This window comes from Rhodococcus sp. SJ-3, from assembly GCF_051918125.1.
Taxonomy (GTDB): domain Bacteria; phylum Actinomycetota; class Actinomycetes; order Mycobacteriales; family Mycobacteriaceae; genus Rhodococcus.
In genome coordinates this window covers 2575610-2632097 of the sequence record NZ_CM123306.1, presented here as the reverse complement: position 1 = coordinate 2632097, position 56488 = coordinate 2575610, and the positions used below count along the sequence as shown (strand labels likewise).

The following is a 56488-nucleotide window of genomic DNA, read 5'->3' as shown; positions in this document are numbered from 1 at the left end:
TGTCGGTGGTACGCCAGTCCTTTTCGAGGATGGGCGGCAGTTCCTCGGTCAGGAAGGTCTCCCACTTGTAGGTCTGACCGTTGTTCTGATCGAGCCAGTCGGCGTAGAAACTCGACTGGCCACCTACCGGAAGCACCACGTTGACGTTCTTGTCTGCGAAGAACTGCTCGGCGTCCGTCTCGAGCGTCCAGCCGTTCTCATCGTCGCGAGCGCGGAGACCGTCGAGCATGAACACCGATGGGAACCTGGCCTCGGGCGTGAGGTTCCAATCTCGCGCGAGCAGAAGCTGCACCTGGATCGGCGTGCCCATCGAGGGCGAATCGATCCAGAGTGCGACGCGTCGGTCGGTGAGCCAGTCGACCTTGCGTACCGTCGCACCGGACGAGTCCTGCGTCGCAGCCGGGCCGGACTCGGCGACCGACGGCTGCGCCGTCGCCACCGCAACTGTCGTCAATCCTGCCCCGACCGGCGCCACGAGCGCCGCAGCGACGAGCCCGAGCAGACGTCGCTTCGCCGTCGCCCCGGCCGTCCCCTGGTTCGGCCTCCCCCGATGGCCACCATGCACAGTTCGCATCGACTTCGCTCACTTCCTGCATTGCGGTGTTGCAGATCGTCCGCAGAGCGGACTCGGTATCGCGGGAGCCGGCCCTCGATCGGATCGGCCACGCCCGAATCCTGTTTCTACACGTCGAGCAAGGTGATGTGAGGGAGCCGCGCTGTGACAGGTGAGAAAATTGTTATCGAATGCACGAAGCCGCCCGACCGCTCCGTGAGGAGCAATCGGGCGGCGACGTCGAAGCAGTGTGCTTGGCCTGGCAGTCAGATCAGTGCGCGTTGAGTGCGTCCAGGATCTGCGGGCGTGCCTTCCACAGCTCGTCCTCCCAGTACTTCCACGCGTGGGTTCCGCGTGACGGGAAGTCGAACGTGGCCGGGATGCCCAGGGTCGCGAGCTTGACCTGGAATGCGCGGGTCTGGACGAGGGACAGCGCCTCGAGGCCCATGGCGTTGGCCGTGTTGTAGAAGCCGACCAGGCCCTTCGGGTTGTCGTGCTGACCGGGCAGACCGCTGGCCGCCGAAATGTACATGGACAGGCCCTCGAGCTTGGGCGCGAACACGAACGGGTCGTTGCGCAGCCACGCGGGGTTCCACGGCGGGCCCCACATCGAGTCGACGTTGAAGCGGCCGGCGTCGAGCATCGCGATGCGGATGGCCTCACGCATACCGGGGGCCGACAGGTTCAGGTAACCCGACAGCGACGACGCGAACTGGAACTGGTCGCGGTGGTACGCGGCCAGGGTCAGGGCAGCGGAACCGCCCATCGACAGACCCAGGATGCCGTTGTTGCTACGCGAGACACCGCGGGTTTCGAGGTATGCCGGAAGCTGCTCGGTGAGGAACGTCTCCCACTTGTAGGTGATGTCCTGGCCGTTGAAATTACTCGGTGAGTACCAGTCGGTGTAGAAACTCGCCTGGCCGCCGACCGGCATGATGAGGCTGACGTTGTCCTGCGAGAACTGCTGCAGGGCGTTGGTCTCGAAGGTCCATGCGTTCGCGTCGTCGCGGGCACGCAGTCCGTCGAGCATGTAGAGCGCCGCGTCGCCACCGCGTGCGGCCCACTGGATCTGAACCTTGATCGGACCCATGTCCGAATCGACGAAGACCTCTTCGAAACCTCCGGCAGGCGCGCGATGCGAAACCGGCGCGGCCTGGGCCGGTGCGGCAACTGCCGCGGTCGTTCCGGCAACACCTGCAGCAACAGGAAGCACGAGCGCTGCGGCGGCGGTGCCGAGCAGGCGCCTGCGAAGGCCCTGCGACAACCTAGGGACAAAACGCATGAACAATGCTCACTTTCTCGATCTGCGGCGTCCGCGTCTGCGTCCCCCGACGGATTTCGGCGGCGGCGACCGGGTGAAGGTCGCCTTCAAGTCACACTGCGGTCAAGACTGTAAAGGACAGCGTGATCTCTGACAAACCCCGATTCCCAAGGTCTTGAGCTTGCCTTGACTACTTCGTCGCTCGCCGAGGGTACGAACGTTACATCTCCGTTATCCGGCGTGATCTTAGCGAGACCTGCCCGAAGGCCGAGCGCCGGGTCGACCGAACGGCCGTGCAACGCAGAATGTCACATCCCTCCAGGTCAACTGAACGAATGCGACATTCCTCCGAAAACTGGCGGGATCTTAGCCTCGCGGCACCGGCATTTCCAGACCGCAGCGCTGAATCTCATACTTGGGCACTCGCTCGATGCGATAGCCGGAATATTCGAACGCGTTACGAAGATTCCGCTTGAACAGAGGCCAAGTGAGCTCTGCGCTCGACGACGCGAGCAACTCCTGCGTGTCCGGGCACGTCAGCGCCACATGGGCCATGGCAACCCAGTCCTCGTCGAGATAGGCGGGCATCCACGGGTGGACGTCCACCATGCCCGAGTCCGCGATCACCCAATCGGGATACAGGATCTTGTCGTGCCCGATCCGTCCGTCCTCGAGTCGCTCGGTGTGGGCCGCGAGCGGATAGGCGAGGCCCATCTGGTCCACGACCCGCACATCCAGGCCGACGTTCATGCTCGTCATACCGAGGTTCAGGAAGTACACCGTGTGCCCGGCACCGCCCGGTGGGATCGGCAGCGGTGGCGGAACAACGTCCCACACGTCGTACGAGGCCGTCGACAGCAGCAACCCGCCGTCCGGGGTGTTCTCGATCGCCTCGACCATTGCGCGCATGCGGGGATAGTCGAGGTAATCGCTCGCGAGGATCGGATGCGAATGCCCGGTGTTGAGCACGTAGAACGCGCGCTCATCGACGATGCCGGAACGGCCCACCACCGCGCCCTCCGGCATGCCCGTGGTGTTGGAGGCGAAGAACGCCCAGATCACCGTCCCGATCCACAGAATCGCCATACCGCACGCCATACGGGTGCCGCGATTGTTTCCGATCTCCGACCGATCCGGCACCCGCAGCGGCACGACCGCAACGGGAAGCAGGAAGCAGAACAGCGGGGGCAACAACACACGACCGTGCATGAAGTCGCCGCCGACGCGCATCGAGTAGAGCATCAGCAGCAGACCGGCACCAAGGGCGAAGAACACGACGGTCGTCGGAGTTCGCAGCGCCCGCTGACCACGCAATACCCACGCCCGAAGGTCTGTCCCCGATCCCGGCGACACGGCACCGCCACCGGCCGGGGCCCGCGTGGTCCACAACACCACCGCGGCGACGACTGCCAGGAACAGCACCGGCAACCACAGCAGGTACGGACTGACGAGATTGCCGAGGTACTCGAACCCCTGCGACCACTTGGCTCCGCCCGCGTCCTTGGACACGGCCGTGTTCGGGTACGGCAGACCGTAATAACCCATCCGCCAGACCTGGTACGTCAGAGGCACCAGTCCCGCGACCGCAACCATCGCGACCCGCACCCGCCATGTCAGTCCCTGCGCGAGGAACAACATGGCCAGTGCCCCGGCGGCGAGAATGGCAAGTTCCGGGCGCACGAGCGGACCGAGACCCGCGATGAAGGCGGTGACGAGGATCTGGGTGGTGCCGGGCAGGTCCTTCTGTGTCGAGTCGGGTGTCGCCCACCTCACGAGTAGCAGCCACAGCAACGCGATCCAGCAGATCACCAGGCAGGTCTCGAGCCCCGATGTCGCGAAGTCACGCGCGGGTGGCACTGCGATGTAGACGAGTACTCCCGCAGGCAGCAGGAGAACCGTCCCCGTGGCGCTCCGTAGGCGCCACCGGTACATCCGCGCGGCGGCGAACATGGCCAGCACGATCGCACCCGTCGACAACACGAGGGCGATCGTGAGCACCACGTATTCGAGCCGGATTCCGCTCAGCTCTCCTGCCGCGTAGACGAGGTACGTCCAGATGGTCGACGTATTGGCCTCGACCCGCTCACCACTGTTGAACACCGGGCCGTTGCCCGCCATCAGGTTGCGCACGGTGCGCAACACGATCAGGCCGTCGTCGGCGATCCAGCGGCGTTCCCACGCCCCCCAGAACATCAGCAGTGCCGCGATCACGACACCGCCGGCGAAAACCCCCGTCGCGAGGCGACCCGACCGGGCGGGCAGATCGGTGCTCGGTCTGCCCGCCACGCTGTCGTCGACGCCGTCCACGACGTCAGAAGAGGTAGACAGCACCGCCGACCACCACGATCCACACCACCGCAAGGAACTGCAACACGCGGTCGCCCAGTGCAATCTCCTCGGGCTCACCGGCATCTCCACCGTCGACATCCACGGCGTATCGCAGGATCGCGACGACGAACGGGACCATCGAGATCGCGTACCAGTTGGAGTCGGCGACGTTGTCCTGCTCGAACGCCCACAGGCCGTAGCAGATCACCACGGCTGTGGCGGCAAGCGTCCACACGAACCGCAGGTACGTCTCGGTGTAGTACTCGAGCGACTTCCGGATCTTCGCACCCGTCCGCGTCGCGAGCCGCAGCTCCGCGTATCGCTTACCCGCGGCCATGAACAGCGATCCGAACGCCATGATCAGCAGGAACCACTGCGACAGCGGGATCTCGGCGGCCACACCGCCTGCGATCGCACGGATCAAGAAGCCCGACGAGACGATGCAGATGTCGAGGACGGCCTGATGCTTGAGACCGAAGCAGTACGCGAGCTGGATGCCGATATAGACGGCCATCACCACCGCGAGCTGCCAGTTCGCAAGGAACGACAGTGCGATCGAGGCGACGAGCAGCACGACGGCCAGGATGTACGCGAGCCGCAGCGGAAGCACGCCAGCCGCGATCGGCCGGAACCGCTTGGTCGGGTGTTCCCGGTCGGCTTCGACGTCCAACGCGTCGTTGACGAGGTAGATCCCTGACGCCGCCATGCAGAACACCACGAACGCAAGCGCGACCGGCAACAACACGGAAGATTCCGTGACGGACCCCGCCGCCATCGGCGCCGCGAGCACCAGCACGTTCTTGACCCACTGTCGTGGGCGCACCGCCTTGACGATTGCCGCTGGAAGGCTCTTGGGGGCCTCCGAGACGGGTGTCGGTTCCTCGCTCATCGCTCTCCAAACTTCTTCTCTGCCCGCGCCACCACAGCAGCGGACGCCGCCCCGAGCGCAGCACCGGCCAGGACGTCCGTCGGATAGTGCACACCGAGAACGAGACGCGACAACAGCATCGGCGGCACGAGCATCGCCGGAAAGGGTAGCCCGGTGGCGCGCGCCATCAGCACGGCCGCTGCCGTCGTGGACGTCGCGTGCGACGACGGGAAACTCAGCCGACTCGGCGTCGACACGTTGACCTGCAAGGACGCATGGTCCGGACGTTTACGGCGAACGACACGCTTGATGACGATCGACGCTGCGTGCGCTCCGACCGCCCCGACTGCGACTCCTGCCCACCGGGTTCGCCGCTTCGGATCCACCAGTGCTCCCGCCGCGCCGATCGCGATCCAGCCGAGCGCATGCTCGCCGAAGTGCGACATGCCGCGGGCGATCGAGGTTGCTCCGGGCAGAGTGCCGACGGTGCCCTGGACCGTCTGCAACATACGCACTTCGAGCGGCGCGCGCTCGCGGTCGATCGTCACGGTGGCGGTGCCGTCACCGGACGGGACAGTGACGTCATCCCTCGATACCGAAGACATGTTCCCACTCCTTCTTGCTGGTCAGGGCGGGAACCGCATCCCGGTAGCGTTGCTTGAGCTCCGGGAAACGTCGTGCAAGTTCGCGCCGCAACCGCAGCGCTTCGGTCAGCAGCGCCTGTGCCTGCGCGCGGTCGCGCTTACGGTAGACGACGCCCCGGCCGTCCGCGGTGGTCACCGTCACGCCGTCGACCTGCGACAGCAGGAACCACCGTGCGTCGATCGTGGGCACGTTGAGCTGCGGCCGGGTGTGATGCTCCGGGTTCTCGGAGCGCACGCTGTGCAGCACGCCCTTCGCGAGTCGTGAGATCTTCGCGAGTGTGCCCTCGGGCAGCCCGACAGCCCCGACTTCCGCGCCCGACGGCAGCGGCAGTTCGGTCGACGAAGGCAGCACGCGAGCGTCGGAGAAGTTCTTCCGCAGCGCGTGCACGTCACCGAGTGCCTTGGGAAGTAGCTCGAAGAGGTTCTCGGGGCCGGCGAGGAAGTCCTCGATGGCCTTGTTCTGGATCGCGACGGTCGAGTACTCGAGGCACACCAGATGCTTGATGGTGGCCTTGACCGTGTCGAGGACCATGCCCTTGCCGTCACCCGGCATGTGCAGGGCGGCGACGACGAGGCGGTTGCGCAGGTGGAAGTACGCCTGCCAGTCGATGGCATCGTCCTTGTCGCTCCACGCCATGTGCCAGATCGCGGCACCGGGCATCGTCACAGTGGAGTACCCGGCGGCACGGGCACGCAGCCCGTACTCTGCGTCGTCCCACTTGATGAACAGCGGCAGCGGCTGCCCGATCTCCTCCGCGACGACGCGCGGGATCATGCACATCCACCAGCCGTTGAAATCGACGTCGATGCGGCGATGCAGCAGCTTCGAGTTCTCGCGGTCGCGCAGCGGCTTCGTCGAGAAGTCGTGGTCGTATTCGACGTTCGGTGCGGCCGACCACATGAAGTTCGACCGGTTGACGACCTCGCCCATCGTGTGGAGGTGGCTGCGCTCCTGCAGGTTGAGCATCTGCCCGCCGACCAGCGTCGGGGACTTGGCGAACCGTGAGAACGCGAGTGCGCGCAGGATCGAGTCGGGTTCGATCTCGATGTCGTCGTCCATGAACAGGATGTAGGGGGCAGAGGTGGTCTTCAGCGCCTCGTACATGATGCGGCTGTAGCCACCGGACCCACCGAGGTTGGCCTGGTCGTGGATGACCAGCCGGTCGCCGAACGGCGCTGCCGCCTCGGCGAAACCGTCCTGGTCACGAACTTTCTTGGTGCCCTGGTCCGGGATGATCATTGCGTCGATGACATCCATCACCAGCGGATCGGACGCCAGCGCGCGCAGCGCCGCGACACAATCGGCCGGACGGTTGAACGTGGGGATACCCACCGCGACCGAGGCTTTGCCGCGTGCCTCGACCGGCGCGAACCAGCCTGCTGCGTGGACGGTGACGTCGGTGTCGGTGGTGACGTCGAACCAGATCCATCCGCCGTCCTCGAACGGGCCGAGATCGGTCTCGAGTTCGAGGACGACGCCGGTGCCCTCGAACTCACGGCCCTGCACGTGGATGCGGCTCGAATCTGCCTTACTGCGGTAGATGTCGATTCGACCGTGACCAGTGAGCTCGAGTCGCAGCACCACCGAGTTCAGCGTGCTCCACCGACGCCAGTAGCTCGCGGGGAACGCATTGAAATAGGTGCACAGCGACACCTCGGACTCGGCACCGATGTTCAGCTCGGTTCGGCTCGACGCGTGTGCCCGTCGCGCGTTGGTGGACGATTCCTCGATGTAGAGGGTCCGCACATCCAGAGGTTCACCCGGTCGAGGCAGGATGATCCGCTGGAGCAGCGCTTTACCGAGCGAGTCGCTGTCCGATGCGTCGGGCGCCGGCGCGACGGTGGTGGTCGATCGGCTCATGAGGCATCCCCCGCGATCGGCGCACCCGATTCGAAGTGCGGCGCCACAGTGTTGTCGAACATCGTCAACGCGCTCGCGATCGCCATGTGCATATCGAGGTACTGGTAGGTGCCGAGACGGCCACCGAACAGCACCTTGTTCGCCGCAGCTTCCTTCTTGGCGAGCTCACGGTAGGCGGCGACCTTCGCGCGGTCGTCGGACGTGTTGATCGGGTAGTACGGCTCGTCCTCGTCCTCCGCGAAACGCGAGAACTCACGCATGATGACGGTCTTGTCCGCCGGATACGTGTCGCGTTCGGGGTGGAAGTGCCGGAACTCGTGGATGCGGGTGAAGGGCACGTCGGCGTCGTTGTAGTTCATCACCGGAGTTCCCTGGAAGTCACCGGTGGGCAGGACCTCGGTCTCGAAGTCCAGGGTTCGCCAGCCGAGCTTGCCTTCGGCGTAGTCGAAGTAGCGGTCGAGCGGACCGGTGTAGACGACGGGTGCGTCGGGGCTCGCGCCGCGGATGTCGTCGCGTACCTCGAACCAGTCGGTGTTCAGACGGATCTCGATCTTCGGATCCTTCGCCATGTTCTCGAGCCACGCGGTGTAGCCGTCGACGGGCAGACCCTCGTAGGTGTCGTTGAAGTAGCGGTTGTCGAACGTGTACCGCACGGGCAGGCGGGTGATGTTGCCTGCGGGCAGTTCCTTGGGATCGGTCTGCCACTGCTTGGCGGTGTAATCGCGGATGAATGCCTCATAGAGGGGACGGCCGATCAGGGAGATCGCCTTCTCCTCGAGGTTCTGGGCGTCGGCGGTCGAGATCTCGGCGGACTGTTCCTTGATCAGTGCCCGCGCTTCGTCAGGGCTGTAGTAGCGCCCGAAGAACTGGGAGATCAGGCCGAGGCCCATGGGGAACTGGTAGGCCTGACCGCCATGCTTCGCGAATACGCGATGCTGGTAGCCGGTGAAGTCGGTGAACTGGGTGACGTAATCCCAGACCCGCTTGTTCGACGTGTGGAACAGGTGGGCACCGTACTTGTGGACCTCGATTCCGGTCTCCGGTTCGGGTTCGGAGTACGCGTTGCCACCGAGATGGTGGCGGCGTTCGACCACGAGGACCCGCTTCCCGAGCTGCGTGGCCGCGCGCTCGGCAATCGTCAGTCCGAAGAATCCGGAGCCGACGACGATCAGGTCGTACTCACCGGGAGAGGGCTGGGGCGCTGATGCAGCAGTCACGGAGAACCAGGGTAACGACCTTGTCACCCCGGTGCCCTTTCGGTCCGTCGGCGGGTCCCGAAAGGGCCGGGTGATCAGAGGTAATACTGCAGGGAGGCGCGTACGAACTCGGCGCCAGCGGTGCCGCCGTAGTTCGCCGCGAACCGGTCGTCCTCGACGTACATATCGGCGAGGCCGAGCACATAGTCACGCAGGCCGGACTGGTCCGCGCCGTGAGCGGGCGTGCCCGGAACGGACGACAACCATTCGATGTGACGGCGTACGAGGTCCTGGGCCTGCTCTCCGTGCGGGTCGAGACCCGCCTGAGCCGCGGCCGCCCAGTCTGCGCTCAGCCGGGCGACGTGCGACTGCCAGTCGCGCCGTTCGTGCTCGCTCAGCCCGCGCCACCACCGGTCGCCGGTGGCGTACGCCCGCGCGCCCCAGCGTTCGGTCACCTCTTCGCGGTATTGCGTGTGATCGAACCCGTCGAATACTTCGGTCGCCATGAGTTCTTCTCCTTTCTCTGTTTTCTCGAGGGTCGCGCGAACCGCCCGGATTCGGCGTTCGAGTTGGGTTCGCTCGTGTTGGAGCATCTCCAGATGAGTACGCAGCGCACCCGCCGTATCCCGGCGGTCGGCGAGGGCGTCGCGGATCGCGGGTAGTCCGAGACCGAGGTCGCGCAGCAGCAGGATCCGCTGCAGCCGAACCAAGGCATCCGAGTCGTAGAAGCGCATCCCGCTGCGTCCCGTGCGACTCGGCGGGAGCAACCCGACGTCGTGGTAGTGCCGCAGGGTTCGGCTGGTGACTCCGGCCTCCCGGGATAGCTCCTGGATCGACCATTCGCGCCCCATGTTCGCCCCTTCGGTTCTGCTCGATACCCAGCGTGCATCTTGACGCTGCGTCAATGTCAAGCAGCCGACATTTCCGGGACGAGCAGCCGACCTTCCGGCGCTGCGCTTCGGCCTGCGCTATTCGGCGCTTCCGGTGCTCGGGAACCAGTCACGCAGGAAGCTCGACTCGATGACCTGGGCGCCGAGATCGGGGGTCCAGACGATCGCGCCGCCGGTGAAGATGCGGAACTTGCCGCGTTCGTCCGGAAGCATCAATTCGGGTCCGACGGGCGAGCCGAGAAGGCCCTCGACCCCGCCGAGTTCGAGGTACTTCGACTGGATCTCCGAACTGTCACCGGTCTCGAACCGGAGGGCCCCCACCTCGGTGTCGATCTCCGGCGCAGGCGTCGGCGGAGGCACCGCTGCTTCGGCGCCTTCCTGCACGCTGAACCAGTCGGACCGCAGACCGAGTTTGGCACGTGCCTCGGCACCGGTGGTCTCGATCGTCCGGTCGGAGCCGATCACGCGCACCTGGGTAGCGCGACCTCCCGCGTCGCCGAGGTTGTTGCGGGCGATGACCTCGATGTTCTGGAGTTCCCCGACGCCGAATGCCGTGCCGATCTCGCCGGCGGTGACCGTCTTGGCCCACTGCCGGTTGGGTGCGACCCTGTCGCCGAGGTCCTCGACCGGAGGAAAGGTTCCGCCCGCGCTGTACCCGCCGGTCGATGCCGAGAATTCGCTGCGGACCACCGCGCCGTCCTTCATCAGCGCCTGTCCACGGGTGGTGCGAATGGCGTCGTCGGTCCGGGGATCCTCCGTGCCGGAACCGCCGTACACCTGGCAGCTCGTCGTGTCGCAGGTCTGCCACTTCTCATTGCGCTTTTCTGCGAGGGCGTACGAGCGAGCCGCGATGGCCTGTGCACGTAGCGCTTCAGCCCCGCCCGTGTCGGCCCAACCGGGCAGGGCCTCGGCGGGAACGACACTGCGGAGGTAGTCCTCGACGTTCAGACGATTGACGGTGCGTGCGGCGTCTCCTTCGAGCGCCACACCGATCGCGCCGCGGTAGGCGGTGTCGCCTGAGCAGAGCTTGAGGTGTTCCTCCCTGGGACGATCCTCGCCGAGATCCACCGGGTCGACCCATGGCATATCTGTGGCGCCCTGCCACAGCACGTCGCCGCTGCAACCGGCGGTCACCACGACGTTCGCACCCCCGTCTGCGTTCGGGGTGAGGTGGGCGGCCTCCCCTGGGCCGACCTGCCTGCCCGCGACGGTGAGGCCTGCGTCGGAGTAGACGTCGAGGCTGTGGTCGTCGAGTCCAGAGAGACGCACGGCGATCATGGAGTCTTCGACGGTGCCCAGCGTGGTACCGCCGTAGTAGTGGCCGACGATGCGCTCGGCCGTCCAGCCGTCCTGCGCGTAACCGTAGGCGCCCCACTGGCCCATGCCGCGACCGTGGCCGTGGCCCTGACCGCTGAAAGTGAAGGGTGTGTCGGCGGAGACGGCCTGCCGGACCTCGGGACCGTCCGAGCCGCTGCTGACGAGAACGCCGACGGCCGCGCCTGCGAGCAAGGCAGGCGCGATACCGACCACAGCGGCACGTGTCGCGATCGGGCGCCATCCGTTGCGCAGCGGCCGGCCGAGGACGACACGCCGTCTACGAATTTTTCCTTTGCGACGAATCGACTGTCGTGCCATGCGCTGCGCTCCCTTGTTCTCGCATTTCCGCTGATCACGCGGACGACTGTCCGCGTCATCGCCCGCTCTCACGGATCGGACATCCCGAGACCGATGCTCAAGCTCAGGTTGAGGGTTATGGTTGGCTGTGTCTAGTGTGACAAGAGTGACGAGGTATCGCAACAAATGTCACAACAGCAACAATGGCATCACAAGTTGCCTTCATCAGCGGCCTCTTCCAGCACGAAGCGGGCTCGAGGATGTTGGATTCCGACGAGTGATATCGACCGTCCGAACCGCGCACAGCAACAGGGAGTAGCAAACAGTGCCGCATCGCCGCCCGAAGCCGTCGATCGTCCTGGGTGCCGTCGCCGCCCTGGCCGTCGCAACACCTTTCGCGGTGTCCGGCTTCACCAATGACCAGACCGAGATCCGTCGGACCAGTGATTCCGTCGAAGCGGTTGCGCCCACGATCGCTGAGGTCGTACTCGCATCGGTCCCCGATCTCGTGATTCCACTCGAAGAGCTGACCGGGCTCAACCTGCCCGACATGAGCCTGAAAGAGATCGTCCAAGGCCTCCCCGAGATCACTACTGCACCCGATCCGGCAGGCGGGCCGGTCGGTCAGGTGGGGGCGGTCGTAAAAGAGCTCACCCAGGACACCCCGTTCAGCCTCGTCGCACTCACCGCAAGCGACATCGCCGACACGGACGCGATGATCCGCGCGCAGAACGAGGACGGCACGTGGGGTCCGTGGGCTGCGACCGAGCCCCTCGAGTCCTCTCGCAACGACACCGCAGGCGACGCGCGCAGAGGCACCGAGCCGATCTTCGTCGGTGCGACCAATGCCGTTCAGGTCCTGCTGACGCCCCGACCGGGTCCGGAGCCGAACCTCGCCGGTGCCGAAGCGCCGCCGGAGGAAGCGCCTGCGCCGCCGGCCCCCGAGGCGCCCGCTCCCCCTGAAGCTCCCGCGCCGGCAGAGGCACCCGCAGAGGCACCCGCACCGGCAGAGCCACCTGCACCGGCGGAAGCACCGGTTCCCGACGCGGCACCCGCAGAGGGCACACCCGAACTCGGTTACGTGCCTGCCTCGTCGTCTCGCCCGCTGCACAGCCAGGACCCGGCCCAGGCCCTCGCCGACAGCGTCAGCGCTGTGCTCATCGATCCGGGTACCAGCCCCGCCGACGCCACCCTCGAAGACATCGCGGGCCCAGTGGGCGACTCCGGCCTCAAGGTCATCACCCGCTCCCAGTGGGGCGCCGACGAATCGATCCGGTGCGACGAACCCACCTACGACGACTCTCTCGGCGGTGCCACCGTGCACCACACCGCAGGAAGCAACGACTACTCCAAGGCGGAATCCGCCGAGATCGTGCGCGCGATCTACGCGTACCACGCGCAGACGCTCGGCTGGTGCGACGTGGGCTACAACGTGCTGGTCGACAAGTACGGCCAGGTTTTCGAAGGTCGTGCAGGAGGGCTCGACCGCAACGTGCAGGGCGCCCACGCGGGCGGCTTCAACGAGAACACGATGGGTATCGCCATGATGGGCGACTTCTCATCTGCAACACCGCCCGATGCGACCCTCAACGCCGTGGGCAAGTTCCTCGGCTGGCGGCTCGCGAAGGCCGGGCTCGATCCCAAGGGTCACACCACGATGTACTCCGAGGGCACCTCGTTCACTCCGTACCCGCGGGGCGCGGCCGTGGACCTGCCGATCATCTTCGCGCACCGCGATGTCGGCAACACCAGTTGCCCCGGCGACGGCGGATACGCCCAGATGGACAAGATCCGCGACATCGCCGCGAGCGCCGCAAAGGGCACGAGCCCGAGCACCGATCTGGCAACGGACGGCCCACCGCCCGCGCGTGGTGCTGTACCCGACACCGATGCCGGCGTGCCGGCAACCGGATCGGCCGAGAACGTCCAGAACCTCGTGCAGGAACTGATCCGTCTCGCCGACAATCACCCGCTGGCCCAGAAGTGGATCGCCGAAGGCGGCGAGACCGGACGTCTGGGTACGGCCATGACATCGGTCCTCCCCGCGAAGGGTGGATTCGAGAGCGCCCAGTTCGTCAACGGTGCCATCTACTCCTCGCCCAACGGCGGGGTGTGGACGGTGCTCGGCGAGATCTACAAGGCGTGGCAGAAGTCCGGGCTCGACGCTGGTGAGCTGGGGTTGCCCACCAGCGACGAGTACCGGGTGCCGGACGGTTGGCGATCGGACTTCGAGTTCGGTTCGCTGATCTTCAACGAGGTCACCGGTGTCGTCACCAAGGTGCTCCGCGCTTACAACGACGCCTACGAGGAGTCGATGCGGGAACCCGCGGCCGCTCCGGTCGCGCCGGAACCTGCGCCGGCACCGGAAGCCCCGCAGGCACCTGAACCGGTGCCTGCAGGCTGACCTTCGATCACCGGCAGAGTCAGGTCACTGCCACCAGCGTTCGAGGATGCGGGCAACCCCGTCCTCGACGTTGGTGGCAGTGACTTCGTCTGCGACCGATTTGGCCTCGGGATGTGCGTTTTCCATCGCAACACCGTGGCGCGCGATCGACAGCATCGGAATGTCGTTGGGCATGTCACCGAATGCGACGAGATGATCGAAGGACACCCCCAGGTGGCGAGCGGCCTCCTGCAACCCCGACGCCTTCGTGACCCCCGCAGCGGAGATCTCGATGAGACCGTTGTCCGTCGAGAACGTCAGGTCGACGAGCCCGTGCAGTTTCGGCAGGAGCGCCTCGGCCATCGCGGCGCTGCTGGCACCGGGCAGCCGGATCAGCAGTTTGATGGCGGGCGCCGCTATCACGTCGTGCTCGGCGAGTTCGGTGTTGTCCGGATTCAGCCACGCATGCTCGTAACCCGGCGAGCTCACGAACTGGGGTGTCGCAGCGTCGTGCGCGCTGGCCCCCACTCTTTCCGCCGCGAGACCGCTACCCGGAAGAACCGTCTCCGCGACCTCGGCGAGCCAACCCAATTCGTCGGTGGTGAGCACCGCGGCACTGAGCACCTGGTCGGTCGCACTGTCGTAGAGGACAGCACCGTTGGCGCACACCGCGAGCGGTGCGTACCGAAGCTGGTCGACCACCGGTGCGATCCACCGCGGCGGGCGTCCGGTCGCAAGAACGAACGGTGTTCCGGAATCGACCACGGCGTGGACCGCCGCACGGGTGCGGTCGGAAATCCGTTCCGTGTCGTCGATCAGGGTTCCGTCGACATCGGACGCGACAAGACTCGGACGCTGAGGGCTCACTCCGTCATTGTGCCGAAGGCGGGTTTCCGCTCGCGCCCGGCTCTCCTCCACTGCCGTCGCGGCCCTCGCGCCGGGCGCGCTCCGCTTCCTTGCGGGCACGACGTTCCGCCGCGACACGCGCGTCGTCGGCGTTCGCTTCCTCCGGCGTCGGAGCCGATCCACCGAGCCGCTCGGGCACCCAGTAGGCACCCGGCTCGTGGCGATAGTCCTGCTGCGCTTGCTTCAGCATCCGGTCCATGGTGGCGCGCAGCTCGGCGGTCATCTCGGCGGCGGGCTCGAACGGTTCGATCGGAGCCCCGACGACGATGGTGATGGGGGTGTTCGTCCGGCCGAGTCGCTTGGGATGTCCCTTGGTCCACACCCGCTGTGACCCCCACAGCACCATCGGTACGACGGGCACACCGGCTTCGAGTGCCATCCGTGCCGCGCCGGACCTGAACTCCTTGAGCTCGAAGCTGCGGCTGATGGTCTCCTCGGGGAACACACCGACGAGATCACCCCTGCGAAGCGCCTCGACCGCAAGCCGATACGAATCGCCTGCATCACCGCGGTCGACGGGGATGTGCTTCATGGCGCGCATCATCGGCCCGGAGATCTTGTTGTCGAAGACTTCCTTCTTCGCCATGAACCGGATGTACCGCTTGGTTTCACGCGCGGGAATGCCCGCGTAGGTGAAGTCCATGTAGCCCGTGTGATTCATCGCGATGACCGCACCCCCGGTCGCCGGGATGTGCTCCGCCCCGGAGATCGTGAATTTCAGGCCTTGCGCTGCGAACAGTGTGCGTGCCACGCCGATGATGGTCCGGTAGAAGGGTTCCACGTCGCCAGCGTAGCCGGGTCCACCGCATCGGACCGACCGCGATCGACGTCAGAGGCGAGAGCGATCCCGAAACATCCGCGGTCACGATCGGTGACGTGCCCGGCGACGTTCTCACCTGCCGACGACGCCTACTGGAGTGTGACGATCCCCGTCGTCGGGGCAGGAACGGCTCGTGACCTGGTTGTCTACGTCACAATCGCGTCGAACGGGTACTGCCTGGGCGCAGTGGACCGATCGGCGCCCCCTACCCTGGTGGTCACGTCGGTCAGCACGTCAGGAGGCAACGAAGTGCAGATCACCAGTGTCGGACACGCAGGGTTCCACATTCGGACAGAGGCCGGGTCCATCCTGTGCGACCCCTGGATCAACCCCGCGTACTTCGCATCGTGGGTGCCGTTTCCCGACAACACCGGGCTCGATTGGGAAGAGCTCGGCAACGTCGACTACCTGTACGTTTCGCACCTGCACAAGGATCACTTCGATCCGGGCACGCTGAGCAAGTACGTCGACAAGGACGCGACGGTGCTGCTGCCGGACTACCCGGTGCCGGATCTGCGGCGTGAACTCGAGGCACTGGGCTTCACCAAATTCTTCGAGACCACCGACTCCGTGAAGCATCGGATCTCCGCTGCGGGTATCGAGGCCGCTCCGCAGGCCGCGGTCGGACCGGGCGAGCTCGACATCATGATCATCGCGTTGCGCGCACCCGCCGATGGGCCGATCGGTGACTCGGGTCTGGTCGTCTCAGACGGCTCGACCACCGTGTTCAACATGAACGACGCGCGCCCGATCGACATGGATCCGATGCACGAGGCGTTCGGCCACATCGACATCCATCTGCTGCAGTATTCGGGTGCCATCTGGTATCCGATGGTCTACGACATCCCGAAGAAGACCAAGGCCAATTTCGGCAAGCAGAAGCGTCAGCGTGGCATGGACCGTTGCCGCAGTTACATCGAGCAGGTCGGAGCCACCTGGATCGTGCCGTCCGCAGGGCCGCCGGTGTTCCTCGACGACGATCTGCGCGACCTCAACGACGACCACGGCGACGAGGGGAACATCTTCCCCGACCAGCACGTGTTCCTCGAACAGCTGCGCATCCACGGGCGCGACGGCGGCCTGCTCATGATCCCGGGGTCGACGGTGGATCTGGTCGGCAAGGATCGGATGACCCTCACGCATCCGATCCCGGACGAGCAGGTCGATGCGATCTTCACCGACAAGGCCGCCTACATCGAGGACATGGCGAAGCGGTTCGCGCCGATCATCGCGGCGGAGAAGGCCGCGTGGGCTCCCGCCGAAGGTGAGCCGTTGCTGCCCGCGTTGAAGGCGAAGTTCGAGCCGATCATGGCGCAGTCCGATCTGATCTGCGACGGTATCGGTTACCCCGTGGGTCTGGTCATGGGCTCGGGCGACGACGCCGAGACCGTCGTGCTGGATTTCCCGAAGCGGGTGGTGCGGGAGCCCATCGAGGGAGAAGGCAAGTACCGCTACGGGTTCCGCATCGCACCGGAGCTGGTGCGGACGGTTCTGCGCGACGACGAACCCGACTGGGTCAACACGATCTTCCTGTCCACCCGTTTCACGGCGTGGCGCATCGGCGGGTACAACGAGTTCCTGTACACGTTCTTCAAGTGCCTCACCGATGAGCGAATCGCCTACGCGGACGGCTGGTTCGCCGAGGCGCACGACGACACGGCGTCGATCGAGCTGGGCGGCTACGAGATTCAGCGTCGCTGCCCGCACCTGAAGGCCGATCTGTCGAAGTTCGGCGTGGTCGACGGCACCACCCTCACCTGCAATCTCCACGGCTGGCAGTGGGATCTCGACTCGGGTCGTTGCAAGACGTCCAAGGGTCACGAACTGCGCAGCAGCAAACTCTGATGCCGGTCGTGTGGTTCCGGTAGTTCCGGCTACCGGAACCACACCCCATCTGCTCAGGTTAGGCTTACCTCCCGTTTGCTGGTCATCGAGGAGGTCTACATGAGATTCGGTCGGATTGCCGTCTCACTCGCCGCAGTTCCGCTGCTGTTCGTCGCGGCATGTTCGTCGGGTTCGTCGGACGCTGCGTCGTCGGCCGATGACGCAGCGGCGGTCACGGTGAGCCATCTGTTCGGCGAGACCACGGTCGAGGGCACACCCGAGCGAGTGGTCACCCTGTCGGTGTCCGACAACGACGCAGCCCTCGCGTCCGGTGTCGTTCCGGTCGCGATGGCGCAGTCGGTGGTCAAGCCGGTCATGCCGTGGACCGAGGAAGCGATCACGGAGCTCGGCAGCGAGATCCCGCCGCTGCTCGACTTCGGGACCGAGGTCCCGGTCGAGGAAGTCGCGTCCTACGAGCCCGATCTGATCCTCGCGACCGGCCTCGAGCTCACCGACACCGTCTACGAGCAGCTCGCAGCCATCGCTCCCACCCTGGCCCGCGCCGAAGCCGAGCAGGCCGACACGTGGGCCGAGCAGTCCCAACGCGTCTCCGAGCTGTTCGGTACTCGCGAGGACATCGACGCCCAGATCGAGGCCACCGAATCCGAACTAGAGGCCGCTGCCGAACGCAATCCGGAACTGAACGGCGCCACCTACGTCGTGTCCCTGCTGCACTCCGCCGATCAGGCAGGTCTGCTCACCGGACCGGACTCCGCCACGAGTCAGCTGCTCGGCAGCCTCGGTCTCGTCCCCGCGCCGGAGACCGAGAAGTACGTCGAGGAGGGCAAGGACAACCAGCTCAGCCCCGAGAACCTCCGCCTCCTCGAGGCGGATGTGCTCATCGGTTACTTCCCCGACACCGGTCTGCGCGACACGTACTACGCGATGCCGGTGTTCAATTCGCTGAACGTGGTCGAAGGCGGCCATCACTACCAGCCGACCGACGAAGAATGGCGTGGTTTCCGCTCGACCAGCCTGCTGAGCATGGCATGGCTCGGCCAGGAACTACCCAACAAGATCGCAGCCGCGATCCGCGGAGAGGGCTGACCGGACTTGTCCGAGAACACCACCGTTCCCGCGCCCTCGCCGAGGAAGCGACGACCGGCCCCCGATCGTTCCGTCCCCACTCCGACTGCCGTCCGCGATGCCCTGCAGGGTGACCGAACCGTGGTCTTCACCTCCGACGGCCCCGACTGGATAGCGACGTTCGCAGTGGGTGACGCCGCATTGCCACCCTCGACGACCGCAGTCTTCCTCGACGTCAACTGCGTCACCGACCGGAGCCGGATTCCCGCAGGAAGCATGTTCCGCGACACGGACTCACGGTTGTGGATCCTGTCCGTTCGGGTTCCGGCCGGCTGGCGTGGCGCGTACACATTCATTCCGTCGAACGCACCACTGACGGTTCCGGAAGGCGACGTGAACCAGCGTCAGTGGTGGATCGACTTCCGCCGGGGCGCCATCGGATCGTTCGAAGGAGCTGCCCCCGACGCCGAGCCACAGCGACTCCGGACGGGCGCACTCCCGGAAGGCATCCTCACGACAGAAACAGTGGAGCTCGACGGCACCCCGCGTCGCGTCGGCACCTACGTGCCGCCCGTGCCCGGTCACGGCACCGTCGTGTTGTTCGACGGCGACGAGGTCCGCCGCCACCGGGTGCTCGCCGCGTTCGACGATCCCGAGAACGCCCCCGCGCGGGTGCTCGTCGTCGACCACGTGAGCGCCGACGGTCAGGAACGCAATGTGCGGGCATCGGACCTGACCGCCAACCCGCGCTTCCGCGACGAGCTACTCGCATACGCGGGCGAGCCCGTGACGGTGGGTGGCTGCTCGTACGGCGGACTCGCGTCGATGTTCTTCGCGTTGACCCGGCCCGATGCCGTGCGCGGCGCAGCCTGCCTGTCACCGTCGATGTGGTGGCACGACGAACAGGGGCACGATGTTCCGACACTCGCGAAGGCCGACAACGGCGGCGACGTGCCCATCCTCAGCGAGGTGGGTTCACTCGAGTGGATGATGCTCGACGAGGTCGCCGACGCCACCGATCGACTGGCCGCAGCCGGCCACCCGATTCGTTCGGGGACCTTCGCGGGTGGTCACGACTGGGTTCAGTGGCGCGAGCGGCTGCCCGCCCTGATCACAGAACTGCGGGTCACACAGTCGGGACGCTCGGAATCGGTGTGACCGCAGGGCGCGGTGCGAACGCCGGCACGAGCAACAGCACCGCGCCGCCTGCGATCAGCGCGAACGGCCACCACTGACGGTCCCCGGCCTCCACGGTGGGTTCGGCGGCCTGCGCGTCACCGGACTTCGGCAGCGCCTGCGTCGCGTCCCGGACATTGCCCGAGATGCTCTGCACTACATTGCTCACCGGTCCGACACCCGCCACGAGCTGGCCGGTGCCGTCGGTCAGTTGCCTGCCACCGTCGTCCAGCAGGATCAGGCCGTCGCGCAACTGCCGCGACCCGTCTGCGGCCTGTGTCATACCGGCGACGAACTGTGCGTTCGGATCGGTCAGTTCGTAGGCGAGTTGCTGCGCGCCGCTGCGCAGCTGCCCGAGCTGGTCCATGGTCTCGGGTCCCAGACCCTGGGTGTTCAGCATGTCGACCAGCCCTCTGATCTCCGCCGACGCCGAGCTCGACACGGGGTCGCCGGACAGATCGAGTGTGTCGGCGACGCTCGTGAGCTGCGTGGTGACACTGCCCTGCATCTCACCGAATCCGGTGAGCCGGGTGACCACCTCGTCGACGCCCCCGCTGATCTGGGAGGCTCCGTCGCCGAGCAGACCCACGCCGCCCTCCAGCTGGTCGAGTCCGCCCGCGAGCTGCTCTCCTCCCGCCCTGGCCTGACCGAGTCCGTCGGCGAGTTGCTGCGCGCCGTCGTCGAGTTGGCGGCTGCCGTCGGTGAGCTGGCCGACGCCACCATCGAGGATCGACAGCGGGAGACTCGCCTGTTGCAACGTACTGCGGGCGTCGTCGACTCCGGTGCCTGCCGTCTCCTGTTCGGCAACGGTGACGGTGGCCTCCGGCGAATCGAGATAGGCGAAGATCGAGCCGGCGCCGACAAGGGCCGCCCCGGAAACTGCGGTGATCATGGTGAGCAGACGTGCACGCATGTGCGTCGAGGCTAGAGCCTCCGGTTAAGAAGCTGCTGAGGAGCCCCGATCGGGTAGCCATCGGACGGCAGTGATACCTACCACGAGCAGCGGCAACACCGTCGACACCACGAGCGCAGACAGCGGAATCCAGGCCGAGCCCACCGCGAACCACGCGAACACAGCAACCGACATCACCTCGCTCGTCAGCCCCATCACCGAGGTCACCGTGGCGCGGGTGCGACCCGACATCGTGGCCTGCAGACGGGCCTCGGCGACGATGGCGGTGTTGTGCAGAGCGCCGTACCCGAGTCCGATCGCGATGAACCCGCCGACGCCGCCCACCATCGCGCCGGCCGCCAGGAGCAGCGCCCCCGCGATCACGAGCACACCCATCACCCGTCCGCTCATCGAGGCGGTCCTGCCCGCGGCCGCAGCACCGAGCACCTGACCGGCCACCGTCAGCGCCACCAGAACAGGTACCTGCTCGATGGGCGCACCACCTTCCCGCGCGAGCAGGCCGAAGTACTCGTCGAACGCAAGACACGCGAGCAGTGCCGCAGCCAGGATCACCGCGCGGCGTACCACCTTGTCGGTGCGCACTTCGCTCGTGCCGTCCCGCAGCGCCGAAATGTAGCGGACGAGCAGCGTGTCGCCGGTGCCGTCGAGATCGTCTGCCTCCATCGAACGGGGCGCACACGGCAACGTGAGCACAAGCAGCGTGTTCGCGACAATGACCCCGATCGACACCCACCCGACCAGCGCATAGCCTCCGAGTTCGAACAGCGGGGACGCTGACAGGATCGCGACGAACACGCACACCATCTCGCCTGCGTTCGCATACCCCATCACCGCGGCGTATCTGTGTTCGACGTGACCGGGTTCGACGTGACCGGCTTCGGCGCTGCACGCCGTGAGGTCGTCGTAGACGAGCGCCTCGAACGTGCCCGATTTCAGGGATTCACTGACACCCCACAGCACGAACCCTGCCGCGAACCCCCACACCGTGGGCCAGATCATCCAGATCGTGAAGGTCGCGGTGAACAGGACGCCACTGCCGAGCAGCAGACCACGGCGCGACACCGTATCGGCCCACGCGCCCGACGGAACCTCCGAAACGAACGCAACAACGGACCACAGGACGAACAACAACGAAATACTGCCGGTGCTCAGGCCGTGGTCTTCGAAAAGCAGCGCGTAGAGCCCGTAGAGCGGCACGAGTTCGCGAGTGGCCGCGTAGGCGACCGCCCGGACGGACAGGGAAGTCGAACGGTCGAATCAACATCGTCGGCGCATGGATCCAGCATGACACCGGATCTCGCGGGTGTCACGAGCGAGATGACTGTCCGATACCGTCGTCAGTTGTGAGCAAGGACAACGAACAGAACCGGCAACGCACCTACACCTGGGACGATCCGGCGCCCACGTCGGCCGCCAACCGCGACATGCAGGGACTCGACTTCCTGCGCGGTCTCATCGACGGCAGCATTCCCCATCACCCGACATCTCGGACACTCGGCTTCACCGTCACCGACGCGCGGGAGGGGTTCGTCGAGATCACCCTCGAGGTGCAGGAATTCCACGCGAACGCCGTGGGCAGCGTGCACGGCGGAGTCCTCGCGACCCTCTTCGACACGGCGATGGGCTTCGCGGTGTCGAGCACTCTCGATGCGGGCGTCGGATATACGACCCTCGATCTGCAGGTGCGCTACCTGCGAGGAGTACAGCCCGGCCATGTCCTTCGCGTGCACGGATTCTGCGAACACGCAGGGCGCCGCACCGCGACCGCGCGCGGCGAAGCGCGCGACGAACAGGGACGGCTGGTGGCGACCGGCTCCACCTCGTGCCTGATCCTGAGCTGACCCGCTATCGGACGGGCTCCAGGACCTCTCGTCCGACGAACGGAACCAACGCAGGCGGAACCTTGACGGTGCCGTCGGCCTGCTGATGGTTCTCGAGGAGCGCGACGAGCCAGCGTGTCGTGGCCAGCGTTCCGTTGAGCGTCGCGGCGGTCTGCGGTTTGCCGTTCTCGTCGCGATAGCGAACACCGAGGCGACGGGCCTGGAATGTGGTGCAGTTCGACGTCGACGTCAGTTCGCGGTACCGCTCCTGAGTGGGAACCCATGCCTCGCAGTCGAACTTCCGGGCAGCCGAGGATCCGAGGTCGCCGCCTGCGACGTCGATGACCCGGTACGGCACGTCGATCGCGGCGAGCATCTCGCGCTCCCACGTCAGCAGCCTCTGGTGCTCTTCCGTCGCGTCCTCGGGCTTGCAGTAGACGAACATCTCGACCTTGTCGAACTGATGCACGCGGATGATGCCGCGGGTGTCCTTGCCGTAGCTGCCTGCCTCGCGGCGGAAGCACGACGACCAGCCCGCGTATCGCTTCGGGCCGCCGGACAGGTCGAGGATCTCGCCCGAGTGGTAGCCGGCGAGCGGCACCTCGGAGGTACCGACCAGGTACAGGTCGTCGTCCTCGAGGTGGTACACCTCGTCGGCGTGCTGCCCGAGGAAGCCGGTGCCCCGCATGATCTCGGGGCGCACCAGCACCGGCGGGATCATCATGGTGAAACCGTTGGCCGTGGCCTTCTGCGCAGCGAGCTGGAGCAGACCGAGCTGCAGGAGCGCACCGTAGCCGGTGAGGAAGTAGAAGCGCGCACCGGAGACCTTGGCACCGCGTTCCATGTCGATCAGGCCCAGCGACTCACCGAGCGTGAGGTGATCCTTCGGCTCGAAGTCGAACGTCGGCAGCTCCCCTACCGTCTCCAGGGTGACGAAATCGTCCTCTCCGCCGGCCGGAGCACCCTCCTGGACGACGTTGGAGATCGCCATGTGCGCCCGCTCGAGCGCCTCCTGCGCGGCGTTCTGCTCGGCTTCGAGCGTCTTCACCTGGGCCGCGAGTTCCTTCGCGCCGTCGAGCAGTGCGGGCCGCTCCTCCGGGGACGCCTTGCCGACCTTCTTACCGAGCGCCTTCTGCTCGGCGCGGGCGTTGTCACCCGCCAGCACAGCGGCGCGACGGGAGGCATCCGCATCGAGCAGCGCATCGACGAGGCCGGGATCCTCGCCTCGGGTGCGCTGCGAGGCGCGAACGGTGTCGGGATTCTCGCGGAGGAACTTGAGGTCGATCACGAAGGTGAAGCCTACCTTTGCCAGAGCTGCAGGTAGTCTTCGCGCCCGAACATCTTCGCCGCATCCACCGCGGTGGGCTGCCCGCCCATCGGATCAGCGCCCGCCTCGGTGAGGATCCGCACGACCTCTTCCTCGCCCTTGAACACCGCGCCTGCGAGCGGAGTCTGACCGCGGTCGTTCGCCCGGTTCACATCCGCGCCGTGGTCGATGAGAACGCGCACCGCAGCGGCGTTCCCGCGGTAGGAGGCGAGCATGACGAGCGTGTCACCGGCTCCGTTCGTCAGGTTCGCGGGGACACCTGCCTCGATATACGTCGCCAAGGTCTCGCTCTCGCCTGCGCGCGCAGCATCGAAGCAACGCTGCGCAATCTCCTGGATGCGGGGATCGATCTGGTCGTCGGCCATGAACCGACGTTACCCGGGCGGGCGGTACCAGGGCATGATGGGAGGTGATGGCCGAAGACAAGAAGAAGAAGCCGGTACGGCGTCCGCCGTCAGCCCAGCTGACGCGGCGCGCGTTGGTATTCGTAGCTGCGGGCGCGGTCCTCGCCGCGATCGCGACGTTCGTCGTCGCGGGTTTCGAGGGCACCGATACCGTCGACGGAAACAACAGCGGTGCGTCCCCGTCGACCGGCGCCGTCGCCGGTGACGCGTTCGGCACCTCTACCAGCGGAGACTGCCTGAGCTGGACGGCGCTCGATGCGAGCGACCTCACGAAGGTCGATTGCGAGCAGACCCACCTGTTCGAGGTGGTCCAGGACATCGACCTGAGCATCTTCCCCGGGGCGGAATGGGGACCGGGTTCACGTTTCCCGTCGGTCATGCGGTTCACCGAACTCCGCGACGAGCAGTGCGCACCTGCGGCAATGGACTACCTGGGCGGACACTTCGATCCGCACGGAAAGTTCAGCATCGGGCTGATCAATCCCGGCGAAGCGGGCTGGGCAGCCGGCGAACGGACGCTGCGCTGCGGGCTGCAGTTCTCGTCGACCACCGGCAACCTGCTGCCCATCGAGGGCAGGGTCGCCGACCAGGACCAGTCCCGCGCGTGGGACGTCGGCCTGTGTATCGGCATCAACAACGGGGTCCCGGCCGATCCCGTCGATTGCGCGAAGCCGCACGCCTTCGAAGTAGTTGCGACGGTGGACCTGTCCGAGAACTTTCCGGGCGGACTGCCGAGCATCGAAGACCAGGATGCCTATCTAGAGCAGACCTGCACCGAGCGGGTGAACGAGTACCTGGGCGACCCGGAGGCGCTGCGGAACAAGACGCTGACGCTGTTCTGGGACAATTTGAACTTCGACAGCTGGCTGGCGGGCAGCCGCAAGGTCAACTGCTCTGTCGGTAAGCAGGTAGAGGGCGGTGGATTCGCTTCCATCACGGGCAGCGCGAAGGGCGACATCCTCATCGATGGGCAACCGCCGATTCCGCCGCCCGCGCAGCCCGAGGGCAGGTCGCTTCCCACGCCGCTTCCCGGCGCGGCTCCCCTGCCGGGGGCCTGACCCGATGGTGAAGATGAGTGATGAGCGCTTCGACGGACTCGTCTCCGACGCTCTCGACGAGATTCCCGCGGAACTCACACGGGCAATCGACAACGTGGTGGTGCTCGTCGAGCCGCGACACGAGGACGAGCCGGACCTGCTCGGTCTCTACCAGGGGATCGCGCTGACCGAACGCGACAGCCACTACGCCGGGTCGCTACCCGACACGATCACGATCTACCGCGACGCGATCCTCGACATCTGCGACACCGACGACGATGTGGTGCACGAAGTCGCGGTGACGGTCGTGCACGAGATCGCGCATTATTTCGGAATCGAAGAGGAGCGCCTCCACCAGCTGGGCTGGGGGTAGGCGCTCGGACTCTTGCTCGGTCGGGCTCTTGCTCGGTCGGGCCGGGGTCAGACGCGGGCGGGCGTGTTCCGCTCGACCTCGGCGTTCTTCTTGTCCGAGGCAAGCATGAAGTGGGGGCCGATGGTCGACGCCACGAGCAGGATCAGGCAGCAGGCGACTACGACGGCAACACACGCGACCACGATGACCATGCCGATCAGTTCAAACATGCCCGATTACCTCCACGCTCGATCTCACAGCGAAGTGCGGTCGGTCCGGCACTTCCGACACTCACCTTAACCGTCCGCCCCGTCGCGGCGGAGACCGGCGTCGCACCACCACGCTTTCTCACCGGACCCAGGCGGACGAAAAGCCGGGAGGGAGCGCTCGTGTGCGCGTCCCTCCCGGCTTTCGGGCGACTGTCAGAGTTCGTCGAAATGGGTGAGCTTCGGCGCCCCTGCGAGCAGCGGCCCGAGATCGGTGATGGCGCCGTCACCGGCCCGGAACTTGCGGTACGCGGTGTCGTGCTCCTGCGACTGCCACTTCTCGACGACGACCCAGCGAGCCTCGTTCTTCTGATCGACCAGGATCTCGATACCGACGCAACCGTCGAAGGCTCGGGTCTCGTCGAGGACTCGCGTCATGACCTTCTTCGCATCGTCCAGCGCGTCGGCCTTGAACTCGAGCTCCAGGAGTGCGGTGAGCGCCATGTTCTCCCTTTCGTAGAATACAATTTTCGTGCTCTACATTTCCCGATCGTTTCTGGCCGCGCAATAGGCCGGACCAGAACGAAGCAGAACCTCAGAACATGCTGTATCCGCCGTCGATCAGCGTGGTGCTTCCGGTCTGGAAGCTCGACGCATCGCTCGCCAGGTAGACGGCAATGCCTTCGAAGTCTTCCGGGGTACCCCATCGGCCGAGCGGAACCCGTGAGATCACGTTGCTGTTGAAGACTTCGGATTCCTGCAGCTGCCCGGTGAGATCGGTGGCGATCCAGCCCGGCAGGACACTGTTCACCCGGATACCGAACCGCGCGAACTCGACAGCGCATCCGTTGGCCATCGCGAGCACCGCGGCTTTTGTCGCGCCGTACGCCTGATTGCGACCGGCACCCTGGAGCGCACCGAGACTCGACGTCACGATCATCGTCCCGCCGGTGCCCTGCGCGACGAGGATCTTCGACGCCTCACGCATCGTGAAGTACGCGCCATCGAGGTTGGTCGCCATCACTTTCCGATACTGCTCCGTCGATGATTCGGGGAACTTCTGCAGCGGCCCCGTGATACCTGCGTTGACCACGACGATGTCGAGCCCGCCGAGAGCTGCGGCGGTGTCGGCGACGCCGTCGATCACCGCCTGCTCGTCTGCCACGTCGACCGACCGAGTGACGACCTTCGTGCCGAAACCCCCGAGGCCGGTGGCCGCGGCAGCGAGCTTGTCTGCGCTGCGGCCCCAGAGGGCGACATCGGCGCCTGCGCGCGCGAGTCCGCGCGCCATACCGAGTCCGAGGCCGGCCGATCCGCCGGTCACCAGGGCGCGTCTACCCGTCAGATCGAACATGCCGCTCCCCATGCGCAACTCCGTTACTTGAACTCGGCGGCAATGTCGCGGCCGATGATTTCCTTCATGACCTCGGTGGTGCCGCCGTAGATGGTCTGGATGCGTGCATCCCGGTAGGCGCGACCGATCGCGTACTCCATCATGAAGCCGTAGCCACCGTGCAGCTGCACGCCCCGGTCGACGACACGCTTCTGCAGCTCACTGGCCCACCACTTCGCCTTCGATGCATCGACCGCGGTGAGTTCCCCCGCGTTGAGCGCGAGAATGCAGCGATCGACGTGAGATTCGGTCACCTCGATCTCCGTGAGCATCTCGGCGAGCACGAAGCGGGTGTTCTGCAGATCGCCGATCGGCTTGCCGAACGCCTTGCGCTCGAACACGTACTGCTTGCTCCACTCGTAGGCCGCACGCGCCGACGTGATGGCGCTGACGGCAATACCGATCCGCTCGAGCGGCAGGTTTTCCATGAGGTGGACGAAGCCTCGTCCTTCAGTGCCGAGCAGATTCTCGGCGGGCACGCGCGCATCCTCGAACACCAGCTCGGCGGTGTCCTGCGCGGCAAGACCGACCTTGTCGAGCTTGCGTCCGCGGCTGAAGCCGGGAGCGTCGCGCTCGACGACGATGAGCGAGAATCCCTTCGACCCGGCACTCGGGTCGGTGCGGCACACCACGATGACGAGGTCGGCGTGGATTCCGTTGGTGATGAAGGTCTTCTGGCCGTTGATGACCCATTCGTCACCGTCGCGAACAGCGGTGGTCTTGACGCCCTGCAGGTCGGAGCCCGCGCCCGGTTCGGTCATCGCGATCGCGCCGATGATCTCGCCGGAAGCCATGCGGGGCAGCCAGCGGGCCTTCTGCTCCTCGGTGCCCAGATGCAGCAGGTACGGAATGGCGATGTCGTCCTGCAGGGCAAGGGTCGCGCCGAACGATGTGGTGTTCGTGCGGGCCGTCTCCTCCTGGACGATCTGGCGGAACCGGTAGTCGGTGACACCGGACCCGCCGAATTCCTCGGGTACTCCGAGGCCGAGGATCCCTGCCTTGCCTGCGGCCAGGTACACGGACCGGTCGATGAGCCGTTCCTCTTCCCAGCGCTCGTAGTTCGGTTCGACCTCGCGAGCGTAGAACTCACGCACCGTTTCCCGGTACGCCTCGTGATCACCTTCGAAGTGGGTACGCTTCATGAATTCTCCTGGCAGTAGGCGCGTATCAGGCGTTCACGCGGTCGATCAGACCCGCGAGACGCTCGGAGATCAGGGATTGTGCGTCGGCGACGATGCGCTCGACGAGTTCACCTGCGGTGGGAATGTCGTGGATGATGCCCTGGACAGTGCCGACGGTCCAGATGCCGGCCTCAGGGTCACCGTTCTCGTATACGAGACGCCCACGCGCACCGGCGACGAGTTCCTGCACGTCGGGGAACTGTCCACCGCGATCAAGGATCTCGACGACCTCGCGGCTGACGGTGTTGCTGGCGACGCGAGCGGTGTTGCGCAGCGGCCGGAAGATCAGCTCGGTGTCGGTTTCCTTGGCCTCGACGATCGCTTCCTTGATCTTCTGGTGGATCGGTGATTCGACGGTGCACATGAAACGGGTGCCCATGTTGATGCCGTCGGCACCGAGCGCGAGTGCGGCGACGAGGCCGCGACCGTCACCGAAGCCTCCCGAGGCGATCATGGGGATGGTGATCTGCTCCGCTGCCGCGGCGATGAGGACGAGTCCGGGGATGTCGTCCTCGCCCGGGTGACCCGCGCATTCGAATCCGTCGATGCTGATGCCGTCGACGCCGACGTCCTGCGCCTTGACGGCGTGGCGGACGCTGGTGCACTTGTGCAGCACCTTGATACCGGCGGCATGGAAATCGGGGAGGTGCGGCGCGGGGTTGGATCCCGCGGTCTCGACGATCTTGATGCCGGAGTCGATGATGACCTGTCGGTATTCGTCGTAGGGCGGCGGCGTGATGGAGGGCAGGATCGTCAGGTTGACACCGAAGGGCTGATCGGTGAGCTCGCGGGTGCGGGCGATCTCCTTCTCGAGGTCCTCGGGGGTGGGCTGGGTGAGCGCCGTGATCATGCCGAGTGCACCGGCGTTGGCGACGGCGGCGACCAGTTCGGCGCGGCCGACCCACTGCATTCCGCCCTGCACGATGGGGTGACGAACTCCGAAGGTTTCGGTGAAGGCTGTGGACAGCACGAAAGATCTCCTCGCAGTGAGACGTTCAGATAGTGGTGTGGTAGCCCACGATGCGCAGGGCGATCACGATGTAACGGTCCGCGACCTGCGCCGGGGTGAGTGGGCCGTCGATCTGGTACCAGCGGGCGATGGATTGGAGCATGCCGAGCATGGCCCGCACGGTCTCCTCTGCATCGTCGACGTCGAACACTCCTGCCTCGGTACCGTCACGGACGAGGTCGAGCATGATGAGTTCGAGGCGTTTGCGCGTAGCGGCATAGGTGCGGCGGTTCTCGAAGGAGACGTGCCGCAGTTCGGAATCGAGGCCGGAACGCTTTGCCCGGTGAGTCATGTTCAGGACGATCGCCTCGACGGCATTGGCGAACCGGGCGACCGGGTCGGCGCCGCCGTCCGCGACCGCGGCCAGGACACGGTCGATGAGGTCGAGGACGGCAGCGTCGAGCAGGGTGACGAGAACGGCTTCCTTGTTCTCGTGGTGGTAATACAGCGCGGGCACCGTCACACCGACCCGGCGGGCCAGGTCGCGCACGGTGGTCCCGTGGAAGCCGTTCTCGCTGAAGGCTTCCAGCGCGTGTTCGAGGATGGGGTCGTACCGCAACGGCTCGAAGACCCGCCAATCAGTGAACCTGGTCTCGGGCTGCGCGGTCATCGACCCCTCCTCTCACGTGTGCGTGCTGCAGTGTCTAGCGCGGTGCCATGCGGATGGCACCGTCGAGGCGGATGACCTCGCCGTTGAGCATCGCGTTCGAGACGATGTGTGCGGCCAGAGCACCGTACTCGGCGGGATCACCCAGACGCGCGGGGTGGGGGACCTGCTGGCCGAGCGAAGCCTGGGCTTCTTCCGGGAGCGAGCCGAGCAACGGGGTCTTGAACAGGCCCGGAGCGATGGTCACGACGCGGATGAGCAACGACGCGAGGTCGCGTGCAATCGGCAGGGTCATGCCGACGACGCCGCCCTTGGATGCGGAGTAGGCGGCCTGGCCGATCTGGCCGTCGAAGGCTGCGACGGAAGCGGTGTTGATGATGACGCCGCGCTCGCCGTCGACCGGTTCGGTCTTCGAGATGCGCTCGGCTGCCAATCGGATCACGTTGAACGTGCCGATCAGGTTCACATCGATGACCTTCTTGAAGCCGTCGAGCGGAAACGCGCCCTTCTTGCTGACGGTCTTGACCGCGTTGCCGATGCCTGCGCAGTTCACCGCAACACGCAGCGGTCCGAGCGACTCGGCGAGATCGAGAGCCGCGACAACTGCTGCCTCGTCGGTGACGTCGGCCGGCGCGAAGCGCGCACGGTCGCCGAGTTCCTTGGCGACGGCCTCACCGTTGGAGGAGGGGAGGTCGATGATGACGACGGTGGCTCCGTCGTCGATCAGCGCCTTGGTGGTGGCAAGACCGAGGCCCGAAGCGCCTCCGGTGACGACGGCAACGCTGTCGTTGACGATCATTGAGAATCCTTTCGAGAGTTGTTGCAGTTCAGATACGTTCGATGATGGTGGCGTTGGCCATGCCCGCGCCCTCACACATCGTCTGGAGTCCGTAACGACCACCTGTGGCTTCGAGGTGGTTGACGAGGGTGCTCAGCAGGCGGGTGCCCGACGAACCGAGTGCGTGGCCGAGCGAGATCGCGCCGCCCCACGGGTTGAGCTTGGCCGGGTCGGCGCCGAACTCGTGCGCCCACGCGAGCGGCACAGGCGCGAACGCCTCGTTGACCTCGTAGGCGTCGATGTCGTCGATGTTCAGGCCCGACTTGGCGAGGACCTTCCGGGTGGCCGGAATCGGCGCGGTGAGCATGAAGACCGGGTCGTCACCGGCGACGGAGAACGAGTGGAAACGGGCACGCGGGGTGAGGCCCAGCTTGTTCGCGAGCTCCTCGCTCATGATCAGCGCTGCGGAGGCCCCGTCGGTGAGCGGCGACGAGTTGCCGGGGGTGATGATCCACTGCGCTTCGGGGAAGCGTGCAGCGTACTCCTCGGTGTAGAACGACGGCTTCAGACCGGCCAGTCCTTCCGCGGTCGTTGCGGCGCGCACGGTCTCGTCGACCGTGTGCGCCGCCTGCTCGCCCGCGGCGTTGGTGACCTCGATCGGGACGATCTCCTTGTCGAAGTGCCCGGCGGCGATGGCGGCAGCGGCACGCTGGTGCGACTGCGCGGAGAACGCGTCGAGGGCGTCGCGGTCGAACTTCCACTTCGCCGAGATCAGCTCGGCGGAGATGCCCTGGTTGACCAGGCCCTCCGGGTAGCGGGCCCGGATGCTCGGACCGTGTGTGTCCTTGCCCATCGACGAGGTGCCCATCGGGACGCGGCTCATGGATTCGACGCCGCACGCGATGACCATGTCGTACGCACCGGCGATGACGCCCTGCGCCGCGAAGTGGGCTGCCTGCTGGCTCGAACCGCACTGACGGTCGATCGTGGTGGCGGGCACGGATTCGGGGAAGCCTGCCGCGAGAAGGGCGGTGCGGGAGATGTTGAGCGACTGTTCCGAGGCCTGGTTGACACACCCGCCGATGACATCGTCGACCTGAGCGGGATCGATGCCGTTGCGCTCGACGAGCGAGCGCAGCACGTGCGCGAGCAGTTCGACGGGATGTGTACCCGAAAGTGCGCCTCCGGGCTTGCCTTTGCCGACCGCGGTGCGGACGACATCGACGATGACTGCGTTGGTCATGGTGACTCCTGAATTTTCGCGGGGTGTGGTGCGACCCGGTGTCGCAGGAGCGGTCGCCGCGACACCGGGCCGGGCTCTCGGGTCAGCGGCCCTTCCACACGGGCTGGCGCTTCTGCGCGAACGCGGTGGGGCCTTCGATGGCGTCCTCGCTGCTGAAGACGACCTTCAGTGCTTCGACGTTGGCGTTCCACGCCGCGTCCTCCCAGTCGGGAAGGTTGGCGGTCCGGTAGATCATGGACTTCGATTCGCGCACCGACAACGGCGCGTTGGCAGCGATGGTTTCGGCGATCTCGAGGGCGACGTCGAGGGCAGTGCCTGCCGGAGCGACCCGGTTGACCAGGCCGTACTCCTTGCCTTGCGCGGCAGAGATGGGCTCTCCGGTGAGGGCGAGCTCGAGAGCCAGCTTACGAGGGATCTGCTGCTGCAGCCGGATCACACCGCCCGCTGCGGCGAACAGGCCGCGCTTGACCTCGGGCAGTCCGAGCTTGGCTTCTTCGTCGACCACCGCGAGGTCGCTGGCGAGAACGAGTTCGGTTCCGCCGCCGAGCGCGAATCCGTTGACGGCCGCGATCGTAGGCTTGCTGATCCAGTGCTGCGCGTATCCGGCGAAGCCCCACTCCGGGTGCCCGGCAGCCGAGGTGTCCTCGCCCGAGGCGATGGCCTTCAGGTCGGCGCCCGCGCAGAAGGCTCGGCCGGAGCCGGTGATCACGATGACGCGGACGTCGGCGTCGTTCTCGGCCTGCTCGAGGTAGGTGCCGACAGCGGTCGACAGTGCGCCGTTGACGGCGTTGAGTGCCTTCGGCCGGTTCAGGGTGATGATTGCGACCCCACCGCGCACTTCGTACAGCGCTGCAGCGTCCGTCGTGGTCGTATCGTCGGCCATTCGTGCCCTCCAGAGTCCGAACCTCTACTTATCGATCGCTAAATAGTTATCACGGAGCGATCGATCGGTCAATAGCTGCGGTCTAGCTAGCGCCCGATCAGTTACGCGTGGTAATGATTGCGAGGGAGACCGGCGCGAGACGATTCGTTCCACATACGGCGGGAGAACCATGCAGGCAGCACATCTGACGGAGAACATCGGCCCCGACGGCGTGCACACCGTCGACATCCCGGAGCCCACTCCCGGCCCGGACCACGTCGTCGTCGACCTCCACGCCGCAGGTGTCTCATTCCCCGATCTGCTCCAGACCAGCGCCGGCTACCAGGTGGTGCGCCCACTCCCCTGCGTCCTCGGCTCCGAAGGCGCAGGCATCGTCCGATCCGCCCCCCAAGGCAGCGGGTTCACCCCCGGCCAGCGGGTTGCCGTGCTCGCACACGGCGGAGCGTGGCAGCAGACGGTCGCCGTAAGCCCCGGATCGGTGTTCGCGATCCCGGATCGCGTGTCGCTCACGGCCGCGGCCGGGATGCCGCTGAACTACTTGACCGCTCACTTCGCCCTCGACGAGCGCGCACGCTACCGGCCCGGCGAGACCGTGCTCATCCACGGCGCCGCAGGCGGCGTCGGCACCGCAGCACTCAATGTCGCCGCGGCCCTCGGCCTCGAGACGATCGCGGTGGTGAGCACCGACGCGAAGGCCGAGGTCGCAAGAGCCAACGGAGCGACCCACGTCATCCGTGTCGACGGATTCAAGGACAAGGCCCTCGAACTCACCGCCGGACGGGGCGTCGACATCGTGCTCGACCCCGTCGGCGGCGACCGATTCACCGACAGCCTCCGCAGCCTGGCCCCGGGCGGTCGCGCTGTGGTACTCGGCTTCACCGGCGGCGAGATCCCGACCGTGAAAGTCAATCGTCTTCTGCTCAAGAATATTTCGGTGGTCGGCGCCGGATGGGGTGAACACATCCGCCTGCTTCCCGACTATCCCGCACAACAGTGGACTGCACTGGAGCCGCTGCTGGCATCGGGCGCCCTGCAGGTCCCCGAGCCCACCACCCACCCCCTGACCGAAGCCGCGGATGCGCTGCACTCGCTCGCAAACCGTTCCGCTACGGGCAAAGTCGCACTCTCACTTCGATCCTGATTTCCGAACCCACCGAAGGACACCGCATGACCGACAAACCCACCAACGATCTACCCGGCGTCGACGTCCGGGTCGACGACGGCATCCTGCGCGTGACGATCAACCGTCCGGCACGCATGAACGCCGTGCAGGCGCAGACCCTCAACGCCATCGGCGACGCCTTCGAGAAGTACGCGACCGACGACTCCGTCCGCGCAGCCGTCCTCACCGGCACCGGCCGCGCGTTCTGCTCGGGCGCCGACATCGCAGGTCGCGACCTGTCTGCGGCTCCGACCACCGACACCATCGACGCGGCAAACCGCGCAGCGGGCCTGCTCCGCGCCTTCCCCCGTCCCGTCATAGCCGCCGTCAACGGCGCAGCGGCGGGTGTCGGTGTGTCGCTGGCACTCTCGTGCGACCTCACCGTTGCGAAGGAGTCGACGTACTTCCTGCTGGCGTTCACCAAGATCGGCCTGATGCCCGACGGCGGCGCCACCGCACTGGTTGCCGCGTCGGTCGGACGCGCCCGCGCGTTGAAGATGGCGATGCTCGCCGAACGGCTCCCGGCCCCCGAGGCGGTCGCTGCAGGGTTGATCGCGGACACCTACGCCGATGACGAATTCGACAGCAAGGTCGAGGAACTCGCAAGGCGACTCGCGGACGGACCCACGGACGCCCTGGCATCCACCAAACACGCGATCAATGACGCGACCCTCACCGAACTCGAGAATGCCTTCGGTCGCGAACTCGACGGGCAGATGAAGTTGCTCGCGGGGCCGGGCTTCAAAGAAGGCGTCACCGCGTTCCAGGAGAAGCGCCCCGCGAACTTCCGCACGCTCTGATCACGCGATCGGACCGTTGTCGCCGGTGACGACAACGGTCCGTCACGCGCGGGGAGAAGCCCCCACCATCTTCAGAGCGATCGCCACGTACTTCCTCGCAACCTCCTGCGGGCTCAGCGTCCCCTCGGAGTGATACCAGCGGGGAATCGACTGGCACATCCCCAGCAGCGCGCGGGTCGTCTCGGCGGAGTCGTCGACGTCGAACGCTCCCGACGCCGTCCCTTCCTCGACGATCGTGCGCACAATCTCTTCGATGCCCTTGCGCACCGCCCGGTAGCGCTGACGGTTCTGCGGGCTCAGGTACCGCGCCTCACCTTCGAGCGCCGCGAGCCGCGCACGCATCGTCATCCGCAGCACGATCGCCTCGATCACATTGGACAGGCGCTGCACCGGGTCGGTGCCGCCGTCTGCGTCGGCCGCGTGCGAACGTGAGAGCACGTCGCTCGTCGACAGCTCGAGTAGCGCAATGAGCAGACCCTCTTTGTTCTCATGGTGGTAGTAGAGCGCCGGCACGGTCACGCCGACCCGTCGCGCGATCTCACGCACGGACGTGCCGTGGAATCCGGTTTCGTAGAACGCGTCGAGGCTCGCCGACAGGATCGGGGTGAGCTCCATCGGCTCGAGGGTGCGCCAGTCGGGCGCGACCGTCCCCTCAGCAGCGACGGTGTCGTCGGTCGAACTCCCCATGAACGCATCCAACCTATCGATCGCTATACCCGGACGGCTCGAGGATACCTGTGCAGGTGCCCGGGACGGACGGACTGCCGCCATGGGCGCCTCATACGGCATGACCCGTGGATTCGCGCACCACGAGCTGGGTGGGAAGCACACGTGACCCCGGCTCGGCAACCCGCTCGTAGGCGAGACGGCCGAGGATCTCGATCGCGTGGGCTCCGGCGTCTTCGGTGCGCTCCGCGAGCGTGGTCAGGGCGGGGGTGCAGATCGATGCGCCGAACATGTCGTCGAACCCGGCCACACTCATCTGTTCCGGCACCGCGATTCCCCGTTCGCGCAGTCTCCGGAGAACGCCGATCGCGAGCATGTCGTTGTGGCAGACCACCGCGGTGGCACCCGCCGCAACGGCGGCATCTGCAGCCGCGGGTCCGCTGCCGAGCGTCGGCGAGTACGGTCCGAACCGGCGAACCTGCATGTTGTGCAGTTCCGCCGCATCCTGCAGGCCGGCCCAGCGACGCGCACCGGACCACGATTCCGGTGGCCCGCCGAGCACGAGCAGCGACCGGTGACCGAGCGAGGCCAGGTGGTCGACGATCTGTCGCGTACCCGACGCATAGTCGGCGACCACGCACGAGACCCCGCGAGTAGCGCGGTTGACCAGGGTGACGGCGTTGAATTCGGCGACGCGACGCAGCTCGTCGTCGGGTAACCGCGACGCCGCGAGGACGAAGCCGTCCACGGCGGGTCCGAGGCGCCGCACGAGTTGTTCCTCGGTGGCGGCGCTCTCCCTGGTGTTACCGAGCACGAGGGTCCGGCCGGCCGCGGTGGCAGCTTGTTCGGCACCGTTGATCACGCCCGCGAAGTACGGGTTCGTGATGTCCGGGACCAGCAGGGCGAAGGTATTGGTTCGGCCCGATTCGAGCGCGCGCGCCATCGGGTTGGGGGTGTAGCCGAGCTCGGCGGCGACCCCGAGCACATGGTCGCGGGTGTGCACATTGACGCGGTCGGGATTGCTGAACGAGCGGGACACAGTGGACGCAGCCACACCCGCGGTGCGTGCGACGTCGGTGATGGTGGCTCGTTTACGCGGGGAAACGCGCGGCTGCTCGGGGGGCATGCGAACAGTATGGCAAAAAATGGCAAACGATTGCCGTGTGATGGCCGCCACCCTTACCGTCGTTGCATCGGATAATTGATCCAGCAATCCTCGAAGGGCAATCCCATGGCAGAAACGACCACCGTGCAGCGCACGCCGCGCAAGGCGGCGTTGGCAGCGTGGAGTGGTAGTGCGCTCGAGTACTACGATCTCGCGATCTACGGCACGGCCGCGGCACTCGTCTTCCCTACCATCTTCTTTCCCGAAGGCAACCAGGCCGTCGCCACCGTCGCGTCCCTCGCCACCTTCGGTGTTGCATATGTCGCCCGGCCGTTCGGCTCGTTCCTGATGGGTCACATCGGCGACCGATTCGGGCGCAAACAGATCCTCATCGGCACCCTCCTGCTGATGGGCGTCTCGACCTTTCTCATCGGCTGCCTCCCGACCTACGAACAGGTCGGCATGCTCGCGCCGATCCTGCTCGTCACACTCCGACTCCTCCAAGGACTCTCGGCGGCGGGCGAGCAGGCCGGCGCCAACTCGATGTCGTTCGAGCACGCCCCCGACAACCGGCGCGGTTTCTTCACCAGCTGGACACTCAGCGGCACCCAGGGCGGACAGGTCCTCGCCCCACTGGTGTTCCTGCCGGTCATCGCACTGCTCTCGGACGAACAGCTGCATTCATGGGGCTGGCGAATCCCGTTCTGGATCAGCGCCGCGCTCCTGGTGGTCGGGTTCATCATCCGCCGCTCCCTCGACGAAACCCCCGAATTCCACGCCGAGAAGAAGAGCGCCGAGGTTCCGCCCGCTCCGCTGGCACTGCTGTTCCGCCATCACTGGCGCGGTGTGCTGCGCGTCTTCTTCGCCTCGTTCATCGCAATGGTCAACACCGTCTTCCAGGTTTTCGCCCTGAACTTCGCGACTTCCGACGAATACGGCATCGGTATCAGTTCGACCACCATGCTGTGGCTCGCGATCGTCGCCAACGTCATCGCGGTGGGCACGATCCCGCTCTGGGCCTCACTGTCCGACCGGGTCGGCCGCAAACCCGTGTTCGTCGCCGGGCTGATCGGAACCGCCGTGATGGTGACCGTATTCCTGTGGTCGATCTCCACCGGCAATGTCGCGCTCGTACTGATCTCCGGCATCCTGCTGGCAGGCATCATCTACAGCATGCCGAATGCCTGCTGGCCCTCGACATATGCTGAGTACTTCCCCACCAGCGTCCGGCTCTCCGGAATGGCCATCGGAACCCAGTTCGGGTTCGCACTCGCCGGATTCACCCCCGCTATCGCCGGTGCCCTGATGGGTGGCAACGCCGACAACTGGTACCGCGTGGCGCTGTTCGCATTCGGCGCCGTGCTGATCTCGCTGATCGCAGTCCTGTCCGGACCGAAGGCCACCCACAAGGTGCTCACCCGCGACCTCGGGCAGACCGACAACACCGACGAGGTCACCCGCGTCCCGGCCGGAGTCGCAGGATGACCGGCCGGCCCACCTTCACCGTGCTGAACGGCCCCAACCTCAACCTGCTGGGCAAACGCGAACCCACGCTCTACGGCACCGCCACCCTCACCGATGTCGAAGTGCTCTGCACCCGGGTCGCCGACGAGCTCGGCTACGACCTCGACTTCCGCCAGTCCAACCACGAGGGCGACCTGATCGACTTCGTCCACGAGGTACGCGAGACCACTTCCGGGTTCGTCGTCAACGCGGGGGCGTACACCCACACCTCGGCCGCTCTACACGACGCGCTGGTCACCGTCGCCGCACCGATCATCGAGGTCCATCTGACCAACGTCCATGCCCGCGAACCCTTCCGGCACCACTCGTACGTCACACCGGTCGCGCAGGCCGTCATCGCCGGCTGCGGCGCCTCCGGCTACGAATTCGCTATCCGCCGCCTCGCCTCGCTCGATATCCACCGGGAGATCCACCGTGTCCACCAGTAACACCGTGTCCACCAGTAACACCGATCGCAGCTCGTTCGTCCTCGGTCTCGTGGGTGCCGGAATCAACGGGTCCCTCACCCCCGCCATGCAGGAACGAGAAGGCCTCGAATCCGGCTTCAATCTGACCTACCGGCGGCTCGATGCCGAAAGGATCGGATTCGGCGCCGATGAACTTCCCGAACTCCTCTCCTGGGCAAAGCATTTCGGATTCGACGGACTCAACATCACTCATCCGTTCAAACAGCATGTGATCCCGCTCCTCGACGAACTCTCCGACGACGCCCGCGACCTCGGCGCGGTCAATACCGTCGTCTTCCGCGATGGCAGAACACTCGGCCGAAACACCGACTGGTCCGGCTGGGGCCGTGCATTCCGCCGTCGCCTCCCCGGGGCCATCACCGACGCGGCCGTGCTCGTGGGTGCAGGTGGCGCCGGAGCCGCAGTAGGCTACGCCCTCCTCGACCAGGGAGCCGCACACGTGTCGATCATCGATACGGACACGCAGAAGGCGAAGGACTGCGCGACCCGGCTGGCCAAGCGGTTCGGTGACGAACGTGTCGCTGCAACGGACGATCTCGCCGGAGCCCTGCGCGACGCGCAAGGTCTCGTCAATGCGACCCCTACGGGCATGACCGGGCACCCGGGCCTGCCGGTGCCCGCTGAACTCGTCCGCGACGACCTGTGGGTGTCCGACGTCGTCTACTTCCCGCTCGAGACCGAGCTGATCCGGCTCGCGCGGTCGCGTGGCTGCCGGGTCGTGCCCGGCGGTGGCATGGCCGTGTTCCAAGCAGTCGGAGCCTTCGAGTACTTCACCGGCCGCACACCCGACGCCGAGCGCATGGTCCGGCACTTCGAGGAGCTGACACACTGATGTACAAGGGAATCGCGACCGTATCGCTGTCCGGCGTGCTCGGCGACAAGCTCGAGGCAATCGCCGCCGCGGGTTTCGACGGCATCGAACTCTTCGACAACGACCTCGTGGCGTCGCCTCTGTCGCCCCGCGAGGTGGCGCGACGGTGCGCCGACCTGGGCCTGTCCATCGACCTGTTCCAGCCGGTGCGCGACATCGAAGGCGTCGACCCGGCGCGGTTCCCCACGGTCCTGCACCGCGTGCGGCGCAAGCTCGAGGTGATGAACGAACTCGGCGCGACCATGTTCCTGGCCTGCTCCAACGCACTTCCCGACGCGATCGACGATGCCGAACTGTCCGCCGAGCAACTGCATGCGGTCGGTGAACTCGCCGAGTCGTTCGGCGTCACCCTCGCCTACGAAGCGCTGGCGTGGGGCCGGCACGTGAACCGCGTCGGACAGGCATGGTCGATCGTCGAACGCGCCGACCATCCCGCGGTCACCCTCGCGGTGGACACCTTCCACATGCTGGCCCGCGGCGATGACGGCACCGCACTCGACGGGGTCCCCGGGAGCCGGATCGGATTCGTCCAGGTCGCCGATGCGCCCGTGCTCGACATGAACGTCCTCGAATGGAGCCGGCACTTCCGCTGCTTCCCCGGTCAGGGCACCCTGGATGTGGCCGGAGTCGTGGCCGCCGCACTCGAAGCCGGATACACCGGTCCACTGTCGCTGGAGATCTTCAGCGACGTCGTCCGTGAGGCCGACCCGTTCGTGACCGCACGCGACGCCATGCGTTCGCTGGTCTTCCTCGAAGATCAGCTGGGGTCGCGTCTGTCCGGTCCCGCGCGCGAGCGGGTGGCCGTCGCTCCGCCCGTACCGAAACGCACCGATGTCGCGTTCGTCGAACTCGCAGCACCCACCGGCTCGGCGTATTCCGAGCTCCTGACGGGGTTGGGATTCCATGTCGCCGGGCGGCATCGGAGCAAGCCTGTGGTCCGGTGGCGCAACGGGGGCGCCGAGGTGGTGCTCAACGAAGAATTCGCCCCCGGCCCCGCCGCGACGGCGCTGGGACTCGTCGCGCCGTCCGTCACGGATGTCGCCCAGCGGGCGGGCGCCCTGCTGTGGCCGACCGTCGACAAGACCCGAGGCGAAGGCGAGGCCGGACTTCCGGGCATCACGTCGCCGTCGGGTTTGCACGTGTTCGTCAGCGCCGAGCCCGGGGCACCCGACGACTGGCAGACCGACTTCGTCCCCACCGCTGAACAATCAGACGGCGGATGGCTGGGACTCGACCACGTCGATGTCACCGTCCCCGAAGATGAGCTGAACCAGGAGATCTCGTTCTTCCGTACCCTGTTCGCGTTAGAGCCGGAGAACCCCGAGGAGTACATCCAGCCGCACGGGCGACTCCGCATCCGCGCGCTACGCGCGGCGGCGGGGAACCTGCGGGTTGCGCTCAACGTCTCGGATTCCGGGCCCGACGCCGCGACGCGCTACGGCATCACGCAGTTGGCGTTCGCGACGAGCGATGTCGTCGCCGAGGTCCGTCGTGCCCGCTCGAACGGGGTGGAGTTCCTCCGACCACCGGACAACTACTACGTCGACCTCGACGCACGATTCGTTCTCGAGCCCGGCCTGCTGGACACGTTGCGGGAGCACGGACTGCTGTACGACCGGGTCGGCGACGGCGAGCTGCTCCACGCCTACACGCTGCCCGTCCCCGGCGGGTTCCAGGTCGAACTGCTCGAGCGGCGCGGCGGTTACGACGGATACGGTGCGTCCAACACACATGTCCGGCTCGCCGCACCTCGGTGACGTCGCTCCTGGGTCAGCGCGCGGGGAGATCTTCCTCGTCCGCATCCACCCGGTGCCAGCTGTCCTCGAGAGCGCGCGGCTTGCAGGCGTGATACCCCCCGGCCACCAGTAGTGCAACCGCAAGGACCAAGAGACCGAACGAGGCCGTCCACCCTGTCGTGGCATCGTGTAGCACGCCGAACAGCAGCGGGCCGAGGCACGCGACGGCATAACCGACCCCCTGGGTGAATCCCGACAGCGCGGACGATCCGGCCTGGGTGCGGGTACGGAGGTTGATCAGTGTCAGCGCCATCGGGAACGTGCTGGGCCCGAGGCCGAGAAGCACGATCCACAGGATGGGCACACTCATCGGTGCAAGCCAGAGTCCGGCGAATCCGACGAGCATGCAGGTCGCGCACGCGAGGACCGCGGGGAACGGGTTGTTCATCCTGGCGCACAACGTCGGACCTCCGAAGGCCCCGACAAGGCCCATCAACGAGAACAATCCGACCATGGCACCGCCGAAGGCGGGACTGGCCCCGGCGTCGCCGAGGATGTCGGGGATCCACGTGAACATCGAGTAGGTGACCAGGGAAGTCATGCCGAACATGCCGGCCATTCCCCATCCCACCGGGGAACGCCACACCTGACCATGCGCCTGCGGGGCGGTTGCAACCCGATCGTTCTGCGGGACGGCTCCGCGTCGGCAGAGCAGAACGACGACCCAGGGCAGTGCTGCCGCAAACCCCAGGACGGCCCAGACGCCGATCGACACGCGCCAGCCGTACGCATCGGCCAACGGCACCGCGACGAACGCGGGTGCGATGGTGCCGAGTTGGACGCCGACGATATAGAGCGAGCTCACCACCGCCAGGCGATCGGAGAAGTACCGCTTCACCAGTGGCGGGATGACAACGTTCCCGATACCCATTCCGCCCAGCGCGAGTGCCGACAATGCGAGCAGCACCCACGTGTCGGACACGAAGGCGCGTGCAGCCATGCCGACCCCGGCCATGAGCATCGCGACCAATGCCGTCGTTTCGAGACCCCACCGCCGCGCAAGGAACGGAGTGGCGAATCCGAAAAGGGCGAACATCGCGGTCGGCATCATGCCGAACACACCGACAAGTGTGGACGTGAAGCCCAGTTCTTCACTGATCGCAGAGGCCAGAGGGCTGAACGATGTGACGGCGAGACGGAGCACGAGTGCGGACATGACGATGGCGCAGAAGACGAGCAGGCGGCCGCGTAGAAGACTCACTCGGTAAATCATAGGATGACCGGATGACTTTGGGACAACCCGTTCGACGCACGAGCCTGATCTCGCAGGTCACCGAGCAACTACGCAGCGAGATCTGCAACGGCCGCTGGGCGATAGGTGAGCGCATCCCCACCGAACCCGAATTGAGCGAGCTCACCGGAACCGGTCGCAACACCGTCCGCGAGGCTGTGCAGGCGCTCGTGCACACCGGGCTTCTCGAACGTCGTCAGGGCTCGGGCACCTATGTCGTCGCAACCTCCGATATCGGCGGCACCCTCGGGAAGTACTTCGCGACCGCGCACGAGCGTGACGTGCTGGAACTTCGGCAGACCCTCGACGTCACCGCCGCCGTCCTCGCTGCGCGCAGGCGCACGCCCGACGACATCACACGCCTCGAGGCGCTGTTGGTCGAACGCGACAATCGCTTCACCGAACCCGACACCGATGCCGCGGTCGAATCGGACATCGCGCTCCATCGCGCCATCGTCGAGGCCAGCCACAACGCTGTGTACCTCGAGTTCTACGACTCGTTACTCCCGTCCATCCGGCAGTCCGTCGACCGGCATGTCCACACGACGGGGCAAGGCTTCCACGACGAGCACACTGCCCTGGTGAACGCGGTGATCGACGGTGACGAGGTGGCAGCGACTCAGGCCGCGCAGTTGCTGTTCACCGAACTGCGCGGCTGAGCGCTGTGACTACTTGAGTGCGCTGCCCGCGTCGACCGACAACGTGAGTCCTGTGACGTAACGGGATTCGTCGGATGCCAGGAACAGCACGGCATTGCTGATGTCCTCGGGTTCCACCCAGCCGATCGGAAGCACGTGCATCAGCTGGGCGACCACCTTCATGTCCTCCGGACCCGGGTTCTCGAGATCGGGACGGAACATCTTCATCGCACCCTCGTTCATGAACATCGGCGTGTTCACGTTCGTGGGATGAACGGTGTTGACCCGGATGAAGTGCTGCCCCAGTTCGACCGCGAACGAGCGCATCAAGCCGACGACGCCGTGCTTCGCGGCAATATACGGCCCCATATTGGGATGGGCCTTCAATCCCCCGACCGAACTGGTCAGGATGATCGAGCCGCCTCGTCCCCCTTCTATCATGTGCGGTACACCGGCTTTCACCGACTTCCACACTCCCGAGAGATTGATGTCCTGCATTTCCTGCCAGTCGAACTCGTCCGTCTCGTGCAGCGGTGTACCACCGGTCCCGATTCCGGCGTTGGCAACGATGATGTCGAGTCGGCCCAGTTGCTCGACGCCGGTGTCCACCGCGGTCTTCACCGCGTCGAAGTCGCGGACATCGGTTTCGACCGTCACGATCCGACGGTTGAAACCCTTGACCAGCTCGACTGTTTCGGCCATGTCTTCCGGCGACGCCGGGGCGATCTGCGCGTCTTCTCTGACCGGACCGCAGATGTCGAGTGCGATGATGTCTGCGCCTTCCTGCGCGAGCCTCACCGCGTGACTACGCCCCTGGCCGCGCGCTGCACCCGTGATGAGTGCGACCTTGCCTTCAACCCTGCCTGCCATGATTCACCTCTCGCGTCGCGCATCGAACGACCGCTCGATGCAGTATTTTTCGAACTGTTTCTGTCAGTTCGGGCTATCTCGAGATCTTCTCGAATTCGATGTGCAGCTCGACGAGACCGCGCAGGAGGAAAGTGGGCTCGTAGACGAAGGTCCGCTCGTCCGTCGATCCATGTCGACCCTCACTGATCCTGATGTCACTCATCCTGTCGAGAAGCCGGTTCAGAGTGACCTGCCCCTCCATTCGGGCGAGCGGTGCACCCGCGCACGTGTGCAGTCCACGCCCGAACGCGATGTGATCATGCGAGTTTCTACGGTCGAGTCGAAATTCATTGGGGTTTTCGAACTTCCGTGGATCGCGGTTGGCGCCTGCCAGGCTCAGCATGACGATCGTCCCCGCCGGGACGTCGACGTCACCGATCGTCGTGGTCTTGCGCACGAGCCGGAAGTCGATCTTGGTCGGACTGTCGAATCGGAGCGACTCCTCCATGAACGGCTTGATCAGACTGCGATCCTCACGCAGCATCTGCTGATACTCCGGGCGTTCGCCGAGCACCCGCAGCGCCGAGCTGAGCAGCTTCGTCACAGTTTCCTGGCCGGCAGCGAACAGGAAGGTGGCGGGTCGTACCACCTCGATGAGCTCCGGAGTGGATCCGTCCGGATATGTTGCCGTAGCAAGACCGCTGAGGATGTCGCCGCGGGGCTCACGACGCCGATCGGCAAGATAGCCGGTGAATCTCTCGTCGAGATACTCCAGCGGGTTCATACCCACCGGCTCGTGATCGAGCGATCCGACGCGGGTGCCGGGACGTTCTCCGGCGCCCAGCGCGCGACGGAACTCTTCGCGGTCACCCTCAGGGACACCGAGTAGGTCCGTAATCGCCAACGTCGCAAACGGTTTGGCGTACTCGCCGAGGAACTCGCAGCTCCCGTTGTCGATGAACTCGTCGAACTGCTGATCCGCGAGCGTCCAGAGATACTCCTCGTTCTCCTTGAGACGTTTCGGTGTGAGGAGTCGGCCCAGCAGGGATCGCGCCCGTGTGTGATCGGGCGGGTCCATCACCACCATGTGTTCGGAGATCGGAAACAGGTGACGATGCGCCTCGATCTGGTCGGTGATGTCGTCACCTTCGGGCTCGAACGGCAACGGCGGGAACGGTCCACCGATCGCGTTCACCGCCGAGAGAGCTTCGGAGTTCTTGAATCCTTCGACCACCTCCTGATAGCCGGTGACAACCACTACTCCGTAGTTCGGTTCGCGAAAGACAGGGTTCATGCTTCGGAGGTGGTCGAAGTACTCGAACGGATTCTGCGCGAGTTCTCCGTCGGAAAAGTAGTCGGCTGAGGCGAGATCGGTCATCGGATCACTGGCCTTTCGGTGAACGAGGTGACGTGGCGGGCACGTGCTCGGAGATACTGATGGCCTGGCGCGGGCATGCACTGACTGCCGAACGCGCTTTGGGCCACAGCGCTTCCGGTGGGTGTTCGTCGCAGGTTGCGATGTCGTCGTCCGCGAGATCGAAGATCTCGGGCGCTATCTCGACACACAACGCATGCGCCTCGCACATCTCACGATCGATGTGCAGGTACTCGGGCGTTCCCGTCATAGGGCGCTCCATGGTGAGTGCGGATCCGGGGGCGTGACATACGCGTGCACGTCGCGCCGGAGGTAGGCTGAGTAACAACGTTACTGACGAGACGATAACCCCGTTATCCGGATAGGGCAAGGAAATTCACAAACATGGAGAACGCAGAGGCCACGGGCGCACCGGACCGGACCGGAGAACGGCTGCTCGCCACGGTCGTCGAGCTTCTAGAGAACGACGGCTACGACGCGGTGCAGCTGCGCGAGGTGGCACGGCGGGCACGGATCTCGTTGACCACCATCTACAAGCGATATGCCACGCGCGAAGAGCTGATCCTTGCCGCGATCGAACACTGGATGAAGTCGAACTACGCCGAACTGGCCACACAGAGCCGCAACCCCGGCGAACCACTGCACCCGGCGATGATGCGAGTGATCCGCGCGATCTTCGAGCCGTGGGAACAGCATCCCGAGATGCTCTTCGCATATTTTCGCGTCCGCGCCGCGCCGGGCGGCGAGAGCCTCGCCGTGCGCGGCTTCGACCCCGTCGTACCCGTCGGCTTGGCAGTCCTGTCGGACGTGGATCCCGAGTTCGTCGCGGAGCTCGAATCGATCCTCTCCAGCGTCGTCTACGGCCTGGTGGGGCGCTGCAACGCGGGATACGTCGACATCACCGAGATCGTGCCCACGATCGATCGCACGGTCTTCTGGCTCACGACCGGCTATCACGCCTCACTCCGAGACGAATGATCATGCCCCGTCTTCCCGTCTCCCGTCAGCCCATCGGGTCGTCGGCTCCTGCGCGGGCAGTGTCGTGGAACGGTGCGTGGACCGATGCCCACCGCACGCACTCCCACCCGCCGCCGGGTACCGGCTCCAGTTCGACGGTGTCGGTGTTGGCCAGATGGTTTCCGCTTGCGAAACCGCCCGGTACTCTCCCGAGGTACGACGCGACGAGGCGGATGGCAGCGCCGTGGCTGACCACCACGATGTCGCCCGATCCTGCCTCCAGGTAGTCTGCGCGCAGCTCGTCGAGCACCGGCACGAATCGGTCGAGAACGTCGAATGCGCTCTCGCCGCCGGGGACCCGGGCACGTAGGTCGCCGTCGTGCCACGACTGGTAGACCTTCACGAACATCGCATGCGACTCTTCGTCGTTGCGGTCTTCGAGTTCACCGACCTGCACCTCGTGCAGCCCGTCACGCGCAGACGCTCGAAGACCCACCGGATCCTGCGCGTGCCGGGCTGTCTGCTTTGCGCGAATGGCCTGGGACGACACGAGCAGAGTCGGCGCGCGTTCGATGAGGTTCTTGCCGAGCGTCTTCGCCTGCGTGATTCCGAGCTCGGTCAACTCCGCCCCGGGGAGCTTCGTGTCGAGGCGCTTCTCGACATTCGCCACCGTCTGGCCGTGCCGGGCCAGGATCAATTTCCCGTTCAACTGATTTCCTCTCCGCGCCGCAACCGTTCCAGCCACTGTGCATCATCCTCGTCCGACACCGGTGCGACACCCGGCTCGGACACCGCCGCCCATGAACCGAGGAACCGCACCTGGGCGAAACGGTGGAGTGCCTTGAGCGCTTCTGCGACGAGTGCGTCGTCGATGTGCCCCACACAGTCCAAGTGGAAGAAGTAGGTGCCGTATTCCTTTCGCGTCGGCCGCGACTCGATACGGGTCAGGTCGATGCCGCGCGTCGCGAATTCCGTCATCGCACGGACCAGCGACCCCGGCTCATGGGGAAGTTGCAGGATCACCGACGTGCGGTCGCGGCCGGTGCGCTTCGGCACCGGCGCCGGACGGGTGACGAGAACGAACCGCGTCCGGGCTCCTGCGAAATCCGCGACACCGTCGGCGACGACCTCGAGACCCAGTCGCTGGCCGGCGAGCGCGGTCGATACTCCCGCGTCGACCTTGCCCGCCGCCACGTCCTCGGCCGCGCCCGCGTTGGAGGACGCGGCCACGACCGTGGCACCCGGCAGCGCGGCGCCGACCCACTGCCGAACCTGGGCCGCCGCCACCGGGTAGGCGCCGATGGTCTCGATCGTGTCGAGTGTCGTCCCGGCGCGCGCCACGACCGTGAATGCGATGTCCAGTTCGGTTTCCGCCACGATCTGCAAGCGGGGCCCGATCGAGAGTGCGTCCATCGTCGGCGGCACCGACCCCTCGACGGAACTCTCGATGGGAACCACTGCAGCATCGACCTCACCGTCGCGCAGCAACTGCAGCGTGGCCGGAGGGCTGGCCGCGGGTACCCGATCGACGGGTTCGTCGAAGACGCCGAAGTCCTCGAAACGGGCGAGGGCCATTTCGGTGAAGGTTCCGGTCGGTCCGAAATACGCGATGCGGGGCACGGCTTACAGATTACGCACCGTCGCTTGCCGGGATGCGTCGTAGAAATGAACCCTGTCAGCGCGGGGTGAGACCCGCCGTCCGTAGTCCATCCAGCACCTCGTCGGGGTCGTCGACTTCCACAGCGAGCAGGATCTCCCGCAACGCTTCGGCAGCCTCGGGGATCAAGCGACCCAGGCGGTCGGCGTCGGGCGCGGTCAGGGCATCGCGGATGTCGAATCCGCTGAGCGCTGCCGCCGTACCGGAAAGCAGTGCGAGCACGTCGGAAGCTGTTTCGGCGCGGGCGACGAATCCGGTGTCGGCGTGTGCGAGCACGGCGAGGAAATCGGCAACGGCGCCTGGCGCACGGCCGGTCGGCAACCCGGGGATGTGCCCGGCTTCGGTGAGTGCGCGAGCAGTGTCGGCCAGGGCCGAGTCCGCAAGGACCGGGTCGTCGACCTGCACGTAGACCGCCAACGGCGCGGGAGCGGTGAACGCGAGCACGTCGTCGAGGTCGTCGAGGGTGCAGTCGAGCTGGTAGCGAACGGGTCGCCGGCCTGCAGGCGACGGGGCTTCGGCCGAGGCATCCAATTCGACGATCACATCGCGATCGGGCAACTCCGCGACTTCGCTCGCGGGAACGATCGGTGCCGCCAGTTCCGGCCCCGAGACAGCGAGGGCAGCCTCCAGCGTCTCGTAACGACGCGAGAGCAGCGCGTCGAGCAGACCACGGGGTTCTTCGCGTGAGGGCGGCATTCCGAGGGGCAGTGGGATCGACACGTCGTCCAGGTTAGCGCTGGTAACCCTTGCGACCAGCGTCACAATGACTTAGGTTTGCCTCACCTACATGAGAAGGAGGGCCCGCATGCAGACCACCACGACCGACATTCCGGCGCCGACGACCGCGGAACGCGTGCGCACCGCTCTCATCCGCGCTGACACCACATACCTTGCGATCGACGGTTGCGACCCGATCCCGACGACCGTCCACTTCCTGCAGGACGACGGAAACATCGCGATCGTCGTACCGGCCGAGACCACGGCGGTCGCACTCACCTGGCAGTCCGGAGCCGCAGGCCTGCCCGCGATGCTCGAGCTCACCGACCACTCGCCCCTGAATCTGCGCAACCCCGTCCGGTCGCTGATCTGGCTCAGCGGGAACCTGTTCCCCGTCGACGAACCGCGACAGGTCGCCGCCGACGTCGCCGAGATCCTTCCGCACCCCGAACTCCTCGACGTCGGCCACAATTCCGAGTTGCTCGTCCTCCGGCTCACGTCCGTGGTCGCCGCAGACACCTCGGGCGCCGAATCCGTCGATCTTCCCGACGTGTTCGACGCCGCCCCCGACCCATTCGCCACCTACGAGACGGCGTGGCTCGAACACCTCGAACAGGATCACGCGGACATTCTCGCCCGCATCGCCAGGAGGATCCCGCCGTCGGCGCGCACCGGCCGGATCCGTCCCCTCGGCCTCGACCGCTACGGCCTGCGCCTGCGCATCGAATCCGGCAGTGGTGACCACGACGTTCGCATCCCCTTCCAGGAACCCGTCGACGAGCCGAGCGGACTGAGCAAGGCACTGCGCATGCTCGTCGGATGCCCGTTCATGAACGGAATGCGCGCTACTCACTGAACACGCGGCCGGCTTTGCAGCGCGTTCCGGCACAATCGCTCCCGTGACGACGATCCGCGCCTGGCTCAATCCACCCCGGCAGAATCCCGGCACACCGCTCGATGCTGCCGAACGCCGGGCGTTGTGGATCGAAATCACGATCGTCCTGCTCGTCACGTTCGGACTCAGCGGACTGTCGTCGATCCTGTCGCTGCTCGAGGCCGCCCTCGCACCGGAACCGCTGTCCGATCAGACAGTCGCGTTGAATGCGCCGCGGTCGTCGCAGGAGTTCATCGACCTCGCCAGACAACTCCTCGGCATCGTGCGCCTGCTCGCATGGGCCGCGCTCGGCCTCTATCTCTTGTGGCGCAGCGGTCACGGCCCGAAGATCATCGGCTTTGCGCGTCCTCTGCTGCGCCGCGACTGGCTCCCGGGCGCCGGGCTCGCCGCACTCATCGGGCTGCCGGGCCTCGCGTTGTACCTCGGGGCACGTGCCGCCGGACTCAATCTCAACGTGGCGCCGAGCATTCTTGCCGACTACTGGTGGCGTCTGCCCACGGAGGTGTTGTGGGCCATCGCCAACTCGGGCGCCGAAGAGATACTGGTCGTCGCATATCTGATCACGCGTCTACGGCAGCTCGGATGGTCGGAGAACGGCTCGCTACTGGCCTCGGCCCTGCTCCGCGGCAGCTACCACCTCTATCAGGGACTCGGCGGCGGCTTCGGCAACGTCATCATGGGCCTGGTGTTCGGCCGGTACTGGCAACGCACCTCGAAACTGTGGCCCCTCGTGATCGCCCACGCGCTGATCGACTGCGTCGCGTTCATCGGGTACCAAGCACTGCGGGAGCACGTCTCATGGTTGTCTTGAACATGCGATCGACTGCCGTGAACGTACAGTTGTCCGGGTGAACGGCGACCACCCCGACCCTCGGAACCGGCCGCGCCCGCCCCAGGGGCCGCCGCCGCGTCGGCAACCGCCGATGCGGCGCCCCGTCCCGCCCCACGCCGCGCCTCCCCCTCCGGAGGGCAATCAGGTGATCCGGCGTAACCCGGCCGCGCCGCCGCGTGCCTGGTCGCAGACACCCCGGTCCGAGCGCCGTGCCGCGCCGCCGCCTTTGCCCAGACAGTCACCTCCCAGGCAACAACCACCACCCCGACGGCAACCCCCGCCGCGGCAGCAACAACATCAGCCGCGGCAGCAACCCGAACCGTTCGTCGACAAACGACGTGCAGCGACAGCACCGCCTCCTGCGCCTCCGCGACGTCGGCCCCCGCCGGTCGCCGAGCCCGAACCGCGCCGCAGGCGACCCGGGGGTCTCCGGCGAGCCCTGCGCCGCGTAGGTGCGCTGCTCGCCGTCCTGCTCATCGCGGCGGTCGCGGGTGTCGTCTACTTCGACGGCAAGCTCGACCGCATCGATGCGCTCGCCGACTACGAGGGCCGTATCGGCGATACCCCCGGAACCAATTTCCTGTTGGTGGGCTCCGACAGCCGCATCGGGCTCACCCCCGAGCAGGAACAGGAACTCGCGACCGGCGGCGATGTCGGCCCCGATCGCACCGACACGATCATGCTCATCCACGTCCCCAGCGGAGGTGGCGCCACGACGATGGTGAGCCTCCCACGCGACTCGTACGTGTCCGTTCCCGGATTCGGCCAGGACAAACTCAACGCCTCGTTCGCGCTCGGCGGGCCACAGCTGCTCGTCCGGACGGTCGAGGGAGCGACCGGAATCCACATCGATCACTACACCGAGATCGGATTCAGTGGATTCGCGTCGATCGTCGATGCGGTCGGCGGCGTCGACATCTGTGTCCCGTATCCGATCGACGATCCTCTGGCGGGTCTGCAACTCGAAGCGGGCTGTCAGGAACTGAACGGCGCGCAGTCGCTCGGTTTCGTGCGCACCCGTGCCACACCACTCGCCGACCTCGATCGGATGAACAACCAGCGGTTGTTCATGTCGGCCTTGCTGAGCAAGGCGACCGGCCCCACCACCTTTCTCAACCCCTTCCGGTTGTGGCCGCTGGTATCGGGTGCGGCAGCGTCGGTGCGCGTCGACAACGGCGATCACCTGTGGGATCTCGGCCGGCTCGCATGGGCGATGCGCGGCGAGACGATCACTGCCACAGTGCCCGTCGGCGGCTTCGAGGATGTCTACGGGGTCGGCAACGTCCTTCTGTGGGATCGGGAGCGCGCCATCGAGTTCTTCGGGGCGCTCGAGCAGGACCAGCAGATCCCCGCAGATCTGCTCGCACCCGCACCGTGACCGCCGTTCCTCCCGAGATGATCTTGGGTTAGCCAATCCTGAAATGGCCCAGCTTAGCCAATACTCGGAGAAATCAGTCTAGCCAACGCTTGGATGAAATTATCCCTGACCTGCATTAACGTCGCCGTCATGACAACAATGGGCGAATCTCGTACGACCAAATTCCACTCACTTCTGCACGACCAGATTCGCAACGAATTCAACGCATCGCATCAGTACATCGCGATCGCGATCTTCTACGACAACGCGGATCTCCCGCAGCTCGCGAAGCACTTCTACGCGCAGGCGGTCGAAGAACGCAACCACGCCATGATGATCGTCCAGTACTTCCTCGATCGCGACATCGCCGTCGACCTCACCGGCGTCGATGCCTGCCAGTCGATGTTCGAGAGCGCCCGTGAGCCCATCGCGCTGGCGCTCGAGCAGGAGAAGGCCGTCACCGAACAGATCGTCGAACTCGCCCGCACCGCCCGCGACGAGGGCGACTACCTCGGCGAGCAGTTCATGCAGTGGTTCCTGCAGGAGCAGGTCGAGGAGGTCGCAACCGTCACCACGCTGCTGACCGTCGCCGATCGCGCAGGCGAGAACCTGTTCAACCTCGAGGACTTCGTCGCTCGCGAACTCAACTCGAAGACCGCAGAGCGGAACGGCAACGCTCCGCTGGCCGCAGGCGGCAGCATCTAGCCAGCCCAGCTGCCCCTCGGCCGAACGTCACCTTCGCGCACTTCAACAGCATGAAGGTGACGTTCGGCCATTCAGGGTCAGCGCAGAGTGACCTGGCGGCTGCGCAGGCCGTCGCGGGAGCCTCGCTCGGCGACGGTGAGCGGCGACTCGTCGCCCAGCGCCGCATCCAGCCGGGCATCGAGCTCGAGCGTCGCCGCGACCCATTCGTCGGGATGCTTCTCACGATCGAGATCGAACACGGGCACCAGCAGGCCGTGGGTGCGGAACGATCCCGCAAATCGCGAGCCTTCGCCGAGGTGCAGACCACCGGCCGCGTGCACTCGCGACAGAGCGGTCATCAGCGTGTCTTCGTCCTCGGGCCGAATCCAGCGCAGGTGCGCCTTCTCTCCGGTATCCACCCACCACGCGGCGACGAGGCCCTCACCGTCGAGACGTGCCGACGGCATCACAGCAGCGTTTGCCTGCTGCAGCGTCTGCGCGACATCGGGAGCAGCCTCGACACCTTCCGGGATCCACCACTGGAAATCCTGGTGCACGGTGATCGACGGAAGCTCGTCGGCCACGAGCAGATCCTGCAGGCGCGCCGAGTCCGCTGTCGGCTCTGCCACCTTCAACGACGTCCCGGGCTCAGCGGTGAGGGCCCACTCGAGTGCCGCACCGAGTTCGCCGGCCGGATCGGGACCGAACGTCGCCAACTGCAGCCCGACGTACCCGACGACCTCGTCGCCCTCTTCACGGGCAAGTGCCGCGACACCGCCCGGGAGGATGGTTGCGCCGATCACTCGGCGTCCGCCCCCCGCAACCGGAAGGTCGACGAGTGCAGACGGCACGAACTCCCGCAACGCCACGAGGTCGAGTTCGAGGGCGAGGCCCTCGAACGGCCGGGACGCCGCGCCGGACGCCGCTTCCCGTTCGAGCCTGCGCTGCTCGAGCTTGGCGGCGCGATTGCTGCCGGGCTTGGGTCCGCTGTTTCTCTTGCTCTTCTTCGCCACGGCGCAAAACTACACGCCGGGCACCGCGTCGAGTTGAGCCTTGGTGCGTCCGGGATGATTGGTGGCCACCCAGCCGACCCCGAGTGTGCGGCACAACTCCACGTCTTCGGGTTCGTCGACCGTCCAGCAGTAGGTGGCCCGGCCTGCGAGAGCAGCCTTGTCGACGAGGTCGCGGTGTTCACGCAATGTCGCGACGGACGGGCCGATTGCGGTGGCCCCGACCGTTGTGGCGGCACTGCCGCCGAGGTAACGGGACGTCTCTCCGAGCAAGACCGTGGGCAGCAGCGGCGCCTGCCTACGGATCCGCCAGACAGCGCTCGCGGCGAACGACATCACCACAACCCGGGAGAAGTCCGCTGACGGTGGCGTCGCGAGCCCGAACCGGGACAGTTCGGCCAGCAGCTTCGCCTCGACGAGCGCGCCGTACCGCACGGGATGTTTGGTCTCGACGAACAACTTCACCGGCACGCTCGTGAAGTCCATCATCAGTTCGATGAGTTGAGTCAACGTGAGCAGACTCGCGGGTTCCCCCGACCGGCCGTAATCGAATTCTGACAACTCCGCGAGCGTCATCTCGCTCACGACACCGGTGCCCGTGGAGGTCCGGTCGATCGTGCGGTCGTGGACGCACACGAGATGTCCGTCTCGGGTCAGCCGCACATCGCATTCGAGCCCATCGGCGCCTTCTTCGAGGGCGAGTTCGTAGGCAGCCAAGGTGTGTTCTGCCTTGGCTGCAGACGAGCCCCGGTGGGCGACGACACGCGGCACGGCGAACTCGGTCACGACGTCACCGCCGGAATCCGGTGCTCGTCCTCCCGAACAGCGGAGGCGGGCACGATCTCGGCGATCGGCGCGTATACCGGCCCGGTCGCCGTGGTGAACCTGCGCTGTTGGAGCGGCCTGCCCTGTAGGTCGGCGCCGTCGCACAAGCGGAGCACGTACAGCGTCGCCAATGCGACCACCGCGGCGAGGGCAGCGACCACGGCGGTCAACAGGACCGCGTCGGCTCTGGCCTGGAGCGAGTCGCGCTGACGCCAGAACAGCACGAATACGAACAGCACCGCATTCGACACGATCAGCACCCACCAGATCCGGACGGCACGCAGGAGCCGCGGCCTGTCGTAGGCGATCTCGGTGAGGAAAACGCCGGGGAGCGCAAGGTTGATACCGGGCACCACAACACCGAACAACACCGAACCCGGCGACCGAGGGTCCGAGGTGCCGCGCTCTGCGAACACTCGGCGGCGGACCTCGATCAGGCGTAGACCCGACGCGACCGCGGCGGCGAGTGCGACGAGTGGACCGACGATCTGGGTCGCCCACACGGCCGAGTCCGACAATGCCAGAACAATGGGGTCGATCAGCCGCGTGCGGTTGACCAGCAGCAACACGTATCGCGACAGCTCGGCTACCGCGGCAAGCCCGAATACCGCTGCCGCGCCGACCAGCAAGGTGGGTGCCAGGCCCGCGAGCGTCTCGGCTCGGGTCGGCTCCTCATCGTGCGGTCGTGGCCGGTCGAGTAGTCCCCACCGCGGAATCTCGTCGTAGGCGGGTGTCGCCGTGGGCTGTGGGGGGCGGGAGGCGGTTCGTTCGGCAGAGCTGCCCTGCGGTGTCCGGACGACCCAGCGGAAGTTTCGTCGGTCGGGAGGAACGGCAACGTGGGTATCGACGGGTGAGAGCAGCAAACCGCGGCACGAGGGACACCACTGGCGCGCCTGGTAGGACACGGGCCAGCGGCTCTCACAGCGGACACAGATCTGGTAGGCGGCCATCAATAGATCTTTGCCGGGTCGTCGCCGTCACCTGTCAGAGGCCGGTTCGACTTCTGCCACGCGACCATTCCGCCTGCCACCTGGAAGGCGTCGTATCCGATCCGGTTGAGATATTCGACGGCGCCGAGCGAGCGGCCCCCTTGGCGACACACCACGTAGATCTCGGCGTCGATGTCGATCTCCTCGAGGCGGGCGGGAACATCGGCCAGCGCTATGTGCAGCGCGCCGGGCGCATGCCCGAGCGCCCACTCGTCGTCCTCTCGTACGTCGAGGAGCACCGAGTCGGGGCCCGGTTCGGGAACCTCGTCCACCGACACGGTGGGCACATCGGAAGAACTCACGATTCCAATAGTGGCACGCGTCGATATGCGATGCAGCCGCGCGGCATACCGTAATGAGTTTCCACAATGCCCACGCGCAGGAGTTATCCACAGTTTCCACAGGTTCATCCCCAGGGTTCCCCAACCGTCGAATTCATCGCTCGAGACCGCTCACAATTCGCGGTAGGTGGGCGCCTGGAACAATCGAGTAATGGAATTACGGATTTTCACCGAACCACAGCAGGGAGCAACCTACGAGGATCTGCTCGCGGTCGCGCAGACTGCTGAGCGGCTCGGCTACGGCGCATTCTTCCGATCCGACCACTACCTGGCGATGAACACCGAGGGCCTGCCCGGACCCACCGACGCCTGGATCACGCTTGCCGGACTCGCCCGCGACACGTCGACGATCCGGCTCGGCACCCTCGTGACCTCGGCGACCTTCCGCCACCCCGGCCCACTGGCAATCTCGGTCGCTCAGGTCGACGCGATGAGTTCCGGCCGCGTCGAGTTCGGGCTCGGCGCCGGCTGGTTCGAGGAGGAGCACTCCGCGTACGGCATTCCCTTCCCGCCGCTCAAAGAGCGATTCGACCGGCTGGAGGACGCTCTCGCCATCACCACCGGCCTGTGGGAGACCCCGGTCGGGGAGAAATTCTCGTACGACGGCACGCACACCCGGATCGTGGATTCACCGGCCCTTCCGAAGCCGCATCAGCAAAAGATCCCCGTGGTCATCGGTGGTGCGGGGAAGAAGCGGACGCCGGCGTTGGCGGCGCGCTATGCGAGCGAATTCAATGTTCCGTTCAATTCGGTGGACGGCTCGGCGACCCTCTTCGAGCGCGTGCGCCAGGCGTGCCGCGACGCGGGACGCGATCCCGCCGAGCTGACACTGTCGAATGCGCTCGTGGTGTGCTGCGGGAGGGACGAAGCAGAAATCGCCCGTCGTGCCGCGCGTATCGGTCGCGAGGTCGACGAGCTTCGTGAGAACGGGCTGGCGGGGACCCCCGGGGAAATCGTGGAGAAAATTCGCACCTACGCGGACATCGGGACACAGCGGATCTACCTGCAGGTGCTCGATCTGGCCGACCTCGACCACCTCGAACTCGTCGCGCAGGAGGTCATGCCTGCGGTGTCAGCGCTGTAGATCAGTGGCTGCTGGTGGAGCCGAGGAACGCTTCGATGTCCCGGCTCCACTCGCGGCTGCGGGCACGCTCGACACCCCAATGCGCGAGTGCGA

The 56488-nt window shown here is 66.2% G+C and carries 58 protein-coding genes (2 of these 58 cut by a window edge); 20 read left to right on the top strand and 38 right to left on the bottom strand.

The window, feature by feature from the left end; genetic code table 11:
- From ACTDXD_RS12120 to ACTDXD_RS12080, 9 genes are all read right to left on the bottom strand, one after another.
- On the bottom strand, window positions 1–574 hold the start of the coding sequence (locus tag ACTDXD_RS12120; protein ID WP_440127248.1) for an alpha/beta hydrolase-fold protein. Its footprint begins 1322 nt before the window's first position; 574 of the gene's 1896 nt are visible here — the first part of the coding sequence; its start codon is at window positions 572–574; its stop codon lies beyond the left edge, outside the window.
- A 250-nt stretch (window positions 575–824) separates the two neighbouring features.
- Window positions 825–1835, bottom strand: a complete 1011-nt coding sequence (locus tag ACTDXD_RS12115; RefSeq protein ID WP_440127247.1) for an alpha/beta hydrolase — start codon at window positions 1833–1835, stop codon at window positions 825–827.
- Between the two features lie 345 nt (window positions 1836–2180).
- Window positions 2181–4121 carry a flagellar motor control protein ZomB gene (gene zomB / locus ACTDXD_RS12110; protein ID WP_440127246.1) on the bottom strand — a complete coding sequence of 647 codons (1941 nt, stop codon included), beginning with the start codon at window positions 4119–4121 and terminating at the stop codon, window positions 2181–2183.
- Between the two features lie 4 nt (window positions 4122–4125).
- On the bottom strand, window positions 4126–5031 hold the full coding sequence (locus ACTDXD_RS12105) for a decaprenyl-phosphate phosphoribosyltransferase (RefSeq protein ID WP_440127245.1): 906 nt from the start codon (window positions 5029–5031) through the stop codon (window positions 4126–4128).
- Window positions 5028–5519 carry a phosphatase PAP2 family protein gene (locus tag ACTDXD_RS12100; protein WP_440127626.1) on the bottom strand — a complete coding sequence of 164 codons (492 nt, stop codon included), beginning with the start codon at window positions 5517–5519 and terminating at the stop codon, window positions 5028–5030. The genes ACTDXD_RS12105 and ACTDXD_RS12100 overlap by 4 nt, the downstream gene beginning before the upstream one ends.
- A gap of 73 nt (window positions 5520–5592) precedes the next feature.
- On the bottom strand, window positions 5593–7515 hold the full coding sequence (locus tag ACTDXD_RS12095; RefSeq protein ID WP_440127244.1) for a glycosyltransferase: 1923 nt from the start codon (window positions 7513–7515) through the stop codon (window positions 5593–5595).
- On the bottom strand, window positions 7512–8732 hold the full coding sequence (gene glf / locus ACTDXD_RS12090) for a UDP-galactopyranose mutase (protein WP_440127243.1): 1221 nt from the start codon (window positions 8730–8732) through the stop codon (window positions 7512–7514). Before glf ends, ACTDXD_RS12095 begins: the two co-directional genes overlap by 4 nt.
- Before the next feature lie 74 nt (window positions 8733–8806).
- Entirely contained in the window at window positions 8807–9562 is a 756-nt protein-coding gene (locus ACTDXD_RS12085) for a MerR family transcriptional regulator (protein ID WP_440127242.1), read from the bottom strand.
- Window positions 9563–9679: 117 nt separating this feature from the next.
- Window positions 9680–11236 (bottom strand): SpoIID/LytB domain-containing protein, encoded by a 1557-nt coding sequence (locus ACTDXD_RS12080; RefSeq protein WP_440127241.1) that lies wholly within the window; start codon window positions 11234–11236, stop codon window positions 9680–9682.
- A 304-nt stretch (window positions 11237–11540) separates the two neighbouring features.
- Between ACTDXD_RS12080 and ACTDXD_RS12075 the strand changes: the two genes are divergently transcribed.
- Entirely contained in the window at window positions 11541–13619 is a 2079-nt protein-coding gene (locus tag ACTDXD_RS12075) for an N-acetylmuramoyl-L-alanine amidase (RefSeq protein ID WP_440127240.1), read from the top strand.
- 24 nt (window positions 13620–13643) lie between these two features.
- Here ACTDXD_RS12075 and ACTDXD_RS12070 read toward each other — a convergent pair whose 3' ends face one another.
- Both ACTDXD_RS12070 and ACTDXD_RS12065 read right to left on the bottom strand, forming a co-directional pair.
- Entirely contained in the window at window positions 13644–14465 is an 822-nt protein-coding gene (locus tag ACTDXD_RS12070) for an HAD family hydrolase (protein ID WP_440127239.1), read from the bottom strand.
- A 4-nt stretch (window positions 14466–14469) separates the two neighbouring features.
- The gene (locus tag ACTDXD_RS12065) at window positions 14470–15285 is read right to left on the bottom strand and encodes a lysophospholipid acyltransferase family protein (protein WP_440127238.1); all 816 of its coding nucleotides are present in this window, start codon (window positions 15283–15285) and stop codon (window positions 14470–14472) included.
- A gap of 288 nt (window positions 15286–15573) precedes the next feature.
- Here ACTDXD_RS12065 and ACTDXD_RS12060 point away from each other — a divergent pair, with 288 nt between their 5' ends.
- The 3 genes from ACTDXD_RS12060 (at window position 15574) to ACTDXD_RS12050 (ending at window position 19392) form a co-directional block, all read left to right on the top strand.
- Window positions 15574–17169 (top strand): Rieske 2Fe-2S domain-containing protein, encoded by a 1596-nt coding sequence (locus ACTDXD_RS12060; protein WP_440127625.1) that lies wholly within the window; start codon window positions 15574–15576, stop codon window positions 17167–17169.
- A gap of 99 nt (window positions 17170–17268) precedes the next feature.
- A complete protein-coding gene (locus ACTDXD_RS12055) occupies window positions 17269–18255 on the top strand; it encodes an ABC transporter substrate-binding protein (RefSeq protein WP_440127237.1) in 987 nt (328 codons plus the stop codon).
- A gap of 120 nt (window positions 18256–18375) precedes the next feature.
- Window positions 18376–19392, top strand: coding sequence for an alpha/beta hydrolase-fold protein (locus ACTDXD_RS12050; RefSeq protein ID WP_440127236.1), 1017 nt, complete (start codon window positions 18376–18378; stop codon window positions 19390–19392).
- Here ACTDXD_RS12050 and ACTDXD_RS12045 read toward each other — a convergent pair.
- On the bottom strand, window positions 19361–20323 hold the full coding sequence (locus tag ACTDXD_RS12045; protein ID WP_440127235.1) for a hypothetical protein: 963 nt from the start codon (window positions 20321–20323) through the stop codon (window positions 19361–19363). The two genes, ACTDXD_RS12050 and ACTDXD_RS12045, sit on opposite strands and share 32 nt — an antisense overlap.
- Window positions 20324–20347: 24 nt before the next feature.
- Entirely contained in the window at window positions 20348–21520 is a 1173-nt protein-coding gene (locus ACTDXD_RS12040) for an MFS transporter (RefSeq protein ID WP_440127234.1), read from the bottom strand.
- A gap of 146 nt (window positions 21521–21666) precedes the next feature.
- Here ACTDXD_RS12040 and ACTDXD_RS12035 point away from each other — a divergent pair, with 146 nt between their 5' ends.
- Entirely contained in the window at window positions 21667–22164 is a 498-nt protein-coding gene (locus ACTDXD_RS12035; RefSeq protein ID WP_440127233.1) for a PaaI family thioesterase, read from the top strand.
- 4 nt (window positions 22165–22168) lie between these two features.
- Here ACTDXD_RS12035 and serS read toward each other — a convergent pair whose 3' ends face one another.
- Both serS and ACTDXD_RS12025 read right to left on the bottom strand, forming a co-directional pair.
- Window positions 22169–23431: a serine--tRNA ligase gene (gene serS / locus ACTDXD_RS12030; RefSeq protein WP_440127232.1), complete on the bottom strand. Its 1263-nt coding sequence runs from the start codon at window positions 23429–23431 to the stop codon at window positions 22169–22171.
- 11 nt (window positions 23432–23442) lie between these two features.
- Entirely contained in the window at window positions 23443–23835 is a 393-nt protein-coding gene (locus ACTDXD_RS12025; RefSeq protein ID WP_440127231.1) for an ankyrin repeat domain-containing protein, read from the bottom strand.
- 47 nt (window positions 23836–23882) lie between these two features.
- Here ACTDXD_RS12025 and ACTDXD_RS12020 point away from each other — a divergent pair, with 47 nt between their 5' ends.
- Both ACTDXD_RS12020 and ACTDXD_RS12015 read left to right on the top strand, forming a co-directional pair.
- Complete coding sequence (locus tag ACTDXD_RS12020; protein ID WP_440127230.1) at window positions 23883–24932, top strand: septum formation family protein; 1050 nt, start codon at window positions 23883–23885, stop codon at window positions 24930–24932.
- Window positions 24933–24945: 13 nt separating this feature from the next.
- Window positions 24946–25284 (top strand): metallopeptidase family protein, encoded by a 339-nt coding sequence (locus tag ACTDXD_RS12015; RefSeq protein WP_169689234.1) that lies wholly within the window; start codon window positions 24946–24948, stop codon window positions 25282–25284.
- Window positions 25285–25331: 47 nt separating this feature from the next.
- Here ACTDXD_RS12015 and ACTDXD_RS12010 read toward each other — a convergent pair whose 3' ends face one another.
- The 9 genes from ACTDXD_RS12010 to ACTDXD_RS11970 form a co-directional block, all read right to left on the bottom strand.
- The gene (locus ACTDXD_RS12010; RefSeq protein ID WP_440127229.1) at window positions 25332–25493 is read right to left on the bottom strand and encodes a hypothetical protein; all 162 of its coding nucleotides are present in this window, start codon (window positions 25491–25493) and stop codon (window positions 25332–25334) included.
- Window positions 25494–25685: 192 nt separating this feature from the next.
- Complete coding sequence (locus ACTDXD_RS12005) at window positions 25686–25973, bottom strand: putative quinol monooxygenase (RefSeq protein WP_440127228.1); 288 nt, start codon at window positions 25971–25973, stop codon at window positions 25686–25688.
- A gap of 91 nt (window positions 25974–26064) precedes the next feature.
- Window positions 26065–26823: an SDR family NAD(P)-dependent oxidoreductase gene (locus ACTDXD_RS12000; protein ID WP_440127624.1), complete on the bottom strand. Its 759-nt coding sequence runs from the start codon at window positions 26821–26823 to the stop codon at window positions 26065–26067.
- Between the two features lie 23 nt (window positions 26824–26846).
- A complete protein-coding gene (locus ACTDXD_RS11995; RefSeq protein WP_440127227.1) occupies window positions 26847–28004 on the bottom strand; it encodes an acyl-CoA dehydrogenase family protein in 1158 nt (385 codons plus the stop codon).
- Between the two features lie 25 nt (window positions 28005–28029).
- On the bottom strand, window positions 28030–29013 hold the full coding sequence (locus tag ACTDXD_RS11990; RefSeq protein WP_440127226.1) for an NAD(P)H-dependent flavin oxidoreductase: 984 nt from the start codon (window positions 29011–29013) through the stop codon (window positions 28030–28032).
- Window positions 29014–29038: 25 nt separating this feature from the next.
- Window positions 29039–29662 carry a TetR/AcrR family transcriptional regulator gene (locus tag ACTDXD_RS11985; RefSeq protein ID WP_440127225.1) on the bottom strand — a complete coding sequence of 208 codons (624 nt, stop codon included), beginning with the start codon at window positions 29660–29662 and terminating at the stop codon, window positions 29039–29041.
- Between the two features lie 34 nt (window positions 29663–29696).
- The gene (locus ACTDXD_RS11980; protein ID WP_440127224.1) at window positions 29697–30458 is read right to left on the bottom strand and encodes a 3-hydroxyacyl-CoA dehydrogenase; all 762 of its coding nucleotides are present in this window, start codon (window positions 30456–30458) and stop codon (window positions 29697–29699) included.
- 28 nt (window positions 30459–30486) lie between these two features.
- Window positions 30487–31680, bottom strand: coding sequence for a thiolase family protein (locus ACTDXD_RS11975; RefSeq protein ID WP_440127223.1), 1194 nt, complete (start codon window positions 31678–31680; stop codon window positions 30487–30489).
- An 82-nt stretch (window positions 31681–31762) separates the two neighbouring features.
- The gene (locus ACTDXD_RS11970; protein ID WP_440127222.1) at window positions 31763–32563 is read right to left on the bottom strand and encodes a crotonase/enoyl-CoA hydratase family protein; all 801 of its coding nucleotides are present in this window, start codon (window positions 32561–32563) and stop codon (window positions 31763–31765) included.
- Window positions 32564–32732: 169 nt separating this feature from the next.
- Between ACTDXD_RS11970 and ACTDXD_RS11965 the strand changes: the two genes are divergently transcribed.
- Both ACTDXD_RS11965 and ACTDXD_RS11960 read left to right on the top strand, forming a co-directional pair.
- Entirely contained in the window at window positions 32733–33704 is a 972-nt protein-coding gene (locus ACTDXD_RS11965) for an NADPH:quinone oxidoreductase family protein (protein ID WP_440127221.1), read from the top strand.
- Window positions 33705–33730: 26 nt separating this feature from the next.
- The gene (locus ACTDXD_RS11960; protein ID WP_440127220.1) at window positions 33731–34525 is read left to right on the top strand and encodes an enoyl-CoA hydratase; all 795 of its coding nucleotides are present in this window, start codon (window positions 33731–33733) and stop codon (window positions 34523–34525) included.
- A gap of 42 nt (window positions 34526–34567) precedes the next feature.
- Here ACTDXD_RS11960 and ACTDXD_RS11955 read toward each other — a convergent pair whose 3' ends face one another.
- Both ACTDXD_RS11955 and ACTDXD_RS11950 read right to left on the bottom strand, forming a co-directional pair.
- Entirely contained in the window at window positions 34568–35212 is a 645-nt protein-coding gene (locus ACTDXD_RS11955) for a TetR/AcrR family transcriptional regulator (RefSeq protein WP_440127219.1), read from the bottom strand.
- 91 nt (window positions 35213–35303) lie between these two features.
- Window positions 35304–36317: a LacI family DNA-binding transcriptional regulator gene (locus ACTDXD_RS11950; RefSeq protein WP_440127218.1), complete on the bottom strand. Its 1014-nt coding sequence runs from the start codon at window positions 36315–36317 to the stop codon at window positions 35304–35306.
- 105 nt (window positions 36318–36422) lie between these two features.
- On the opposite strand from ACTDXD_RS11950, the gene ACTDXD_RS11945 reads away from it, so the two are divergent.
- The 4 genes from ACTDXD_RS11945 to ACTDXD_RS11930 are packed head-to-tail and all read left to right on the top strand — an operon-like array spanning window position 36423 to window position 40915.
- The gene (locus ACTDXD_RS11945; protein WP_440127217.1) at window positions 36423–37781 is read left to right on the top strand and encodes an MFS transporter; all 1359 of its coding nucleotides are present in this window, start codon (window positions 36423–36425) and stop codon (window positions 37779–37781) included.
- Complete coding sequence (gene aroQ, locus ACTDXD_RS11940; protein WP_440127216.1) at window positions 37778–38248, top strand: type II 3-dehydroquinate dehydratase; 471 nt, start codon at window positions 37778–37780, stop codon at window positions 38246–38248. The genes ACTDXD_RS11945 and aroQ overlap by 4 nt, the downstream gene beginning before the upstream one ends.
- On the top strand, window positions 38235–39119 hold the full coding sequence (locus tag ACTDXD_RS11935; RefSeq protein ID WP_440127215.1) for a shikimate dehydrogenase: 885 nt from the start codon (window positions 38235–38237) through the stop codon (window positions 39117–39119). Before aroQ ends, ACTDXD_RS11935 begins: the two co-directional genes overlap by 14 nt.
- Window positions 39119–40915, top strand: coding sequence for a bifunctional sugar phosphate isomerase/epimerase/4-hydroxyphenylpyruvate dioxygenase family protein (locus ACTDXD_RS11930; RefSeq protein ID WP_440127214.1), 1797 nt, complete (start codon window positions 39119–39121; stop codon window positions 40913–40915). The genes ACTDXD_RS11935 and ACTDXD_RS11930 overlap by 1 nt, the downstream gene beginning before the upstream one ends.
- A gap of 13 nt (window positions 40916–40928) precedes the next feature.
- On the opposite strand, the gene ACTDXD_RS11925 is transcribed toward ACTDXD_RS11930, so the two are convergent.
- Entirely contained in the window at window positions 40929–42167 is a 1239-nt protein-coding gene (locus tag ACTDXD_RS11925; protein ID WP_440127213.1) for a CynX/NimT family MFS transporter, read from the bottom strand.
- 11 nt (window positions 42168–42178) lie between these two features.
- Between ACTDXD_RS11925 and ACTDXD_RS11920 the strand changes: the two genes are divergently transcribed.
- Window positions 42179–42844: a FadR/GntR family transcriptional regulator gene (locus tag ACTDXD_RS11920; protein WP_440127212.1), complete on the top strand. Its 666-nt coding sequence runs from the start codon at window positions 42179–42181 to the stop codon at window positions 42842–42844.
- 9 nt (window positions 42845–42853) lie between these two features.
- Here the strand turns inward: ACTDXD_RS11920 and ACTDXD_RS11915 are convergent, their stop codons facing one another.
- The 3 genes from ACTDXD_RS11915 to ACTDXD_RS11905 all read right to left on the bottom strand — a co-directional run bounded on the left by ACTDXD_RS11915 (window position 42854) and on the right by ACTDXD_RS11905 (window position 45297).
- The gene (locus ACTDXD_RS11915; RefSeq protein WP_440127211.1) at window positions 42854–43693 is read right to left on the bottom strand and encodes a mycofactocin-coupled SDR family oxidoreductase; all 840 of its coding nucleotides are present in this window, start codon (window positions 43691–43693) and stop codon (window positions 42854–42856) included.
- Between the two features lie 73 nt (window positions 43694–43766).
- A complete protein-coding gene (locus tag ACTDXD_RS11910) occupies window positions 43767–45050 on the bottom strand; it encodes a cytochrome P450 (RefSeq protein WP_440127210.1) in 1284 nt (427 codons plus the stop codon).
- Between the two features lie 4 nt (window positions 45051–45054).
- Window positions 45055–45297 carry a ferredoxin gene (locus ACTDXD_RS11905; protein WP_440127209.1) on the bottom strand — a complete coding sequence of 81 codons (243 nt, stop codon included), beginning with the start codon at window positions 45295–45297 and terminating at the stop codon, window positions 45055–45057.
- A gap of 134 nt (window positions 45298–45431) precedes the next feature.
- Here ACTDXD_RS11905 and ACTDXD_RS11900 point away from each other — a divergent pair, with 134 nt between their 5' ends.
- Window positions 45432–46025: a TetR family transcriptional regulator gene (locus ACTDXD_RS11900; protein WP_440127208.1), complete on the top strand. Its 594-nt coding sequence runs from the start codon at window positions 45432–45434 to the stop codon at window positions 46023–46025.
- 25 nt (window positions 46026–46050) lie between these two features.
- Here the strand turns inward: ACTDXD_RS11900 and ACTDXD_RS11895 are convergent, their stop codons facing one another.
- Genes ACTDXD_RS11895 through ACTDXD_RS11885 form a run of 3 tightly spaced genes read right to left on the bottom strand, consistent with a single transcriptional unit; the run spans window position 46051 to window position 48357 of the window.
- The gene (locus tag ACTDXD_RS11895) at window positions 46051–46713 is read right to left on the bottom strand and encodes a histidine phosphatase family protein (RefSeq protein ID WP_440127207.1); all 663 of its coding nucleotides are present in this window, start codon (window positions 46711–46713) and stop codon (window positions 46051–46053) included.
- The gene (pheA, locus tag ACTDXD_RS11890; protein WP_440127206.1) at window positions 46710–47624 is read right to left on the bottom strand and encodes a prephenate dehydratase; all 915 of its coding nucleotides are present in this window, start codon (window positions 47622–47624) and stop codon (window positions 46710–46712) included. Before pheA ends, ACTDXD_RS11895 begins: the two co-directional genes overlap by 4 nt.
- Window positions 47625–47679: 55 nt before the next feature.
- Window positions 47680–48357, bottom strand: a complete 678-nt coding sequence (locus ACTDXD_RS11885; protein WP_440127623.1) for a hypothetical protein — start codon at window positions 48355–48357, stop codon at window positions 47680–47682.
- Window positions 48358–48466: 109 nt separating this feature from the next.
- Between ACTDXD_RS11885 and ACTDXD_RS11880 the strand changes: the two genes are divergently transcribed.
- From ACTDXD_RS11880 to ACTDXD_RS11865, 4 genes are all read left to right on the top strand, one after another.
- A complete protein-coding gene (locus ACTDXD_RS11880) occupies window positions 48467–49234 on the top strand; it encodes a DUF2470 domain-containing protein (RefSeq protein WP_440127205.1) in 768 nt (255 codons plus the stop codon).
- Between the two features lie 43 nt (window positions 49235–49277).
- Window positions 49278–50084 carry a CPBP family intramembrane glutamic endopeptidase gene (locus ACTDXD_RS11875; protein WP_440127204.1) on the top strand — a complete coding sequence of 269 codons (807 nt, stop codon included), beginning with the start codon at window positions 49278–49280 and terminating at the stop codon, window positions 50082–50084.
- 166 nt (window positions 50085–50250) lie between these two features.
- Window positions 50251–51483, top strand: coding sequence for an LCP family protein (locus tag ACTDXD_RS11870; protein ID WP_440127622.1), 1233 nt, complete (start codon window positions 50251–50253; stop codon window positions 51481–51483).
- A gap of 138 nt (window positions 51484–51621) precedes the next feature.
- A complete protein-coding gene (locus ACTDXD_RS11865) occupies window positions 51622–52167 on the top strand; it encodes a ferritin (protein ID WP_440127621.1) in 546 nt (181 codons plus the stop codon).
- 77 nt (window positions 52168–52244) lie between these two features.
- On the opposite strand, the gene ACTDXD_RS11860 is transcribed toward ACTDXD_RS11865, so the two are convergent.
- Genes ACTDXD_RS11860 through ACTDXD_RS11845 form a run of 4 tightly spaced genes read right to left on the bottom strand, consistent with a single transcriptional unit; the run spans window position 52245 to window position 55272 of the window.
- Entirely contained in the window at window positions 52245–53159 is a 915-nt protein-coding gene (locus ACTDXD_RS11860) for a DUF5926 family protein (protein WP_440127203.1), read from the bottom strand.
- A gap of 9 nt (window positions 53160–53168) precedes the next feature.
- On the bottom strand, window positions 53169–53942 hold the full coding sequence (locus ACTDXD_RS11855) for a glycerophosphodiester phosphodiesterase (RefSeq protein WP_440127202.1): 774 nt from the start codon (window positions 53940–53942) through the stop codon (window positions 53169–53171).
- Window positions 53939–54931 (bottom strand): DUF4328 domain-containing protein, encoded by a 993-nt coding sequence (locus ACTDXD_RS11850; protein WP_440127201.1) that lies wholly within the window; start codon window positions 54929–54931, stop codon window positions 53939–53941. Before ACTDXD_RS11850 ends, ACTDXD_RS11855 begins: the two co-directional genes overlap by 4 nt.
- Window positions 54931–55272 carry a rhodanese-like domain-containing protein gene (locus ACTDXD_RS11845; RefSeq protein WP_440127200.1) on the bottom strand — a complete coding sequence of 114 codons (342 nt, stop codon included), beginning with the start codon at window positions 55270–55272 and terminating at the stop codon, window positions 54931–54933. The genes ACTDXD_RS11850 and ACTDXD_RS11845 overlap by 1 nt, the downstream gene beginning before the upstream one ends.
- A 190-nt stretch (window positions 55273–55462) precedes the next feature.
- Between ACTDXD_RS11845 and ACTDXD_RS11840 the strand changes: the two genes are divergently transcribed.
- A complete protein-coding gene (locus tag ACTDXD_RS11840) occupies window positions 55463–56395 on the top strand; it encodes an LLM class F420-dependent oxidoreductase (protein WP_440127199.1) in 933 nt (310 codons plus the stop codon).
- 1 nt (window position 56396) lies between these two features.
- Here the strand turns inward: ACTDXD_RS11840 and ACTDXD_RS11835 are convergent, their stop codons facing one another.
- On the bottom strand, window positions 56397–56488 hold the end of the coding sequence (locus tag ACTDXD_RS11835; RefSeq protein ID WP_440127198.1) for an Rv1733c family protein. Its footprint extends 502 nt past the window's final position; only the last 92 of its 594 coding nucleotides appear in the window; its start codon lies off the right edge, out of view; its stop codon occupies window positions 56397–56399.

Excerpts from the sequence above, each read along its gene's own strand:
- ACTDXD_RS11960 (WP_440127220.1), top strand. The coding sequence starts at position 33,731 with ATGACCGACAAACCCACCAACGATCTACCCGGCGTCGACGTCCGGGTC.
- ACTDXD_RS11880 (WP_440127205.1), top strand. The coding sequence starts at position 48,467 with ATGCAGACCACCACGACCGACATTCCGGCGCCGACGACCGCGGAACGC.
- ACTDXD_RS12085 (WP_440127242.1), bottom strand. The coding sequence starts at position 9,562 with ATGGGGCGCGAATGGTCGATCCAGGAGCTATCCCGGGAGGCCGGAGTC.
- ACTDXD_RS11905 (WP_440127209.1), bottom strand. The coding sequence starts at position 45,297 with ATGACGGGAACGCCCGAGTACCTGCACATCGATCGTGAGATGTGCGAG.
- ACTDXD_RS11995 (WP_440127227.1), bottom strand. The coding sequence starts at position 28,004 with ATGAAGCGTACCCACTTCGAAGGTGATCACGAGGCGTACCGGGAAACG.
- ACTDXD_RS12080 (WP_440127241.1), bottom strand. The coding sequence starts at position 11,236 with ATGGCACGACAGTCGATTCGTCGCAAAGGAAAAATTCGTAGACGGCGT.
- ACTDXD_RS11925 (WP_440127213.1), bottom strand. The coding sequence starts at position 42,167 with ATGATTTACCGAGTGAGTCTTCTACGCGGCCGCCTGCTCGTCTTCTGC.
- aroQ (WP_440127216.1), top strand. The coding sequence starts at position 37,778 with ATGACCGGCCGGCCCACCTTCACCGTGCTGAACGGCCCCAACCTCAAC.
- ACTDXD_RS11915 (WP_440127211.1), bottom strand. The coding sequence starts at position 43,693 with ATGGCAGGCAGGGTTGAAGGCAAGGTCGCACTCATCACGGGTGCAGCG.
- ACTDXD_RS11975 (WP_440127223.1), bottom strand. The coding sequence starts at position 31,680 with ATGACCAACGCAGTCATCGTCGATGTCGTCCGCACCGCGGTCGGCAAA.
- ACTDXD_RS11920 (WP_440127212.1), top strand. The coding sequence starts at position 42,179 with ATGACTTTGGGACAACCCGTTCGACGCACGAGCCTGATCTCGCAGGTC.
- ACTDXD_RS12020 (WP_440127230.1), top strand. The coding sequence starts at position 23,883 with ATGGCCGAAGACAAGAAGAAGAAGCCGGTACGGCGTCCGCCGTCAGCC.
- ACTDXD_RS11955 (WP_440127219.1), bottom strand. The coding sequence starts at position 35,212 with ATGGGGAGTTCGACCGACGACACCGTCGCTGCTGAGGGGACGGTCGCG.
- ACTDXD_RS12045 (WP_440127235.1), bottom strand. The coding sequence starts at position 20,323 with ATGCGTGCACGTCTGCTCACCATGATCACCGCAGTTTCCGGGGCGGCC.
- ACTDXD_RS12055 (WP_440127237.1), top strand. The coding sequence starts at position 17,269 with ATGAGATTCGGTCGGATTGCCGTCTCACTCGCCGCAGTTCCGCTGCTG.
- ACTDXD_RS11970 (WP_440127222.1), bottom strand. The coding sequence starts at position 32,563 with ATGGCCGACGATACGACCACGACGGACGCTGCAGCGCTGTACGAAGTG.
- ACTDXD_RS11850 (WP_440127201.1), bottom strand. The coding sequence starts at position 54,931 with ATGGCCGCCTACCAGATCTGTGTCCGCTGTGAGAGCCGCTGGCCCGTG.
- ACTDXD_RS11885 (WP_440127623.1), bottom strand. The coding sequence starts at position 48,357 with ATGCCGCCCTCACGCGAAGAACCCCGTGGTCTGCTCGACGCGCTGCTC.
- ACTDXD_RS12095 (WP_440127244.1), bottom strand. The coding sequence starts at position 7,515 with ATGAGCCGATCGACCACCACCGTCGCGCCGGCGCCCGACGCATCGGAC.
- ACTDXD_RS12100 (WP_440127626.1), bottom strand. The coding sequence starts at position 5,519 with ATGTTGCAGACGGTCCAGGGCACCGTCGGCACTCTGCCCGGAGCAACC.
- ACTDXD_RS11840 (WP_440127199.1), top strand. The coding sequence starts at position 55,463 with ATGGAATTACGGATTTTCACCGAACCACAGCAGGGAGCAACCTACGAG.
- ACTDXD_RS12000 (WP_440127624.1), bottom strand. The coding sequence starts at position 26,823 with ATGTTCGATCTGACGGGTAGACGCGCCCTGGTGACCGGCGGATCGGCC.
- ACTDXD_RS12015 (WP_169689234.1), top strand. The coding sequence starts at position 24,946 with ATGAGTGATGAGCGCTTCGACGGACTCGTCTCCGACGCTCTCGACGAG.
- ACTDXD_RS12005 (WP_440127228.1), bottom strand. The coding sequence starts at position 25,973 with ATGGCGCTCACCGCACTCCTGGAGCTCGAGTTCAAGGCCGACGCGCTG.
- ACTDXD_RS11865 (WP_440127621.1), top strand. The coding sequence starts at position 51,622 with ATGGGCGAATCTCGTACGACCAAATTCCACTCACTTCTGCACGACCAG.
- ACTDXD_RS11930 (WP_440127214.1), top strand. The coding sequence starts at position 39,119 with ATGTACAAGGGAATCGCGACCGTATCGCTGTCCGGCGTGCTCGGCGAC.
- ACTDXD_RS11985 (WP_440127225.1), bottom strand. The coding sequence starts at position 29,662 with ATGACCGCGCAGCCCGAGACCAGGTTCACTGATTGGCGGGTCTTCGAG.
- ACTDXD_RS12115 (WP_440127247.1), bottom strand. The coding sequence starts at position 1,835 with ATGCGTTTTGTCCCTAGGTTGTCGCAGGGCCTTCGCAGGCGCCTGCTC.
- ACTDXD_RS12025 (WP_440127231.1), bottom strand. The coding sequence starts at position 23,835 with ATGGCCGACGACCAGATCGATCCCCGCATCCAGGAGATTGCGCAGCGT.
- ACTDXD_RS11965 (WP_440127221.1), top strand. The coding sequence starts at position 32,733 with ATGCAGGCAGCACATCTGACGGAGAACATCGGCCCCGACGGCGTGCAC.
- ACTDXD_RS12105 (WP_440127245.1), bottom strand. The coding sequence starts at position 5,031 with ATGAGCGAGGAACCGACACCCGTCTCGGAGGCCCCCAAGAGCCTTCCA.
- ACTDXD_RS11900 (WP_440127208.1), top strand. The coding sequence starts at position 45,432 with ATGGAGAACGCAGAGGCCACGGGCGCACCGGACCGGACCGGAGAACGG.
- ACTDXD_RS11980 (WP_440127224.1), bottom strand. The coding sequence starts at position 30,458 with ATGATCGTCAACGACAGCGTTGCCGTCGTCACCGGAGGCGCTTCGGGC.
- ACTDXD_RS11950 (WP_440127218.1), bottom strand. The coding sequence starts at position 36,317 with ATGCCCCCCGAGCAGCCGCGCGTTTCCCCGCGTAAACGAGCCACCATC.
- ACTDXD_RS12010 (WP_440127229.1), bottom strand. The coding sequence starts at position 25,493 with ATGTTTGAACTGATCGGCATGGTCATCGTGGTCGCGTGTGTTGCCGTC.
- ACTDXD_RS11910 (WP_440127210.1), bottom strand. The coding sequence starts at position 45,050 with ATGACCGATCTCGCCTCAGCCGACTACTTTTCCGACGGAGAACTCGCG.
- ACTDXD_RS11945 (WP_440127217.1), top strand. The coding sequence starts at position 36,423 with ATGGCAGAAACGACCACCGTGCAGCGCACGCCGCGCAAGGCGGCGTTG.